33 protein-coding genes, 4 tRNA genes and 3 pseudogenes are annotated in these 44,678 nt (G+C 70.8%); 11 read left to right on the top strand and 29 right to left on the bottom strand.

All coding sequences use genetic code 11. The features are described from left to right. Positions 1–138: 138 nt before the first annotated feature. The 11 genes and pseudogenes from MLY01S_RS05935 to MLY01S_RS05890 all read right to left on the bottom strand — a co-directional run bounded on the left by MLY01S_RS05935 (position 139) and on the right by MLY01S_RS05890 (position 11,055). Positions 139–211: transfer RNA gene (locus MLY01S_RS05935), tRNA-Ala, on the bottom strand. A gap of 435 nt (positions 212–646) precedes the next feature. Next, positions 647–1,012 (bottom strand): annotated as a pseudogene (locus MLY01S_RS12950) (histidine phosphatase family protein); the annotation flags it as partial. 12 nt (positions 1,013–1,024) lie between these two features. Next, on the bottom strand, positions 1,025–1,453 hold the full coding sequence (gene rsfS / locus MLY01S_RS05930; RefSeq protein ID WP_067190228.1) for a ribosome silencing factor: 429 nt from the start codon (positions 1,451–1,453) through the stop codon (positions 1,025–1,027). 76 nt (positions 1,454–1,529) lie between these two features. Then, entirely contained in the window at positions 1,530–2,228 is a 699-nt protein-coding gene (nadD, locus tag MLY01S_RS05925; RefSeq protein WP_255218010.1) for a nicotinate-nucleotide adenylyltransferase, read from the bottom strand. Between the two features lie 117 nt (positions 2,229–2,345). Beyond that, positions 2,346–2,585 (bottom strand): hypothetical protein, encoded by a 240-nt coding sequence (locus MLY01S_RS05920; RefSeq protein WP_067190226.1) that lies wholly within the window; start codon positions 2,583–2,585, stop codon positions 2,346–2,348. Positions 2,586–2,668: 83 nt separating this feature from the next. Further along, complete coding sequence (locus MLY01S_RS05915) at positions 2,669–3,976, bottom strand: glutamate-5-semialdehyde dehydrogenase (RefSeq protein ID WP_067190222.1); 1,308 nt, start codon at positions 3,974–3,976, stop codon at positions 2,669–2,671. An 87-nt stretch (positions 3,977–4,063) separates the two neighbouring features. Next, positions 4,064–5,281, bottom strand: coding sequence for a glutamate 5-kinase (gene proB, locus MLY01S_RS05910; protein ID WP_067190220.1), 1,218 nt, complete (start codon positions 5,279–5,281; stop codon positions 4,064–4,066). Positions 5,282–5,387: 106 nt separating this feature from the next. Next, on the bottom strand, positions 5,388–6,941 hold the full coding sequence (gene obgE / locus MLY01S_RS05905; protein WP_067190218.1) for a GTPase ObgE: 1,554 nt from the start codon (positions 6,939–6,941) through the stop codon (positions 5,388–5,390). A gap of 221 nt (positions 6,942–7,162) precedes the next feature. Beyond that, a complete protein-coding gene (rpmA, locus tag MLY01S_RS05900) occupies positions 7,163–7,420 on the bottom strand; it encodes a 50S ribosomal protein L27 (RefSeq protein ID WP_067190216.1) in 258 nt (85 codons plus the stop codon). A 57-nt stretch (positions 7,421–7,477) separates the two neighbouring features. Next, the gene (gene rplU / locus MLY01S_RS05895; RefSeq protein WP_067190214.1) at positions 7,478–7,783 is read right to left on the bottom strand and encodes a 50S ribosomal protein L21; all 306 of its coding nucleotides are present in this window, start codon (positions 7,781–7,783) and stop codon (positions 7,478–7,480) included. 212 nt (positions 7,784–7,995) lie between these two features. After that, positions 7,996–11,055, bottom strand: a complete 3,060-nt coding sequence (locus MLY01S_RS05890) for an Rne/Rng family ribonuclease (RefSeq protein ID WP_067190213.1) — start codon at positions 11,053–11,055, stop codon at positions 7,996–7,998. Between the two features lie 434 nt (positions 11,056–11,489). On the opposite strand from MLY01S_RS05890, the gene MLY01S_RS05885 reads away from it, so the two are divergent. Continuing rightward, positions 11,490–12,173 (top strand): vitamin K epoxide reductase family protein, encoded by a 684-nt coding sequence (locus MLY01S_RS05885; protein ID WP_082739772.1) that lies wholly within the window; start codon positions 11,490–11,492, stop codon positions 12,171–12,173. Positions 12,174–12,291: 118 nt separating this feature from the next. Here the strand turns inward: MLY01S_RS05885 and ndk are convergent, their stop codons facing one another. The 4 genes from ndk to ileS are packed head-to-tail and all read right to left on the bottom strand — an operon-like array spanning position 12,292 to position 18,188. Beyond that, on the bottom strand, positions 12,292–12,741 hold the full coding sequence (ndk, locus tag MLY01S_RS05880) for a nucleoside-diphosphate kinase (RefSeq protein ID WP_067190212.1): 450 nt from the start codon (positions 12,739–12,741) through the stop codon (positions 12,292–12,294). A gap of 47 nt (positions 12,742–12,788) precedes the next feature. Further along, entirely contained in the window at positions 12,789–13,274 is a 486-nt protein-coding gene (locus tag MLY01S_RS05875) for a DUF4233 domain-containing protein (protein ID WP_067190211.1), read from the bottom strand. Position 13,275: 1 nt separating this feature from the next. Beyond that, a complete protein-coding gene (locus MLY01S_RS05870; RefSeq protein ID WP_373279960.1) occupies positions 13,276–14,823 on the bottom strand; it encodes a bifunctional folylpolyglutamate synthase/dihydrofolate synthase in 1,548 nt (515 codons plus the stop codon). After that, positions 14,820–18,188 carry an isoleucine--tRNA ligase gene (ileS, locus tag MLY01S_RS05865; RefSeq protein WP_067190209.1) on the bottom strand — a complete coding sequence of 1,123 codons (3,369 nt, stop codon included), beginning with the start codon at positions 18,186–18,188 and terminating at the stop codon, positions 14,820–14,822. The genes MLY01S_RS05870 and ileS overlap by 4 nt, the downstream gene beginning before the upstream one ends. 947 nt (positions 18,189–19,135) lie before the next feature. Between ileS and MLY01S_RS05860 the strand changes: the two genes are divergently transcribed. Then, a complete protein-coding gene (locus MLY01S_RS05860) occupies positions 19,136–20,377 on the top strand; it encodes a hypothetical protein (RefSeq protein WP_067190207.1) in 1,242 nt (413 codons plus the stop codon). Positions 20,378–20,606: 229 nt separating this feature from the next. On the opposite strand, the gene MLY01S_RS05855 is transcribed toward MLY01S_RS05860, so the two are convergent. Next, positions 20,607–21,311, bottom strand: a complete 705-nt coding sequence (locus MLY01S_RS05855) for an SDR family oxidoreductase (RefSeq protein WP_245232176.1) — start codon at positions 21,309–21,311, stop codon at positions 20,607–20,609. Positions 21,312–21,542: 231 nt separating this feature from the next. On the opposite strand from MLY01S_RS05855, the gene valS reads away from it, so the two are divergent. Beyond that, positions 21,543–24,230, top strand: a complete 2,688-nt coding sequence (gene valS, locus MLY01S_RS05850; protein WP_067190236.1) for a valine--tRNA ligase — start codon at positions 21,543–21,545, stop codon at positions 24,228–24,230. A 187-nt stretch (positions 24,231–24,417) separates the two neighbouring features. On the opposite strand, the gene MLY01S_RS05845 is transcribed toward valS, so the two are convergent. From MLY01S_RS05845 to MLY01S_RS13115, 7 genes and pseudogenes are all read right to left on the bottom strand, one after another. Beyond that, a complete protein-coding gene (locus MLY01S_RS05845; RefSeq protein WP_067190205.1) occupies positions 24,418–25,032 on the bottom strand; it encodes a mycothiol-dependent nitroreductase Rv2466c family protein in 615 nt (204 codons plus the stop codon). Between the two features lie 62 nt (positions 25,033–25,094). Further along, complete coding sequence (gene clpX, locus MLY01S_RS05840) at positions 25,095–26,393, bottom strand: ATP-dependent Clp protease ATP-binding subunit ClpX (RefSeq protein ID WP_067190203.1); 1,299 nt, start codon at positions 26,391–26,393, stop codon at positions 25,095–25,097. A 258-nt stretch (positions 26,394–26,651) separates the two neighbouring features. Then, positions 26,652–27,317, bottom strand: a complete 666-nt coding sequence (locus MLY01S_RS05835; RefSeq protein WP_067190201.1) for an ATP-dependent Clp protease proteolytic subunit — start codon at positions 27,315–27,317, stop codon at positions 26,652–26,654. Positions 27,318–27,358: 41 nt separating this feature from the next. Then, positions 27,359–27,973: an ATP-dependent Clp protease proteolytic subunit gene (locus MLY01S_RS05830; RefSeq protein WP_174520639.1), complete on the bottom strand. Its 615-nt coding sequence runs from the start codon at positions 27,971–27,973 to the stop codon at positions 27,359–27,361. Between the two features lie 286 nt (positions 27,974–28,259). Then, on the bottom strand, positions 28,260–29,699 hold the full coding sequence (tig, locus tag MLY01S_RS05825) for a trigger factor (protein ID WP_067190198.1): 1,440 nt from the start codon (positions 29,697–29,699) through the stop codon (positions 28,260–28,262). Between the two features lie 48 nt (positions 29,700–29,747). Further along, positions 29,748–29,822, bottom strand: a tRNA-Pro gene (locus tag MLY01S_RS05820). 384 nt (positions 29,823–30,206) lie between these two features. Then, positions 30,207–30,585 (bottom strand): annotated as a pseudogene (locus MLY01S_RS13115) (SDR family NAD(P)-dependent oxidoreductase); the annotation flags it as partial. Positions 30,586–30,711: 126 nt separating this feature from the next. On the opposite strand from MLY01S_RS13115, the gene MLY01S_RS05805 reads away from it, so the two are divergent. Together MLY01S_RS05805 and MLY01S_RS05800 are read left to right on the top strand one after the other, a co-directional pair. Continuing rightward, positions 30,712–30,785, top strand: a tRNA-Gly gene (locus MLY01S_RS05805). Positions 30,786–30,924: 139 nt separating this feature from the next. Then, a complete protein-coding gene (locus MLY01S_RS05800) occupies positions 30,925–31,680 on the top strand; it encodes a DUF1345 domain-containing protein (RefSeq protein WP_245232175.1) in 756 nt (251 codons plus the stop codon). A 21-nt stretch (positions 31,681–31,701) separates the two neighbouring features. Here the strand turns inward: MLY01S_RS05800 and MLY01S_RS05795 are convergent, their stop codons facing one another. The 3 genes from MLY01S_RS05795 to MLY01S_RS05785 form a co-directional block, all read right to left on the bottom strand. After that, a complete protein-coding gene (locus tag MLY01S_RS05795) occupies positions 31,702–32,601 on the bottom strand; it encodes an Fpg/Nei family DNA glycosylase (protein ID WP_067190190.1) in 900 nt (299 codons plus the stop codon). Then, positions 32,602–33,075 carry a ribose-5-phosphate isomerase gene (locus MLY01S_RS05790; RefSeq protein ID WP_067190188.1) on the bottom strand — a complete coding sequence of 158 codons (474 nt, stop codon included), beginning with the start codon at positions 33,073–33,075 and terminating at the stop codon, positions 32,602–32,604. It abuts the gene before it with no gap. Positions 33,076–33,190: 115 nt separating this feature from the next. Continuing rightward, entirely contained in the window at positions 33,191–34,075 is an 885-nt protein-coding gene (locus MLY01S_RS05785; RefSeq protein WP_067190186.1) for a dienelactone hydrolase family protein, read from the bottom strand. A gap of 324 nt (positions 34,076–34,399) precedes the next feature. On the opposite strand from MLY01S_RS05785, the gene pepN reads away from it, so the two are divergent. The 3 genes and pseudogenes from pepN (at position 34,400) to MLY01S_RS12780 (ending at position 38,250) form a co-directional block, all read left to right on the top strand. Then, a complete protein-coding gene (pepN, locus tag MLY01S_RS05780; protein WP_067190184.1) occupies positions 34,400–36,985 on the top strand; it encodes an aminopeptidase N in 2,586 nt (861 codons plus the stop codon). A gap of 26 nt (positions 36,986–37,011) precedes the next feature. Further along, positions 37,012–37,530, top strand: a pseudogene (locus MLY01S_RS12785) (OsmC family protein); the annotation flags it as partial. 261 nt (positions 37,531–37,791) lie between these two features. Further along, on the top strand, positions 37,792–38,250 hold the full coding sequence (locus tag MLY01S_RS12780; protein ID WP_209279956.1) for a globin: 459 nt from the start codon (positions 37,792–37,794) through the stop codon (positions 38,248–38,250). Positions 38,251–38,373: 123 nt separating this feature from the next. Here the strand turns inward: MLY01S_RS12780 and MLY01S_RS05770 are convergent, their stop codons facing one another. After that, positions 38,374–39,117, bottom strand: coding sequence for a DUF8185 domain-containing protein (locus MLY01S_RS05770; protein WP_245232174.1), 744 nt, complete (start codon positions 39,115–39,117; stop codon positions 38,374–38,376). Between the two features lie 99 nt (positions 39,118–39,216). Between MLY01S_RS05770 and MLY01S_RS05765 the strand changes: the two genes are divergently transcribed. Next, positions 39,217–40,269, top strand: a complete 1,053-nt coding sequence (locus tag MLY01S_RS05765) for an acyl-CoA thioesterase (protein WP_067190182.1) — start codon at positions 39,217–39,219, stop codon at positions 40,267–40,269. A gap of 118 nt (positions 40,270–40,387) precedes the next feature. Here the strand turns inward: MLY01S_RS05765 and ettA are convergent, their stop codons facing one another. Continuing rightward, positions 40,388–42,070 carry an energy-dependent translational throttle protein EttA gene (ettA, locus tag MLY01S_RS05760; protein ID WP_067190180.1) on the bottom strand — a complete coding sequence of 561 codons (1,683 nt, stop codon included), beginning with the start codon at positions 42,068–42,070 and terminating at the stop codon, positions 40,388–40,390. A gap of 69 nt (positions 42,071–42,139) precedes the next feature. Continuing rightward, positions 42,140–42,745, bottom strand: coding sequence for a single-stranded DNA-binding protein (locus MLY01S_RS05755; protein WP_067190178.1), 606 nt, complete (start codon positions 42,743–42,745; stop codon positions 42,140–42,142). Between the two features lie 200 nt (positions 42,746–42,945). Here MLY01S_RS05755 and MLY01S_RS05750 point away from each other — a divergent pair. After that, positions 42,946–43,019: transfer RNA gene (locus tag MLY01S_RS05750), tRNA-Arg, on the top strand. 33 nt (positions 43,020–43,052) lie between these two features. Beyond that, positions 43,053–44,555: a DUF2079 domain-containing protein gene (locus MLY01S_RS05745; RefSeq protein WP_245232173.1), complete on the top strand. Its 1,503-nt coding sequence runs from the start codon at positions 43,053–43,055 to the stop codon at positions 44,553–44,555. The last annotated feature ends 123 nt before the right edge of the window (positions 44,556–44,678 follow it).

The raw sequence follows: 44,678 nt of genomic DNA, 5'->3' as shown, positions 1-44,678 counted from the left end.
AGAACGCCACCTACACTCCTGAGCAGACCACAGCCAGCGTCCTCGCCCACACCAGCATCGACGCCCCGGGCCACGTCACCGCAGAAACAAAACTGCCCCGCCATCAGGCGGGGCAAGTTTCGATTTTCTCATCTTACGTGGAGGTAAGGGGATTCGAACCCCTGACCTTCTGCATGCCATGCAGACGCGCTACCAACTGCGCCATACCCCCGAAAAAGGGTGTTTCCACCGCGTTCGCGGAAGGTTTCCCGTCCGTTCGTCGCGCTGGCAACTCGACTACTGTACACCGGACCCGACAGCGCCGCCAAATCGGCGCCGTGCACGACTCAGACGTTGTAGCCGCGCAGCTGCCAGCACCCGTCCACGATCCGCCGTGACGCCGGCCCGCCGGCGGCACAGTCACCCTCGAACACCACAGCGCGGGCGTTCTCGATCCGCTCGAGCGCGGCGAAGTCCTCGCCTTCGGCGCCGAGCAGCTGCCCGACGGCCGAGCGCAGGACCCCGCCATGGGCGACGGCCAGCAGGACCGGGGTCTGCGGGCACGCTCCCCGGCTCCACGCGCCGGGGTCCAGGTCGGTGGCACGTGCTCACCGAGGGCGGCCAACACGCGCTGACCGCCGGCCCGGAGGGTCTCCCCGGCCACGGGACCGGCGTCCAGGTCCGGGGTGCCGCGCCAGGCCTCGTGCTCAGCGGGCCAGCGCTCGGCGATCTCGGCCAGGCGCAGCCCCTCCCAGTCCCCGCCGTACAGCTCCATGAGGTCCGGGTCGAGCGTGAGCTCGGCGTCTCCGACGGCGGCCTCAAGGACGATCTCCGCGGTGCGACGGGCGCGCGTCAGCGGGGAGGCCACAGCCACCAGCTCGTCGGCGTCCTCGAGCGCACCGGCGAGGAACCGGGCGACGGCGGCGCGGGCCTGGCGCTGCCCCGTCGCGTTGAGGTCGACGTCCGTGCGGCCCTGGTAGCGGTCCTCCGCATTCCAGTCCGTCTCACCGTGTCGCAGCAGGATCAGACGCACGGGCACAGCCGATCAGTCCCTGGTGGGCTCGGCCGGGTCCTCGGGCTCAGGATCGCCCGCCGACGCCGGGGAGGCGTGGCCCTCCAGCTGCAGGTCGATGGACGGCGAGTCCTTCCAGAGGCGGTCGAGGGCGTAGAACTCGCGGTCTTCGGCGTGCTGCACATGCACCACGAAGTGGCCGTAGTCGAGCAGCACCCAGTGGCCGTCAGAACGTCCCTCGCGGCGGATCGGCTTCAGCTGCTCCTGCTTGAGGAGCTCCTCCTCCACGCCGTCCACGATGGCGTTGACCTGACGCTCGGTGGCGCCGGAGGCCACGAGGAAGGCGTCGGTCAGGCCGAGTCGCTCGGCGACGTCGAAGGCGACGATGTCCTCGGCGAGCTTGTCCTCGGCGGCACGGGCGGCCACGAGCAGGGCGGTGCGGGTGATCTCCGGAACGGTCATGGATCTCCTTCGGAAGTGGTCGGTGGGGTACGTCGGGCAGACGTCGGAGGCCGTCGCGGACGACGAGGCGAGCCGGTCAGCGACGGCGGGTGCCGTCGTCGTGGACTCGGTCTGCCTCGCCCCCTGAGCCGTCTGCCCGGTGCCCGGTGCCGCTCGGAGCGGCCCTGAGGTAGAGCCGGTGCTTGTTGATGTACTGCACCACACCGTCCGGCACGAGGTACCAGACGGGGCGGCCGGCCGCGACGCGCTCACGGCAGTCCGTGGAGGAGATCGCCATGGCCGGGATCTCCAGCAACGAGATGTCGCCCTCCAGACCGTAGTCCGTCAGGCTGTGGCCCGGCCGGGTCACGCCGACGAAGTGCGCGAGGTCCCAGACCTCGTCGATGTCCTTCCAGGTGAGGATCTGGCTCAGCGCGTCCGCGCCGGTGATGAAGAACAGCTCCGCCTCGGGTCGCTGGCGGCGGATGTCCCGCAGCGTGTCCACCGTATAGGTGGCGCCCGGACGGTCGATGTCCACGCGGGAGACCGTGAAACGCGGGTTCGACGCGGTGGCGACCACGGTCATCAGGTAGCGGTGCTCGGCCGGGGAGACGTCCCGTCCGGCCTTCTGCCACGGCTGGCCGGTGGGCACGAACACGACCTCGTCGAGCTCGTAGCGGGCCGCCACCTCGGACGCGGCCACCAGGTGACCGTGGTGGATCGGATCGAAGGTGCCGCCCATGATCCCCAGGCGGAAGCGCCGCTCCCCCGGCCCGGGTGCGACAGCGCCGCCCACGGACGCGGAGGCGTCGGCGGACGGCGTGTTCGGGTGCGTGTCGTTCACGTCGGAAGACAACGCCGCCGCGGCCCCCGGGGCTCGAGGGGAACGCCCGGGGCCGCTGCGGCAGCGGTGTCAGCGGCCGTGACCCTGGGCCTGCGGGGTGCCGTGGCCCTGGGCCTCGTGGCCGTGCGGGACGACCTCGTCGCCCGGCTCGGACGGGCGGATGCCCACGGAGCGCATGCCCATGATGCACAGCAGCATGAACATCAGGCTGACGAACACGATGATGCCGTACCACGGCGCCGGGATCGGCAGCTCGTTGACGACGTGGTGGCCCTCGCCGGCGGCCAGGACGATGGCGGAGTTCAGCATTCTCGCTCCTCGGTGCGATCGGATGAGCGCGCCGGACCGTGCTGACGGCGGCGCAGGGGCGTCGGAACCAGTCTAGCCCGGAATCAGCGCCGGATCTGGCCGTCGCCGCGCAGGATCCACTTCGTGGTGGTCAGCTCCTCCAACCCCATGGGGCCGCGGGCATGCATCTTCTGGGTCGAGATGCCCACCTCGGCGCCGAGGCCGAGCTCGCCGCCGTCCGTGAAGCGGGTGGACGCATTGACGATCACCGCGGCGGAGTCGATGTCCTGCACGAACCGGTCCGCGTTGGCCAGGTCGTTGGTCACGATGGCCTCGGTGTGGCCGGTGGAGTACTGCGTGATGTGCTCCACCGCCTCCGCCAGGGAGCCCACGGTCTTCACGGCCATCTCCATGTCCAGGTACTCGGTGGCCCAGTCCTCGTCCGTGGCCTCGACCGGGTCCACGGCGTTGTCGCCGCGGTCCGATCCCTGCGGCATGAGCGTCATCGCCTCGGCGTCGGCGTGCAGGCGGACGCCGAGACGGGTGAGGGCCCGCAGGACCTCACGGGAGGCCTCCTCGGCGCCGCGGTGCAGGATCAGGGTCTCGGCGGCGTTGCAGACGGAGGTGCGATGGGTCTTCGCGTTCACGGCGATGTCCACGGCCATCTGCACCGGGGCGGACTCGTCGATGAACAGGTGCACGTTGCCCTCGCCGGTCTCGATGACCGGGACGCGGGACTCGCGGACGACCCTCTGGATGAGGTCGCGGCCGCCGCGCGGGACGAGCACGTCCACGGCCCCGTGGGTGGTCATCAGGGCCGTGACGCCCTCACGCCCGAGGTCGTCGATGCCCTGGACGAGGTTCGGGTCGAAGCCCTGGTTCTCGATCGCCTGGCGCAGCACCGCGATGAGGGTGGTGTTGGTGTCCTTTGCCGCCGAGCCGCCACGCAGCACCACGGCGTTGCCCGACTTCAGCGCGATGCCGGCGATGTCCACGGTGACGTTCGGACGGGCCTCGTAGACGGCGCCGACCACGCCCATCGGGACGCGGGTCTGCTGCATGCGCACGCCGTTGGGGAGCATGCGACCGCGGACGACGACGCCCACCGGGTCCGGCAGGGCGGCGAGGGCCTCGACGGCGGTGGCCAGGCCCTCCAGACGGTCCTTGTCCAGGCGAAGACGGTCCAGCAGGGCCTCGGAGGTGCCGTTCTCGCGCCCCCGCTCCACGTCCTTCCCGTTGGCCTCGAGGATCACGGTCGAGGAGGCGCGCAGGGCGTCCGCGATGGCCTGCAGGGTCTCGTCCTTGCGGGCGCGGCCGGCGGTCGCGAGCTCCGGGGTGGCCGCGCGGGCGCGGCGGGAGATCTCGAGGATGGCGTCGACGGTCTTGTTCTCTGCGTTCTGGTTCTCGGTCATGTCAGTCACCCTTCGTCGATGGCTGCGGATGAGGATGTGCGTTCGGTCTTGATCGGTGCCGGCCGGCGGGCGTGCCCGCCCGCCGGATCAGCGGTAGGCGGAGTGCGAGGGAGCGAGCTTCACCCGGTCGTCGGCGTGGACGACGACGCCGTCGTAGCCGGCTCCGAGCTCCTCCTTGAGGGTCTCGGTGGAGCGGCCGAGCATGCGCGGCAGCTGCGAGGAGGAGTACTGGACCATGCCGCGGGCCAGCACCTTCCCGTGGGAGTCCGCGATCTCCACGACGTCGCCGGAGGTGAACTGGCCGCTGAACTCCGTGATGCCGGCGGCCAGGAGGGATCGTCCGTTCTCGATGACGGCGCGGACGGCGCCGTCGTCCAGCACCAGCCGCCCGCGGACCTCGGCGGTCAGCCCGAGCCAGGCGGCGCGCGCGGAGCGGCGCCGGCCGGCGACCTCGAACCAGGTGCCGACGTCCTCGCCGGCGAACGCGGCCGCCGCCTTCGGGGCGGAGGTCAGAAGGGTCGGGATGCCGGTGGTCGCGGCGATGCCGGCGGCGTCCACCTTGGTGACCATGCCTCCGGTGCCGACGCCGGCCGAACCCGGGGTGGCGACATCGACGCCGGCAAGGTCCTGGTCCGATCCGACCGAGTCGATGCGGCGCGAGTCGGGCTTCGACGGGTGGCCGGTGTAGAGGGCGTCAACATCGGAGAGCAGGACGAGCAGGTCGGCCTTGACGAGGTTGGCGGTGAGGGCGGCCAGGCGGTCGTTGTCGCCGAAGCGGATCTCGCGGGTGGCCACGGCGTCGTTCTCGTTGACGATCGGCATGACGTCCAGGGTGAGCAGCCGGGCCAGCGCACGGTGGGCGTTGATGTACTGGCCGCGGCGCATGAGCTCCTCCGCGGTCAGCAGCACCTGGGCCACGGTGGTGTCGTAGCGGCCGAAGGACTGCGAGTAGTAGGCCATCAGGCCGCCCTGGCCGACAGCGGCGGCGGCCTGCTGGGTCGCGGTGTCCTTCGGGCGGCGGGCCAGGCCGAGCTGCGGGAAGCCGGCGGCGACCGCGCCGGAGGAGACCAACACGACCTGGGTGCCGCGCTCGCGGAGCGACGCGATCAGGTCGACGAGCGCGTCGATGGCCTCGGTGTTCAGCCCCTGGTCCGTCGTCAGGGAGGAGGAGCCGATCTTGATGACCACCCGGCGTGCGTCCTGGAGGGTGTCCCTGGTGGTGACCGGGTTCGTCTTCGGTTCTCCGGGCGCACCTCCGGTGGCGGGGGTGGCGTAGCGGTACACGACGGTCTTGCGGTCGGCCATGGGCGGTGGACTCTCCTCGATGTCTCGGGGGGGCGGTGGTCGTTCGGCGGCCGGGTCGCCGACCGGGAGCTCCCCCGCGCCGGCCGCCCGGAAGCGGTGGAGGGGGTCAGTCCTCGTCGTCGCGGTCGTAGGTCTCGGTCCAGATGCCCGCGCGGCGCTCGGCCTCCATCTCGGCACGCGTGGCCGCGCGGGCGGCCTTGCGGCGGTCCTGGTCCTCGCGCTTCTCCTGGCGGGTGGCGCGCGTGCGCTCCTCCAGACGGATGTCGGAACCGCGGGGGCCGGCGAGCAGCTCGGCACCGGTGGAGATGGTGGGCTCCCAGTCGAAGAGGACACCGGTGGAGTCGTCGCCGATCACGACGGCGTCGCCGGGCTTGGCGCCGGCCTTGAACAGGCCGTCCTCCACGCCCAGGCGATGCAGCCGGTCGGCGAGGTAGCCGACGGCCTCGTCGTTGGTGAAGTCGGTCTGGGCGACCCAGCGCTCGGGCTTCGGGCCGCGCACGCGGAACAGCGGCAGCAGGTTGCGCTCCTCGCGGCGGATGTCGAACTCATGGTTCTGGCCCTTCTTGGCGCGGCGGCGCGGCACCTCGACCGGCGCGGCGTGCTCCGGCTCGGGCTCCTGGGCTCGGGCGGCCTCGACGAGCTCGGCCATCGCGTACTTGAGGGCGTCCAGGCCCTGGTGGGCGAGCGCGGAGATGTCGAAGACGCGCAGGCCGCGCTCCTCGAGCTGCGCACGGACCAGGTCCGCCATGTCCGCACCGTCGGGAAGGTCGGTCTTGTTCAGGGCCACGAGGCGGGGGCGCTCGTTGAGCGGGACCACACCGGCGCCGCCCTGGGCGAAGACGGGCTCCACCGCGTAGGCCTCGAGCTCGGCTTCGAGGGCCTCGAAGTCGCTGACGGGGTCACGGTCGGACTCGAAGGTGCCGCAGTCCAGCACGTGCACCAGTGCGGCGCAGCGCTCGACGTGGCGGAGGAACTCGAGGCCGAGGCCCTTGCCCTCGGAGGCGCCGGGGATCAGGCCCGGCACGTCGGCCACGGTGTAGCGGACGTCGCCGGCCTGCACCACGCCGAGGTTCGGGACCAGGGTGGTGAACGGGTAGTCGGCGATCTTCGGGCGGGCCGCGGAGAGGGCAGCGATGAGCGAGGACTTCCCGGCGGACGGGTAGCCCACCAGGGCGATGTCCGCAACGGTCTTGATCTCCAGGACCACGTCCCGCTGCTCGCCGGGCAGGCCGAGCAGCGCGAAGCCCGGTGCCTTGCGCTTCCTGGAGGCCAGCGCGGCGTTGCCGAGGCCGCCCTGGCCGCCGGCGGCGGCCGTGAAGGTGGCGCCCTCCCCCACCAGATCCGCGAGGATGTTGCCGTCTGTGTCCTTCACCACGGTGCCGTCCGGCACCGGCAGGATCAGGTCCTGTCCATGCTTGCCGGAGCGGTTGTCGCCCATGCCGGGGCCGCCGTTCTCGGCGGAGCGGTGCGGCGCCTGGTGGTATCCGAGCAGGGTGGTGGTCTGCGAGTCCACGACGAGCGTGATGTCGCCGCCGTTGCCGCCGTCGCCGCCGTCTGGGCCGCCGAGGGGCTTGAACTTCTCGCGCCGCACGGAGACGCAGCCGTGGCCGCCGTTGCCGGCCGTGAGGTGCAGGACCACGCGGTCCACGAAGGCTGCCATGTCGGACGTCCCTCCTCGGGTCAGGGGCGGTGCGCGGAGACCGCGCTGCGGGTACGGAGTCGGCCGTGGCCGTCCGTGGGGCCCGAAGGGCCCGGGTACGCCGACGGCGGAGGCGGGTCGTGAGTGGTGTCAGCGACCCGCCCCCGCCGGGGCGTCTGTGCGGCCGCGGGCCGGTGTCATCTCACCGATCTGCGGGCCGACGGAGTCTGTTCAGCCGAGGGTCACTCGGCGGCCGGGACGATGTCCACGACCTTGCGGCCGCGGCGCTGGCCGTAGGCCACCGAGCCGGCGGACAGGGCGAACAGGGTGTCGTCCTTGCCGCGGCCCACGTTGTGGCCCGGGTGGAACTTCGTGCCCCGCTGGCGGACGAGGATCTCGCCGGCCGAGACGACCTGGCCGCCGAAGCGCTTCACGCCCAGGTACTGCGGGTTGGAGTCACGGCCGTTCTTCGAGGAACTGCCGGCCTTCTTCTGTGCCATTGCTGTTACCTATCCTCTCGGATGCTATCGAGGTGCCGGTCCTGCGCGGGGCAGGCCTCAGGCGATCTCGGTGATCTTGACCGTGGACAGCTCAGAGCGGTGACCCTGGCGCTTCTTGTAGCCGGTCTTGTTCTTGTACTTCTGGATGACGACCTTCTTGCCACGGGAGTGGGAGACGACCTCGGCGGTCACCTTCACACCGGCGGCGTCGGTGCCTGCCTTGACCTTGTCCCCGTCCACCAGCATCAGAGCGGGCAGCTCGACGGAGCCACCGGTCTCAGCGGCAACGCGGTCAAGGGTAACGAGGTCGCCGACGGCAACCTTCTCCTGGCGGCCGCCAGCGCGGACAATCGCGTACACCACTTGGGACTCACTTCTCTCGACGTTTCGGATTGACTGTGTCCACGCCTGCTTCTCGACCGCACGTGCGGCTCCGAAATTCCGAACCTCGCCGCCGTGTGCGACGGGCATGCGGGAGCCAGCTGGCGGTGAACACCGAGTGACCATCATACGCGGTCACGGTTCACCGGACAAATGTCCGCTCCGGCGGCGTGGCGACCGGAGCGGACACCGGCTCAGCGGTGGCGGACGATGTCCTCCGCCTTGACGCCCACGCCCAGCATCACCGGGGCGGAGGTGGCCTCCTCCTTCTTCGCCGGGGCGCCGGCGGTGGCGGTGAAGGTGGCGCCGCCGGAGGCCTTCTGGTCCTCGACGGTGCTCACCGCGGAGCCGGCAGAGCCGGACGAGACGGCCCGGCGGGAACGACGACGCGGCGCCGGCTGCTCCCGGCCGTCCGCCGCGGACCGGTCGTCGGCCGCGTCCCGGGCGTCGGCGGATGTGGACTTCGTCTCATTCGGCTCGGAACGGCGGCGCGAGGCCGACTTCTGCTCGAGGGCGTCCTCGAGGGCGGAGAGGTCCTTGGCGCCCTCCTCCGTCGCGGCACGGCGCCCGCCGCGACGGCGCGGCACGGAGACCGGCTCGCCGTCGAAGGTGATCACGGCGTCGTCCGTCGGACCGGCCTGGGCGGCCTCGCCCTGCCCGGCGCGCTGCTGCACGGCATCGTCGCGGCCCTCGGCCTTCGGTTCGGCGTCCTTGCGCTCCGCGTCCTGGCGGCCGGTGTCCGCGCGATCGCGGCCGTCGGACTCGGAGTCGTCCTGCTCCTGGTCCCGGCCCTCGCTGCGGCCCTCACCGCCACGGCCCTCGCCGCCGCGGCCGCGGCGGCGTTTGCCGCGCCGCTTGCGGCGCGAGCGGCCGGAGGACTGCTCCTGTCCGGAACCGTCCTGTCCGTCGGAAGCATCCGGTCCGTCAGAACCGGCCGACGCGGTGGCGGGCTCGGTCGAGGCGGCGGTGTCCTCCGCTGCGGAGGCGGTGCCGTCGTCGACGGACTTGCCGGAGGCCTTGGCGATGGACTGGAGCGCGGCCCGCGCGGCGGCGGCCCGCTCCTGACGCTGCTTCTCCTCCTCGGAGACCTCGGCGTCGGCGGAACCTGCGGTGTCCTTCTGAGCGGCGTCGCCGTCGTGCTGCTGTCCGCCGCTGCCGCCTCGCCTCTTCCGGCGACGACGGCCGTCGCCCTCGGCGCGCGGCTCGCCGTGGGAGTTGTGGGAGCGGTGGCGGTCCACAGGCTCGTCCTGGATCAGGATGCCGCGTCCGGCGCACTGCTCACAGGTCTCCGAGAACACCTCGACGAGGCCGGTGCCCATGCGCTTGCGCGTCATCTGCACCAGGCCCAGCGAGGTCACCTCGGCCACCTGGTGCTTGGTGCGGTCCCGGCCGAGGCACTCGACCAGACGACGCAGCACCAGGTCCCGGTTGGACTCGAGCACCATGTCGATGAAGTCGATGACGATGATGCCGCCGATGTCCCGCAGGCGCAGCTGGCGGACGATCTCCTCAGCGGCCTCCAGGTTGTTCTTGGTGACGGTCTCCTCGAGGTTGCCGCCGGAGCCGGTGAACTTGCCGGTGTTCACATCCACCACGGTCATGGCCTCGGTGCGGTCGAACACGAGCGATCCGCCGGAGGGCAGGTACACCTTGCGCTCGAGCGCCTTGTGGAGCTGCTCGTCGATGCGGTGGGTGGTGTAGAGGTCCTCGCCCTCGTGGTCCTCCGGCACCCAGTGGTGCAGACGGTCCAGCAGGTGCGGGGCCACGTACATCACGTAGGCCTCGATGTTGTCCCAGGTCTCCTGACCCTGCACGAGCATCGCGGAGAAGTCCTCGTTGAAGACGTCGCGGACGGTCTTGATGGTCAGGTCCGGTTCCGCGTACAGCAGCTCCGGGGCCAGTACCTTGGTGCCCTTGGCCTTCTCCTGGATGCCCTCCCACTGGGCGCGCAGGCGGTTGATGTCGTTCTGCAGCTCCTGCTCCGAGGTGCCCTCGGCCGCGGTGCGGACGATCACGCCGGCGTCCTGCGGCAGGTGGTCCTTGAGGATCTTCTTCAGGCGGGAACGCTCCACGTCCGGGAGCTTGCGGGAGATGCCGGTCATCGAGCCGCCGGGCACGTACACGAGGTAGCGGCCGGGCAGGGAGACCTGGCTGGTCAGACGGGCGCCCTTGTGGCCCACCGGGTCCTTGGTGACCTGCACGAGCACCGAGTCACCGGACTTCAGGGCGTTCTCGATCTTCTTCGGCTTGCCGTCCAGGTCGGCGGCGGTCCAGTCGACCTCGCCGGCATAGAGCACGGCGTTGCGGCCGCGGCCGATGTCCACGAAGGCGGCCTCCATGGACGGCAGCACGTTCTGGACCTTGCCCAGGTACACGTTGCCGATCATCGAGTCCTGCGTGGTGTGGGAGACGAAGTGCTCGGCGAGCACACCGTCCTCCAGCACGGCGATCTGGATGCGCTTGTCCCGCTGACGGACCAGCATCTTGCGGTCCACGGACTCGCGACGGGCAAGGAACTCGGCCTCGGTGATGACCTGACGGCGGCGGCCCCCGGCGCGGGAGTCGCGGCGGCGCTGGCGCTTGGCCTCCAGGCGGGTGGAGCCCTTGACGCTCTGCACGGCGTCCGTGGCCTTCACGGAGGCCTGGCGCGGGGCGCGGACACGGGTCACCGTGTTCTCCGGGTCTCCCTCCTCGCCTCCGTCCAGCTCCATGTCCACCGATCCGCGGCGACGCTTGCGACGACGGCGCGAGGTGGTGCCCGTCTCACGCTCCTCGTCCCGGTTCTCCTCGCCGGAGTCCTCGGACTCGACGTCCTCGCCGTCGGCGTCGGCGCCGGGCCCGCCGTGGTCCGTGCGGGAGCCACGGCCCCGGCCCCGGCGACGGCGGCGGCCGCGTCCGGACTCCGGCGACTCGTCGTCGACCTGGTCGTCGTGGTCGTCACGACCCGCTTCGTCCTTCTCCTCGTCGCGGTCGCCGCGGCGAGGCTCCGAGGCGGTGAGGGTCGGGATCAGGTCCTCCGGCACGGCGAACGGGTCCGACGGGTCGAAGGTGAAGGTCTGGGCGGCGGCGGGCTGCTCGGCCTCGGCCTCGGCGGGGTCACCGGCGGCGTCGGTGCCCGCGCCCGCCGCCGCGTCCACGTCCGCGGTGGCGGCCTGCTCGGCCGTGGTCTCCGCTGCCTTCGGCGCGATCGCCGTCTCCGCGGTGGTCTCGGCGGGTTCCGCCGTGGTGGTCTCGGGGGTGTTCTCGGCTGCCATTGCAGCTCCTCCTGCCGCCGGACGGTGCCACACCCACCGTGCCGGAGGCGTCCAGGTCTGCCGCCCCGACGCGTTGCCCCCGGTGCCGGCCCCGAAGGGCCACGGGGTGCGTCGCGGAGCAGACGCCAAAGTCCTGTGGTGAACCGGCGGGCCGCTCGTCTCAAGACTCCTCGGCTGCCCCGTCCGGAACCACTGGGTCGTCCTGGCCGGTTCCGCCGGTGTCCGTTCCAGGTCCGCGCGCTGCGGGGCGAGTCGATGCCCCACGCGCTGCGTGGACCGGGTCGGACTCTGCCGACCCCGGTGCGTCGGCGGCGACCTGGCCGGTCGCCCAGAGGAACGCGTCCGCGGTGTGGCCACGGTGCGTCCGCGAATGATTCTCTCACACGCCGACATGTGAGCCAGAGCTCGTGCGCCACGGGCCTAGACTGCCTGCCATGGACCGCACCAGTTCTGCCGCAGCCACCGCCGCTGCACCGGTCGCCCACGACGCCACCGCGCTCACGCCGCGTGGCACCGTCCCGTCCCCGGACGAGCGCGGCGCCCTCGCCCGCCCGCGCGGCGTCGCCGCGATGCTGCTGATCACCTCGCTGGTCGCGCTCGCGGCGACGATCATCATCATCGTCGAGCGCGCGCTCCTGGCGGTGGACCCGAACCACCGCACCAGCTGCGACCTCAACCCCTGGATGTCCTGTGGCAAGGTGATGCAGTCCTGGCAGGCCGGCACCTTCGGCTTCCCGAACACCTACGTCGGCATCGTGGGCTTCTCCGTGCTGATCACCGTGGCCGTGTCCCTGTTCTCCGGCGCCCGCTTCGCCCGCTGGTACTGGCTGCTGATGAACCTCGGCATCCTCGCCGGCCTCGGCTTCGCCGTGTGGCTGTGGTACGCGGCCGTCTACCAGATCAACACCCTCTGCCTGTACTGCATGATCGTCTGGGCCATGGTCATCATCCAGGCCGTCATGGTGACCTCCGCCACCATCCAGAACGGTCTGATCCCCGCCTCCGAGGGCCTGCGGTCCAGGGCGCGCGAGTTCGCCTGGCCTGTGGTCGTCCTCCTGTACCTCGCGGTCGCGGCCTCGATCGTCCTCCGCTTCGGGCTGGGCGTCCTCGGCCTCTGAGCCGCCCGCGGCGGACCTGTACGACGACGGGCCGTCGCCTTCCGTACGGAAGGCGACGGCCCGTCGTCGTGAAGCGGGGGACGGCAGTCCCCTCCTCGGCCCGGTCGTCGGCGGCGGATCAGCCGAACCAGATGCCCAGCTCGCGCTCGGCCGAGAGGGTCGAGTCGGAGCCGTGCACGAGGTTCTTCTGGACCTGCTCGCCCCAGTCGCGGCCGAGATCGCCGCGGATGGTGCCCGGGGCGGCGGTGGTCGGCTCGGTGGCGCCGGCAAGGGAGCGGAAGCCCTCGATGACGCGGTTGCCGGTCACACGGGCGGCCACCACCGGGCCGGAGCCCATGAACTCCACGAGCGGCTCGAAGAACGGCTTGCCCTCGTGCTCCTCGTAGTGCTTCACCAGCATCTCGCGGGTGGGGGTGAGCATCCGCAGCTCGGTGATCACGTAGCCCTTCGCCTCGATGCGGGCGAGGATCTGGCCGGTCAGGCCGCGCTCGACGCCGTCCGGCTTCACCAGGACCAGGGTCTCTTCGTGGTTGTGGGTCACAGGGGTCTCCTTCGACGAGGGGGACATCGGTTCCTCGGACCAGCGTAGTGGTCCACAGCGGCAGGGCCGACGGCTCAGGCGCCGTGCTCGGCCTCCCATTCGGCCTGAAGGCGGTCGCGCTCCCGGTTCTCCACGTCCATCCGTCGGCCCTTCACCACCGCATACCACCACGCCAGGGCGAACAGCGGGCCGATGACGAACATCGAGTACTCCCAGAAGCCCGAGAGGACCAGCACGAGCTGCAGGAGCCAGCCGACGGCGATTCCGGCAGGCTTCCGGATGATCGCGCAGGTGAGGACCGCGACGACGGCCAGCAGCGAGTAGCCGACGATGAACCACACGGCGTGGTCCTCGGCCCGGTTCAGGCCGAAGATCGTCATGCCCAGGAAGAACAGGACGATCGCCTCCAGGCACAGCACCGAGGAGGCGAACAGCGCCTGGATGGACCGGCGCTTCTTCTTCATGCCGGGGCGCCAGGCCTGCTGGGACCTCGTCTCGCGAGCAGGGCGCCAGTCCTCGGAGCCGAAGCCGGCGTCGGAGGAGTCGGGGGTGTGCGCCATGTCAGCGGCCTCCGTCCGTGTCGTCGTCCAGGACGTCGAGGACCTCGGGGTCCACGGCGTCCTCGTCCTCGTCGTCCAGGCCGAGCGCGCCGAGCAGGTCGGCGGGGTCGATGCCGCGGGCCGCCACGGTCACCGGGCCGGGCGCCGCGGGGGCGCCGAGCAGGTGGCGGACGTCCGCGGCGAGGGTGATCGAGCCGATCGCCAGCACGCCGCCGCCGGTGCCGTGGGCCAGCGCGTCCGCGGAGGTGTCCACGGCCTCCGCGCGGCCGACGGCCCATTCGAGGGCGTCCGGCACGGACTCGGTGACGAACAGGTCCTCCTCCGGCCAGCCGGCGTCCAGCGCCGTCTGGGCCAGGTCGACGGCCGGGACGGCGCGCGGAGACGTGGACTGGGTGACGGCCACATCCTCCACGAGGTCGCCGAACTCCCGGTACAGCGTCTCGAGCATGGAACGAGCGTCCTTGTCCTCCAACACGCCGACCACCAGGGACAGACGGGTCAGCCCGAAGGACTCCTTCATGGCCCGAGCCGAGACGCGCACGCCGTCCGGGTTGTGGGCGGCGTCCACGATGATCGTCGGCGCCGCCCTCAGCACCTCGAGGCGACCCGGACTGGTCACCTGGGCGATGCCCTCACGGAGCAGCTCCGCCTCGAGCGGCTTCTCGCCGCCGCCGAGGAAGGCCTCGAGCGCGGCCACGGCGACCGCCAGGTTCTCCGCCTGGTGTTCGCCGTAGAGCGGGAGGGTGAGGTCCTCGTACTCGCCGGCGATGCCGCGCACCGACACCTGCTGACCCCCGACGGCCAGGGCACGGGAGGTCACACCGAACTCGACGCCCTCGAAACGGTAGGGCACGCCCGCGGCCTGCGCTGCCTCGAGCAGCACCTGGGCCGCGTCCCGGTCCTGGGCGGACGAGACGAGGAACCCGCCGGGCTTGATGATCCCGGCCTTCTCCTCGGCGATCTCCGCCTCCGTCTCCCCGAGCAGGTCCGTGTGGTCCAGGCTGATGGGGGTGACCACGGCGACCTTCGCATCCGCCACGTTGGTGGCGTCCGTGATGCCTCCGAGGCCGACCTCCAGGACGACGACCTCCACCGGCTCGTCCGCGAACACCGCGAAGGCGAGCGTGGTGACGGCTTCGAAGTAGGTCAGGGGCGGCTGACCCGCGGCCTCGAGCTCGGCGTCCACGAGCTCCACCATCGGCAGGATCTCCGCCCAGATGCGGACGAAGGCCTCGTCCTGCACCGGCTCGCCGTCGATGCTGATGCGCTCGGTGACCCGTTCCAGGTGCGGCGACGTGTACCGGCCGGTGCGCAGCCCGTAGGAGCGCAGCACCGCCTCGATCATCCGTGCCGTGGAGGTCTTGCCGTTGGTGCCGGTCAGGTGGATGACCGGGGCGGCGTGCTGGGGGTCGCCCAGCAGCGCCAGCACCCGGCGCATCGGCTCCATGCGCGGCTGCATCCTGTTCTCCGGGGCACGCGCGAGCAGGTCGCGATAGACCCCCTCGACATCGCGCGGGGCGTCCACGTGGCCCTGTGCGGGGTCCATCATGCGTCCGCCTTCTCCACGGTGACGGCCACGGTCCTGGTGGCATCGTCCGCGGCGTTGCTGCGCGGGTCCGCGGCACCGGAGTCCTCCACCACGAGGTCGGTGGTGAGGGTCTCGCGGCAGATCAGCTCGCGGTGCACCTGCAGGGCGGCGGCCACGGCCGACGGTGCCGAGATGACGGTGCGCACCCGGTCCGCAACGTCCAGGCCGGCGTTCTTGCGCGCCGACTGGACGGCACGGACGACGTCACGGGCGGTGCCCTCGGCGGCGAGCGCCTCGGACACCTCTGTGGTGAGCACGAGGAAGCCGGAGGTGCCGGACAGCACGCCGACCGCGGTGCCCTCCGGGGCGCCGGAGGTGACGGTGCGCAGCTCGTAGAGCTCCGGCGCCAGGGTGACGGGGCCGTCGTCGAGGTTCACCTGGAGGCCGGAGGCGGTCTCCTCGTAGGAGCCGACGTCCACGGCCTTCTTGATCAGCGGGACCTGCCGGCCGAACGCCTTGCCCAGCTCGCGGAAGTTCAGCTTCAGCTCGGTGCCGATGCCGTACTCGGCCACGGCCTCGGCGGTGAGCTCGGAGAGCGTCACGTCCTTGAGGTTCAGCTCGTCCGCGATGATGCGCGCGAACGTGCCCTCCAGACCGGCGGCGTCCGGGACCACCACGGACAGGTTCGCCAGCGGCAGGCGCACGCGGCGGTTCGCGCCCTTGCGCAGCGCCGAGCCTGCCGAGGCGATGGCACGCACGGCGTCCATGCGGGCGATCAGGGCGTCGGCCTCGTCACCGTGGGGGAACAGGTCCGCGTCCGGGTAGTCGGTCAGGTGCACCGAGCGGCCGCCGGTCAGGCCGCGCCAGATCTCCTCCGTCACCAGCGGCAGCAGCGGGGCGGCGGCGCGGGTGAAGGCCTCCAGCACCGTGTACAGCACGTCCATCGCCTCCGTGTCCTCGGCGAAGAAGCGCTGCCGGGAGCGGCGGATGTACCAGTTGGTCAGGGTGTCCATGTAGGTGCGCAGGGCGTCGCAGGCGTCCGAGACCTCGTAGGCGTCCAGAGCGGCCTTCACCTCGCGCAGCATGGTGCCGGTGGTCGCCAGGATGTACTGGTCCAGCGGGTCCGAGGCGGAGTGCTTCAGCCGGGCACGGTAGCCCTCCGGGCGGGTGCCCCCGGCGGTGGCCGTGTTCGCGTACAGGCTGAAGAAGTGCCATGCGTTCCACAGCGGCAGCTGCACCTGGCGCACACCCTCGCGGATGCCCTCCTCGGTGACGATCAGGTTGCCGCCGCGCAGGATCGGCGAGGCCATCAGGAACCAGCGCATGGCGTCCGAGCCGTCGCGGTCCAGGACCTCGTTGACGTCCGGGTAGTTGCGCAGGGACTTGGACATCTTCTGGCCGTCCGAACCCAGCACGATGCCGTGCGAGATCACGTTGGAGAACGCCGGGCGGTCGAAGAGCGCGGTCGCCAGGATGTGCAGCGTGTAGAACCAGCCCCGGGTCTGGCCGATGTACTCGACGATGAAGTCCGCCGGGTGGTGGGAGTCGAACCACTCCTTGTTCTCGAAGGGGTAGTGCACCTGCGAGTACGGCATGGAGCCGGAGTCGAACCACACGTCCAGCACGTCCTCCACGCGGCGCATGGTGGCACCGGCGGCCGCGGCCTGGGGATCCGGGTGCGGGCGGGTGAGGTCGTCGATCCACGGGCGGTGCAGGTCCACCTCGCCGTCGGCGTTCACCGGCAGACGGCCGAAGGCCTCCTCCAGCTCGGCCAGGGAGCCGTAGACCTCGGTGTGCGGGTAGTCCGGGTGGTCCGAGACCCACACCGGGATCGGGGAGCCCCAGTAGCGGTTGCGGGAGATCGACCAGTCACGGGCGTTCTCCAGCCACGTGCCGAACTGGCCGTGCTTCACGTTGCCCGGGATCCAGTTGATGTCCTCGTTGTGGGCAAGCATCCGGTCCTTGAACTCCGTCACGCGGACGTACCAGGAGGTGATGGCGCGGTAGATCAGCGGAGTGCGGCAGCGCCAGCAGTGCGGGTAGGAGTGCTCGTAGGAGGCCTCGCGGAAGACACGGTCGGCCGCGCGCAGGGCCCGGACGATGGTCATGTTGGCCTCGAACACCTGAACGCCGGCGATCTCCTTCAGGACTCCCCCGCCGTTCTCCTCCTTGCCGAACAGCGGCAGGAACCTGGCGCCCTCGTCCACGGAGAGGACCACCGGGATGCCGGCGGCCTCGCAGACGCGCTGGTCGTCCTCACCGTAGGCCGGGGCCTGGTGGACCACGCCGGTGCCGTCCTCGGTGGAGACGTAGTCGTCCACCAGCAGCTGCCAGGCCTTCTCGGTGCCGTATTCCTCGGTGTCCGCGAAGTAGGTGAACAGCGGCTCATAGCGCAGGCCGCCCAGGGTGGCGCCGGTGTGGGTCTCGGCAATGGCGTCGAGGGCGGCGGCGGCGTCCTCGTAGCCGAGCTCCTTGGCGTGGGCGCCGACGAGGTCCTCGGCGAGCAGGAAGCGCTCGGCGTCGATCGCCGAGCCCTTCGGTCCGGCCGGCACCACGGCGTAGGAGACCTCCGGGCCGACGGCGAGCGCCGCGTTGGTCGGCAGGGTCCACGGGGTGGTGGTCCAGGCGACCACGTGCACGCCGGCGAGCGCGGCGGCGGTCTCGGCCGAGGCGGAGCCGCCGTCGACGACCTCGCCGGTCAGCGGGAAGGACACGGTGACCGAGGGGTCCTGGCGCATCTTGTAGACGTCGTCGTCCATGCGCAGCTCGTGGTTCGACAGCGGGGTCTCGTCCTTCCAGCAGTACGGGAGGACGCGGAAGCCCTGGTAGGTCAGGCCCTTGGAGTGGAGGGACTTGAAGGCCCAGAGCACGGACTCCATGTAGTCCGGGGTGAGGGTCTTGTAGTCGTTGTCGAAGTCCACCCAGCGGGCCTGGCGGGTGACGTAGTCCTGCCACTCGCGGGTGTACCTGAGCACGGACTCGCGGCAGGCGTCGTTGAACTTGTCGATGCCCATCTGTTCGATCTGGGCCTTGTCCGTCATGCCCAGCTGCTTCATGGCCTCGAGCTCGGCGGGCAGGCCGTGGGTGTCCCAGCCGAAGCGGCGCTCGACGCGGCGGCCCTGCTGGGTCTGGTAGCGGGCCACGAGGTCCTTCACATAGCCGGTGAGAAGGTGGCCGTAGTGCGGCAGGCCGTTGGCGAAGGGCGGGCCGTCGTAGAAGACGAACTCGTTCGGGGTGCCGTCCTCGTTCTGGGCGGCGCGGGCGTCGATCGAGGCCTGGAAGGTGCCGTCCTCATCCCAGTACTTGAGGATGCGCTCCTCGATCTCCGGGAAGCGCGGGGAGGCGGCGGCGCCGGAGGCGGGGTCGGTGGAGGCGAGAGGGTACACGAGGCGTCCTTTGCGGTCCTTGGCTGCGTGGGGTCTGCTCCCGGCGGGAGCCGGCTGCCGGCCCGGGTGGAGCCGGCGGTGCCGCTGCTGCAAGGACGCTCGCCGTGGTGCACGCGCCGGGACGTCCCGGGGCTCATGCTCCGCGCGGCGGGCGCGGTACCACCCTGCTTGCCGTCCGCTCCGGCGGTGAGTGCCGGGCGCGGGCGACCGCTCGTGACTGCTGTGACGGGCTTACCCGTCCGGTTCTACTGGGGGCCTGCGCTGAGCGTGGGCTCGGCTTCGCGCGGCTGCATCCGTGCGGGTGAGTCCGCGCGGATGCAGGGAGCGAGGCGGTGCCGGTCCTGTTCTTCCGGAGGCTCGCCGGTGATGGCCGGGTCGACGCCTGTGCGCACCAGTGTAGAGGATGCACGCGGTGTCCTCCTCGCTCTGGTGCCCTCCTCGCTCTGGTGCCCTGTGCCTTCATTCCGATGCAGAGCACTCCTCGCTCCGGTGCCCAGTGCCTTCATTCCGATGCAGAGCACTCCTCGCTCCGGTGCCCAGTGCCTTCATTCCGATTCAGAGCACTCCTCGCACGCTCTTCTTCGGAACGAGCACGCCTGATTCGCGGCACGCCCGCACCCTGTGGCCTCGTTCCGATCCGAAGCCGCTCTCGCGCGCTCCGATTCCGATCGACGCCGCTGGAGTGGGTGGGCAGCGGACACCGGACCTGAACCCTTCGATCCGATCCAGAGCCGCTCTCGCACGCGCTGTTTCGTGTCCCCGCCGGGCGTCAGGAGGCGGCCTCGTCGTGGTCCTCTCCTCCACAGGTACGACGACGGCCCCTGAACGCCGCATGTCACCGTGAGTTCTCCACAGATCGGCCTGCCTCTGGGGCTGCGGCCTCCTGGTTCTGGCAAGACTGGCCCGACGATGCCGGCGATGCAGAACCGCAGCTGAGGAGGCCGACCATGACACTGCTGATCACCGAGGACTCGAGACTACGGGTATGGCGCGAGACCTGGGCGGAAGCGACGGCAGAGACGGGCTCGCCGATTCTGACCGCCGGAAGCTCCTCTGCGTGCGGGTGGAAGGACCGACTCCGCAATGGCTTCCTGCGCGGGGAGCTGGTACGCCTGGCCCACGGCGCGTACGTACCGCTGGATCTCTGGCAGAACTCCCGTCGATGGGACCGGGAGAAGTTCTGCATCATGGCCGTCGTGCGCACACGTCGCGCTGCCCCCGCTGTACTCACCGGTACCACGGCACTGATGCTCCATGGCCTGCCGCTGGGCAGACACCTGCCTCACGTCGAGTTGGTGGCCCGCGGGCAGGGACGAGCGAAGCCGGCACCCCGCATCGAACCGTTCGCAGCCCCGGAGCGCAGTCTGAGGCTCATGGCCGGCTTGCACGCCGCATGCAGTGACGCAGAAGGCGATCCCCCGGCACTTCCTGGCACGAATCCTTCACTGTGGACGCCGGTCCGCCATCGATACCGGGCCCGGAGCGAGGACGAACAGGATCGACCGACCGTCCGTCTGCCCGTCACACTCTCGGATGGCACGGTCATCGGGGAGGTCACGGCGGAGTCCCTTGCACCGGCCCTCGCTGTCGGGCTGAAGGAGACGACGGCCAGCGAGTCGCTGCCCGTTCTGGACGCCCTCGCCTTTCGAGGCGTGGACGAGTCAGGGTTGCTTGTCGGGAAGGCTCCGCCGCCTCCTGAGGACAGACGTGTCCCCCACGGTTCGGTGCCTGCAACGATCACGGCCGACGCCGTCGTGAAGTCCGCCGTCGAGCTGGCGCCGACACGGGCCGCCGGGCGACGCCTCAAGCAGGACTGGAAACACGCCTCGCCCCTGGCCGAGTCTGCTGGAGAGTCCGTCAGCCGCGGCCGGATGATCGAACTCGGCTTCGAGGTGCCTGAGCTGCAGGTCGCCGTGTCCGATGCCGACGGGTTCATCGCACGCGTGGACAGTCTCTGGCGGGAGCGGGGCATCGTGGGAGAGTTCGACGGCATCGGCAAGTACGACGTGGACGCGCACGCGAATGCCGAGGAACGGCGGCGTTATCTGCGCCGGCAGCAGGGTCGGGAGATCCGCCTGCAGCGTGTGTGCTCCCACGTCCTGCACTGGACCTGGCGTGATGTGCAGGATCCTGCTCGGCTACGCCGACTGCTCGACGGAGCGGGGGTGTCCCGGACGGCGCGACGGTGATCGCTGGGCCCGGAGTCTCATGACGTCGTTCCCGTGCTTCATGACTTCGATCCGATGCGAAGCACCTCTCGCATGCTCCCGATCGGATCGAAGTCTTCAGGGACGGCGGGGTTGCCGGCACCGATGTCTTCGTTCCGATTCGGAGCACGCGACGCACGCTCTGGATCGGAACGAAGGCACGTGTACCTGGTCAGCACCCGCCGAGCAGCCCCCGCGCTGCCCCCACGGCTCACCCCTTGCGGATCACCTTGTGCTGGGCGGCCTGGGCCACGGGACGCAGAACGATCTGGTCCAGGTTCACGTGGTGCGGCAGCTCGACAGCGTGGACGCACACCTCGGCGACGTCCTCGGCGGTGAGCGGCTTCTCGACGCCGGCGTAGACCTTGTCCGCGGCGGCCTGGTCGCCGCCGAGGCGCATGAGGGAGAACTCCTCGGTGTGCACCATGCCGGGCAGCACCTCGATCACGCGCACGTTGTGCTCGGCCTCCTCCAGGCGCAGCGCCCCCGTCAGACCGTGCTGGCCCATCTTCGCGGCGTTGTAGCCTCCGCCGCCCTCATAGGCGGTCACAGCAGCGGTGGAGGTCAGGTTGAGCACGGTGCCCTCGCCGTGGGCGCGCAGCATCGGCAGGAACGCCTTGCACATGGTCAGGGTGCCCAGCACGTTGACGCGGTACATCCACTCCCACTGCTCCAGGTCGCCGTCGCCCACCGCGTCCGTGCCACGGGCGCCGCCGGCGATGTTCACCAGGGTGTCCGCGCCACCGTCCTCGGTCACGCGCTCCGCCAGACGGGCCACCGCGTCCGCATCGGTCACGTCCAGCGCGCACGGGATCAGCAGGCCCGGCACGTCCTCCTCCACGCCCTGCGCCTGCAGCTGTTCGAGCCGCTCGGCGCGCCGGCCCACGGCGTAGACGCGCCAGCCGCGGCGGGCCATCTCGAGGGCGGTGGCCCGGCCGATGCCGGTGGTGGCGCCGGAGACGACGGCGCCGCGGGCGGAGGAGGACGAGGACTGCTGCACGGGCGACTTCTGCACCGAGGACTGCTGCACGGCGGACTCCTGGGACTCGCGGACGGTGGTCATGGCCCCAGCCTACGCGGGGTGAGCCTGCCGGCCAGGGCGAGGCGCCGCCGTCGGGACGGGCGCTCACATGACAGGATGGACCGCATGGCTGACAAGACCCCGGGCACAGACACGCCCGTCACCGAGTCCACCACCGCCGCGACCACCGAGGCACGCACCGTCTCGGTCCCGGACCGCCCCGCCCTGGAAGGCCTCGAGGAGAAGCTGACCGCCCGCTGGGCCGAGGAGCGCACCTACGCGTTCGACCCGGAGACCACGCGCGAACAGGTCTACTCCATCGACACTCCGCCGCCGACCGCCTCCGGCTCCCTGCACGTGGGCCATGTGTTCTCCTACACGCAGACCGACGTGCTCGCCCGCTACCAGCGCATGAACGGCAAGAACGTCTTCTACCCGATGGGCTGGGACGACAACGGCCTGCCCACCGAACGCCGCGTGCAGAACTACTACGGCGTCCGCTGCGATCCCGCCAAGCCGTACGTTCAGGGCTACCGCCCGCCGGAGAAGCCGGCGAAGAACCAGCGCGACTGGGACGTGGTCTCCCGGAAGAACTTCATCGAGCTCTGCGAGGAGCTCGCCGTGGAGGACGAGAAAGTCTTCGAGGACCTCTTCACCCGCCTCGGCCTGTCCGTCGACTGGGACATGACCTACCGGACCATCGACGACGTCTCCCGCGCCGTCTCCCAGCGCGCCTTCCTGGCCGGCATCGCCTCGGGTGACGCCTACCTGGCCGAGGCCCCCACCATGTGGGACGTCACCTTCCGCACCGCCGTGGCCCAGGCCGAGCTCGAGGACCGTGAGGTCCCCGGTGCCTACCACCGCTACGCCTTCACGGCCGCCGACGGTGAGCAGGTGTTCATCGAGACCACTCGCCCGGAGCTGCTGGCCTCCTGCTCCGCCCTGGTCGCCCACCCGGACGACGAGCGCTACCAGCACCTCTTCGGCACGACCGTCACCTCCCCGCTGTACGGCGTTCAGGTGGAGGTCTTCCCACATCCGCTGGCCAAGCCGGACAAGGGCTCCGGCATCGCCATGGTCTGCACCTTCGGCGATCTCAACGACGTCACCTGGTGGCGCGAGCTGCAGCTGCCGACCCGCACCCTGATCGGCCGCGACGGCCGCTTCGCCGCCGACACCCCCGAGTGGATCACCACGGACGCCGGCCGGCAGGCCTACGCGGACACCGTGGCCGGCAAGACCGTGTTCTCCGCCAAGCAGGGTGTGGTGGACGCGCTCACCGCGGCCGGCCTGCTGGACGGGGAGCCGAAGAAGATCATGCACGCCGTGAACTTCTACGAGAAGGGCGACAAGCCGCTCGAGGTCGTGACCTCCCGCCAGTGGTACATCCGCAACGGCGGCCGCGACGCCGACCGCCGCGCCGAGCTCATCGAACGCGGCCGCGAGCTGGCCTGGCACCCGGAGCACATGCGGCATCGCTACGAGAACTGGGTCGAGGGCCTCAACGGTGACTGGCTCGTCTCCCGCCAGCGCTTCTTCGGGGTGCCGATCCCGGTCTGGTACCCGTTGGACGCCGAGGGCGAGCCGGACTACGAGAACCCGATCCTCCCGGCCGACGACCAGCTCCCCGTGGATCCGGCCGCCGAGGCCGCCCCGGGCTTCTCCGAGGACCAGCGCGACGTCCCCGGCGGCTTCACCGGCGACCCGGACGTCCTGGACACCTGGGCCACCTCGTCGCTGACCCCGCAGATCGTGGGCCGCTGGTCTCGGGACGAGGCGTTCTTCACCAACGTCTTCCCGTTCGATCTGCGTCCGCAGGGGCACGACATCATCCGCACCTGGCTGTTCTCCACCGTGGTGCGCGCCCACGCCCTCAACGGCTCCGTGCCGTGGACGGACACCGCACTCTCCGGCTGGATCCTGGACCCGGACCGCAAGAAGATGTCCAAGTCCAAGGGCAACGTGGTGGTCCCGACCGACATCCTGGACCAGTTCGGCTCGGACGCCGTGCGCTACTGGGCCGCCTCTGCGCGCCTCGGCGCGGACACCGCCTACGAGGTGGCGCAGATGAAGATCGGCCGCCGCCTGGCCATCAAGCTGCTCAACGCCTCCAAGTTCGTCCTCAACCTGGGCGCCACCGAGTCCTCGGTGATCCGCTCGGCCGAGGACGCCGCGGCCGTCACCAACCCGCTGGACGCCTCCCTGCTGGCCCGCCTGGCGGCCACCGTGGAGCAGGCGACCCGGGCGTTCGAGGCCTACGACTACGCCCGCGCCCTCGCTGTCACCGAACAGTTCTTCTGGGCCTTCACGGACGACTACGTGGAGCTGGTGAAGGACCGCGCCTACGGCGGCCAGGGCGAGGCCGAGCAGGCGTCCGTGGTGGCTGCGCTGGCCACCACCCTGGACGCCCTGCTGCGCCTGCTGGCACCGTTCCAGCCGTTCGCCACCGAGGAGGTGTGGAGCTGGTGGCGGGCCGGCTCCGTGCACACCGCCGCGTGGCCGGGTGCCGCGGACGAGTCCGCCGCCCTGTCCTCCGCCGCCTCCGCCGGCGACGCCGAGGTCCTGCCCACCGTGGCGCAGGTCCTCGGTGGCGTGCGCAAGTCCAAGTCCGAGGCCAAGGTCAAGCAGCGCACTCAGGTGCGCTCGGCCGTGGTGACCGGCCCGGCCGAGTGGCTCGAGAAGCTGCGCCGTGGCCTGGCGGACCTGAAGGCGGCCGGCAACATCGCCGACCTCACCCTCACTGAGGGCGCCGCCGGCGAGTCCGCGCCGCTGACCGTCTCGGACGTGGAGCTGGCCCCGGCCGAGGACGCCTGACCCGCGCCGCACGTTCCCGGAAGGTGTCTCGGGAGCGCACGCGGCACGACGACGGCCCCGTCACCTCCTCGAGGTGACGGGGCCGTCCTCATGGCACGGGCCGGACGTCCGCGCCGTGCCGGCACTCGCACCGGGCGGCGCCGCCAGCCGCCGAGCGGCGGCCCCGGCGAGGCCGGGCGCGCGTCGATCAGTCGAACTGCGGCGTCGTGTCCCGGGCGCGCTTGATCTCGTAGAAGTACGGGTAGCGGGCCAGGGCCAGCGAGGCGTCGAAGATCTCGCCGGCGGTCTCGCCGCGCGGGATGCGGGTGAGGACCGGGCCGAAGAAGGCGACGCCGTCGAAGGCCACCACCGGGGTGCCGACGTCGTTGCCCACGAGGTCCTCGGCCTCCTTCTGGGCCTCGCGGAGCTTCGCGTCCAGGGCGTCGGACTCGGTGGCGGCGAGGATCGCGTCCGCGTCGTGGCCGAGCTGATCGGCGGCGGCGCGCAGCACGGCCGGGTAGTCCTTGTCCCCCTCGTTGTGGATGCGGGTGCCCAGGGCGGTGTACCAGTCGGCCAGGGCCTCGGGGCCGTAGGTCTCGCGCACGTGCATGGTGGCGCGGCCCGGGACGAGGCCGGCGTCGGTGTGCTTGCGGTAGTCCGGGTCCAGGTCGCGGCCCTCGTTCAGCATGTACAGGGACATCTGCTTGAACTCGACCTTCACGTCACGGACCTTCTCCACCTCCAGGATCCACCGGGAGGTGATCCAGGCGAACGGGCAGGTCGGGTCGAAGTAGAAGCCGACGGTGGGGGTGTTCTCGGTCATGCTGGGGTCCTTCCTTCGTGGGGCCGGCGGACCGGCCCCGGGGCGGGCGTCTTTCGGTCTGGTCAGGCGGACTCGTCCCGGCGGGAACGCTCGACGTCCGCCGGGATCAGCGTGGGCTCGGCGCCGTCGCGGACGACGTCCCCGGTGATCACCACGGCACCGATGTCCGTCCGGGAGGGCAGGTCGAACATGACGGGCTTGAGCACGTCCTCCATGATCGAGCGCAGGCCGCGGGCGCCGGTGCCTCGGGCCACGGCCAGCTCCACCACGGCGTCCAGCGCGTCGTCATCGAACTCGAGGTCCACACCGTCCATGAGGAACATCTTCTGGTACTGCTTCACCAGCGCGTTCTTCGGCTCGGTGAGCACCTTCACGAGCTGGTCGTGGGTGAGGTCCTCCACCGCGGTGATCACAGGCAGGCGGCCGATGAACTCCGGGATGAGGCCGAACTTGAGCAGGTCCTCGGGGCGGACGTCCGCGTAGGAGGTCTCGCCGTCCCCGAGATGGCTGAGCGGCGCACCGAAGCCGATGCCCTTGCGTCCGGCGCGGGAGCCGATGATCTCCTCGAGTCCCGCGAAGGCGCCGGCCACGATGAACAGCACGTTGGTGGTGTCGATCTGCAGGAACTCCTGGCGCGGGTGCTTCCGCCCACCCTGAGGCGGCACGGAGGCCACGGTCCCCTCGAGGATCTTCAGCAGTGCCTGCTGCACGCCCTCGCCGGAGACGTCACGGGTGATCGACGGGTTCTCGGACTTGCGGGAGATCTTGTCGATCTCGTCGATGTAGATGATGCCCTGCTCGGCCTTCTTCACGTCGAAGTCCGCGGCCTGGATGAGCTTGAGGAGGATGTTCTCCACGTCCTCGCCCACGTAGCCGGCCTCGGTGAGGCTGGTCGCGTCCGCCACGGCGAACGGGACGTTCAGTTGGCGGGCCAGGGTCTGGGCCAGGTAGGTCTTGCCTGAGCCGGTGGGGCCCACGATGAGGATGTTGGACTTGCCGACCTCCACGTCCGCAAGGTCCGTCCGCTCCGAGAAGCGGTCCGCGGACTCCGCGCCCTTGGACTGCGGGCTCCGGACGCGCTTGTAGTGGTTGTACACGGCCACGGCGAGGGAGCGCTTGGCGTTCTCCTGGCCGATCACGAAGCGGCCGAGGTGGTCGAAGATCTCCTGCGGAGTCGGCAGGACCATCTCGTCCGACTCGCTGACCTCCCCGAGCTCCTCTTCGATGATCTCGTTGCAGAGCTCGATGCACTCCTCGCAGATGTACACACCGGGCCCCGCGATGAGCTTGCGGACCTGCTTCTGGCTCTTGCCGCAGAACGAGCACTTGAGCAGATCGGCGCTCTCTCCGATGCGTGCCATGGAACGGGACTCCTCCGGGTCTGACTGCAGTGTGCGGGTCCGGGCCCATCGGGTCGGGGCCGGACGTGTGCGGCGCGGACCTCACCGGTCCGGCAACGGAGCCGCAGGGCTCCACGCGTACGAACCAGGATACGACCCGGTCCGGACACGACAGCGAATCGCAACGGCCCCGGACCGTGCACCGGCAGCGCACGGCCCGGGGCCGTCGTCGTGGACTGCTGCGCCGGGCGGGACCGACCGGTCCCGCCCGGACGCCGGTCAGGCGGACGGGCGGGTGATCTTGCGGGAGGACAGCACCTCGTCCACCAGGCCGTACTCGAGCGCCGCCTGCGCGGAGAGGAACTTGTCACGGTCGATGTCCCGGGAGACCTCCTCGGCCGACTTGTCGGTCAGCGAGGCGAGGGTCTCCTCCATCCAGACGCGCATGCGGTTGATCTCCTGCGCGTGGATCTCGAGGTCGGTCGCGGTGCCGCGGTCGCCCTGCATGGCCGGCTGGTGGATCATCACGCGGGCGTTCGGCAGCGCGAGGCGCTTGCCCGGCGCACCGGCGGCCAGCAGCACGGCGGCGGCGGAGGCGGCCTGGCCCAGGCACACGGTCTGCACCTCGGGGCGGATGAACTGCATCGTGTCGAAGATGGCGGTCATCGCGGTGAAGGAACCGCCCGGGGAGTTGATGTACAGGGTGATGTCGCGCTCGGAGTCCATGGCCTCGAGCACGAGCAGCTGCGCCATCACGTCGTCGGCCGAGGCGTCGTCCACCTGCGAGCCGAGGAAGACGATGCGGTCCTCGAACAGCTTGGCGTAGGGGTCCTGGCGCTTGAAGCCGTACGGGGTGCGCTCCTCGAACTGCGGGAGGATGTAGCGGGCGTCCGGAGTGGGCTGGGAGGGCTTCGCGGTCGGGAGCCCGGCGGTGTGGTGGTTCATGACTGTGTCTCCTGGAAGGTCGTGGGTCCGCGGGCGTGGCCTCAGGCCTGCATGCCTCCGCCGCCGGAGACGGCGGTGGAGCGCTCGGCGATGTGGTCGATGAAGCCGTAGTCGAGGGCCTCCTGCGCGGTGAACCACTTGTCACGCGCGTTGTCCTCGAGGATCGTCTCGACCGACTGGCCGGTCTGCTCCGCGGTGAGCTCGGACATGACCTTCTTCATGTGCAGGATCAGCTGCGCCTGGATGCGGATGTCCGACTCGGTGCCGCCGATGCCGCCGGAGGGCTGGTGCATCAGCACGCGGGCGTGCGGGGTCGCGTAGCGCTTGCCCTTGGTGCCCGAGGAGAGCAGGAACTGGCCCATGGAGGCGGCGAGGCCGGTGGCCACGGTGACGACGTCGTTCGGGATGAACTGCATCGTGTCGTAGATGGCCATGCCTGCGGTCACGGAGCCGCCCGGGGAGTTGATGTAGAGGTAGATGTCCTTCTCCGGGTCCTCCGCGGAGAGCAGGAGCATCTGCGAGCAGATGGCGTTCGCGTTGTCGTCGCGCACATCCGAGCCGAGCCAGATGATGCGCTCCTTGAGCAGACGGTTGTAGATGTAGTCCTCGCGCTGTGCCGGGTCCACCGACTGCATCCGGGGGGTGATGTCCGTCATCACGGGTGCCTTCCTGTTGGCCTGCCGGGTGGGGCTCTGCCGACCGCCCCCTCAGGGGCGGACGCAGGCCCGGTATCTGGCTCGAGCCTACTCATCCGTGCCGCGCCCGTGGGGGCACGGCGGACCATTTCGCTGTTGGCGCATGGTGGGCGCCCGGGCCACCGCGGCGACGCGCCCGCGGTCGCCGGGGCGGACACCGCACGACGACGGCGCCGCACCTCCCGTACGGGTGGTGCGGCGCCGTGCGTCTCGGCCTCGTCCCCTCACGCCGAGGGGACCACGCGGATCAGGCGTCCTTCTCGTCGGCCTTCTTCTTGGCAGGGGCCTTCTTGGCGGCCGGCTTCTTGGCCGGGGCCTTCTTCTCGCCCTCGTCCTTCTTGGCCGGCTTCTCCTCCTCGGCCTTCTCGGCCTCGGCGGCGTCCACGGCCTCTTGGCCGCCCGGGGTCACGAAGGCGGTGAGGTCCACGGCCTTGCCGTCGGTGTCCTCCACCTTCGCGTACTCGAGCACCTTGGCCAGCGCCTTGCGACGGCGGACCTCGCCCATGATCATCGGGACCTGACCGGCCTGGTCCAGCATCATGGCGAACTGGTTCGGGTCCATGCCGTACTCGGAGGCGGTGGCGATGATGTACTCGATCAGCTCGCCCTGGTCGACCGAGACCTCCTCGGCGTCCGCCACGGCGTCGAGGATGACCTCGTTCTTGAACGCCTCACGGGTGTTCTGCTCGAGCTCGGCGCGGTGCTCCTCGGTGTCGTGGTCGTCACCGGCGGTGTGTCCCTGGGAGTTGAAGTGCTGTTCCAGCTGCTCGGCGATCACCGCGTCCGGGACCGGCACCTCGACGAGCTTGACGAGCTCCTCGAGGACCTTGTCACGGGCCTCGACGCCCTGGCGGTTCTGAGCGGCCTCGGCGGCCTGCTTCTTCAGGTCCTCCTTGAGCTCGGCCACGGTGTCGAACTCGGAGGCCAGCTGGGCGAACTCGTCGTCGACCTCGGGCAGCTCGCGCTCCTTGACGGCCTTGAGGACCAGCTTCACGGTGGCCTTCTCGCCGTCGTGCTCGCCGCCGTTGAGGGTGGTCTCGAAGGTGGCGTCCTCCTCCGCGGACAAGCCGTCGAGGGCCTCGTCGATGCCCTCGAGCATGGTGCCGGCGCCGACCTGGTAGGACAGGCCTTCGGCGGCGTCGACCTGCTCGCCGTCGACGGTGGCGGTCAGGTCCATGGTGACGAAGTCGTCCTTGGCGGCCGGACGGTCCACGTCCTTCAGGGTGCCGAAGCGGGCGCGGAGCTGGTCCAGCGCCTCCTTCTCGTCCTCCTCGGTGGCAGAGGACGGCTCGACCGTGACCTTCAGGCCCTTGTAGTCCGGCAGCTCGATCTCCGGGCGGACGTCGAACTCGGCGGTGAAGGTCACCGGGTCCTCGCCCTGGGCGCTCGGGGTGCCGGTGACGTCGACCTCGGGACGGGAGATCGGGGTGACCTCGGCCTCCGCGGCGGCCTGCTGGAACCAGGTGTTCAGGCCCTCGTTCACGGCGGTGTCCACGACGACCTCGCGGCCGAAGCGCTGGTCGATCAGACGCGCCGGCACCTTGCCCTTGCGGAAGCCCGGGATCTGGACCTGATCGGCGATGTCCTTGTACGCCTTGTCCAGAGCCGGCTTCACCTCCTCGAAGGGGACCTCGACGGCCAGCTTCACGCGGGTGGGGCTGAGGTTCTCTGCGGTGGTCTTGACCACGGATGGCTCCTGTAGGGGTCGGTGTCTGTACGGAATGTCAGGGAAGAGTCGGGGTGACAGGATTTGAACCTGCGGCCTCACGCTCCCAAAGCGCGCGCTCTAGCCAAGCTGAGCTACACCCCGGATCGCCTGCGGGACGCGGGTGGACCCGGTCCGTCCCGCCAGAGGCATGACGTCCTTGACGCAGCCTGCCGGTCGGCAGACTGAGCCAGACTACCGCGCCGCGCCGTCACAGGGAAAATGTCCGCGTTGGAGGCCAGGCAGCGGCCGCAGGGCGTTCGGGAGCCGTCAGCGGCCGGTGCGGGGCGTCTGCTTGTCGGCCGCCCGGTCTGCGGCGACGGGCTCGGCGGCACCGGCGCGGCCGGTGAAGCCGTCCATGGTGGCATTGTCGCCGAGCATGTCCATGACGGCGTCGAACGCACGGACCGGCAGCAGCCACGGCACCGTGGTCTGTGCTCCTGCGAACATGCCGGTGTCGATGTAGAACGGGCACACCACCAGGGACCGGACCGCACTGCCGGCCTTGCGCAGCTCGGCGCGCAGGGACTCGGCGAAGCCCACGGCGGCGTGCTTGGAGGCGGAGTAGTCGGTCTGGCGAGCCACCCCCACCAGGCCTGCGGCGCTGGCGACGGTGACGACCACACCGGCGTTGCGCCCCCATGCCCGGCAGGAACGCGCGGGTGACCCAGTACGGGGCGAGCGCGTTGACCTCGAAGGTACGGCGGATGCCTGCCTCGGTCGCCTCGGTCAGCGGGGCACCGGTGACCACGCCTGCGTTGTTCACGACGACGTCCACCTCCGGGCTCTGCCGGCTCGCCTGGGCCACGGCGTCGGTGGACGTGACGTCCACGGCGACGGCGAGCGCCTCGGCTCCGCGCACACGCACCTCAGCGGCGACGGCCCCCGCGGACTCGGCGGCCACGTCCCAGACGATCACCTGGGCCGCGGTGCCTCGGAGCACCGGCGTCACGTGCTAGTGTGGACGCCGTTCCGCTTGAGAGGGCGGCGCCGTGGGGATGTAGCTCAATGGTAGAGCCCCAGTCTTCCAAACTGGTTACGCGGGTTCGATTCCCGTCATCCCCTCCAGAAATCACGAGCCGACTGCGCTGCGGCTCCGTTGCCGACGAGGCCGCCCCTGTGCAGGATGGGTCCCATGGGGAGCACCGAGCAGACTCGTCGGAACGCATCGGGCAGATCCATCCACCGGCCCTGGCATCGTCGGGTCGTGGAGGACGACACGCAGCGTATGGTCCTCCTGTCCCTGCTGGCAGGTGTCGTCGCGGCGGGTCTGAGCACCCTGGTGATCCTCCCGCCCCTCGGCGCTGCGCTGGGCCTCGGCGACGCCCGCCCCCACACCTGGATGACCGGGCTGATGACGCTGTGTCTGATGTGGTCGATCTACTGCGCGCTGAACGTGCTGGTGCTGCACTGGTGGCTCGGCCGCCGGGACTCGGAGGACCTGCACACGCTGCTGCGCACGCACTCCCGCGGACCGAAGGAGTCCCTCAACCCTCTCGGCTGGCGCGCCCTGGTGCTGGGCGAGTCCAGCACGCTGGGCAACACCGCCACGTTCTCGATGATGGCGATGCTCGTGGTGGTCGTCTCGATGTGGATGCCCGAGGCACGGTCCGTGCCGACCATGCGCGTCCTGGCGGTGGTCACGGTCCTGGCGTCCTGGACGAGCATCGTCCTGGCCCAGGCGCTGCGCTATGCCCGCCTGGCCGCCCAGCACGATCCGGAGCGGCCACGGGCCGCGGGCGAGTCCTGCGCGCCTCCGATCCGCTTTCGCGGCTCCGACGCCCCGGTGTTCTCGGACTATGTGTCCCTGTCCCTGACGCTGTCCACCATGATGGGTGCCCAGGACGTCGTGTTCTCCGGGCGCGCCGCCCGTACGGCCGTCCGGGAGCATGCGATCGTCGGGTTCCTCTTCAACTCGATGATCATCGCAGCGCTGGCCTCGCTGCTGCTCACCGTCACTTGAACGGGTCCTGCCGCCGGACGCTCAGGTCTGGCAGACCATGCACCGGTAGAGCCGTCGGCTCGCCATGTCCTCGGCGACGATCTCGTCCTCGCCGCAGACAAGGCATGGCTGCCCCTGCCGCTGATACACGTAGTTCGCGTGCTCCGGCCAGGCCTGCTCGGCAGTCACGCCCGGCCTGTGCTCCTGGCGGGTGGTGACGATCCGCCCGAGCCGCACGCCGGCCCGCAGCAGCCGGCGGTTGTCCTCGTACAGGGCGCGCAGACCCTCCTCCCCCAGGTCCTTCGCCGGCCGCCACGGGTCGACTCCGGCCCGGAACAGGGACTCGGCCCGGTAGATGTTGCCGATGCCGCCGACCATCGCCTGGTCCATCAGCACCACCCCGATCGGCCGGCGCGTCTTCCCCGCCCGCAGCAGGAACGGTGCCGGGTCGTCGTCGTTGAGCGGGTCCGGACCCAGCTTCGCGGTGACCTGAAGGACCTCCGCAGGCGTGAGCACGCGGCACGTCGACGCCCCGATCAGGTCCGCCCACCCGTGGGCGGAGACCAGCCGCAGCCGCACGGTGGCCGCAGGCGGTGGCGGGACGGCGGCGGACGGTGAGGGGCCGTCGTCGTCAACGGCGGAGGGCAGCTCCCGTTCCCCGATCCTCCGCGGCGCCCCGATCGACGAGGCGGCCGCGAAACTCTCGTCTCCGCCGAAGGAGAAGGCACCGTACAGGCCGAGGTGCACGTTGAGCGTCAGCCCGCCGGAGAAGTCGGCGAAGAAGTGCTTGCCGTGCGCCCAGGCGCGCTCGAGGACCTGACCGTCCAGCAGGGCGGCACCGTCTGCGAAGCGGCCCTGCGGGGAACTGGCACGCAGGGCCTGACCGCCGAAGACGTCCTGGACCTGGCGGGCGAGTCGGTGCAGAGAGTGCCCCTCAGGCACTCACATCAGCACCTCTCCGGTGGTCTCGTAGTGGGCGATCTTGCCGATGCGGCGCACGTGACGCTCGTCCTCGGAGAACGGCTCGGCGAGGAACGCCTCGATCAGCGCGGTGGCCTCCTCGAGGGAGTGCTGCCGGCCGCCGACGGCCACGACGTTGGCGTCGTTGTGCTGCCGGGCGAGCCGGGCGGTGTCCAGGTTCCAGGCGAGGGCGGCACGGATGCCCTCGACCTTGTTGGCGGCGATCTGCTCGCCGTTGCCGGAGCCTCCCAGCACGATGCCCAGGGAGTCCTGGCCCTCGGCGCGCTCGGCGGCGACGGCCTTCGCGGCGTTGATGCAGAACCCCGGGTAGTCGTCCAGGGCGTCGTACTCGGCAGGACCGTGGTCCACCATCTCGTAGCCGGCGGCGGTCAGGTGCTTCACCAGGTGGGCGGACAGCTCCATCCCGGCGTGGTCGGTGGCGATGTGGACGCGCATGGGGTGCTCCTGTTCGGCGGGCCGCATGGGGCGGGGGCGGTCGTGGGTCACTGACATCGTAGTGACCCACGACCGCCCCCGGTCGCGCGCTGAGGAACGCCCGGGATGCGTCGGCTCAGCCTCGCGTCGTCGTCTCAAACGACGTGAGGGCCGGCGCCGGGGCGAGGTACGCCGAGCGGTATGCCTCATCGCCGTCCAGGAACAGCCGGAGGAACGCCGTCATGCGGGGCAGGATCGCGCGGTCCGGGGTGACGCCCGCCCAGTGCGTGCCCAGGCGATGGGTGAACAGCCCGCGGTCGGCCGCCGAGGTCAAGCCGCGGTAGATCGGCACGGCGTGCTCGGCGGCCGGCGCGGTCTGGTCGATGCCTCCTGCGATGATCAGCGTAGGGGCCGTCACACCGGTGATCGGCGTCTGCGTCCAGGGGTGCACGCCGATCACGGCCCGCACAGCCAGGGATTCGGCGGCGATGAGCGCGCCGCCGCCTCCCATCGAATGGCCGACCAGGGCCACCCGGTCGCCGTCGACCACGTCCGCCCAGGCCGGCAGGCTCGGGGCCGCGTCGACGGCCGCGCGGACCATCGTGGCCCGGAGCGTCGGGTTCTCCACGCCGGCGAACGAATTGGCGCAGAGCACCGCGAATCCGTGCGAGGCGAAGCGCCGGGCGATGCCGTGCATGACCGCCCCGGGCTCGGCGAAGCCCGGGAAGGTCACGACGATCCCCAGGTCGGCACCGGCCGTGGCGTCCGCGGGCCAGAACAGGTGACCGCCGGCGAAGCCGCGCACATCGGCGACGGCCAGCGGACGGTCCTGCACCGGATGCGGTCCGACGGTGTCGACCGGCACCGTGGTCGGTTCCACCGCGGCCGCGGGGGCGGCACCGAGGCCGGCCAACACGGCGAGACCACCGAGCGTCAGCGTCCGACGACCGAGGTAGGCGTTGCCGCCGGAGAGGCGGGAGCCATGAGCGGGCGAGGCGGAGTCATGGTGAGTGGGGCACATGAGATGTCTTTGCCTTCGTCTGACGGACCTGAGTTGCGGTTCCGGCCCTGCCACTACACGCTCCGGGACGTCGCGCGGGCGACCGGGATATTCGAGACGCTACGGACCGCAAGTATCGGCGCACAAGAGACGATCGGACAGATCTGCCGACGTGCAGCCCACTCCCCCGCCCGTGCGTCGTTCGGGACCGTCGTTCCCTGTCCGCAGTGGCGCGCACCGCATCAGGTGCATGCGACCTATGTGTCCTATTGTGGACCGCCGGGACCTTGCCACCGTGACGGGGTCCACGCGCCACACGTCACCGATCGACTCTGGAGGCCATCCGTGAGCACCGCCGCACGCCTGAACATCACCCGCGAGGAGGCCGCCGAGCGCGCCGCCGCCGTGGAGGTGCAGTCCTATGACGTGGCACTGGACCTGACCCTGCCGGGCGATCGCTTCGACTCCGTGAGCACCGTCCGCTTCACCGCCGCCGACGCCGCCGTCGGCACCTACACGTGGATCGACTTCGTCTCCACCCAGACCCCGACGGTCACCCTCAACGGGCAGGAGCTGGACTCCGCCGACTACGACGGCGCCCGTGTGAAGGTCGGTCCCCTGGCCGCCGAGAACGAGCTCGTGGTGGCCGGCGAGGCCGACTACATGACCACCGGCGAGGGGCTGCACCGCTTCATCGACCCGGTGGACGACGAGGTGTACCTGTACACCCAGTTCGAGGTGCCGGACTCCCGCCGCATGTTCGCCGTGTTCGAGCAGCCCGACCTCAAGGCGACCTTCGCCTTCACCGTCACCGCCCGCGCCGACTGGGCCGTGGTCTCCAACCAGCCGACCCCGGAGCCGACCGCCGCCGGCACCGACGCGGACGGCCGTGAGACCGCCACCTGGGCCTTCTCCCCCACCCCGCGGATCGCCTCCTACATCACCGCGCTCGTGGCCGGCCCGTACAAGTCCACCCACTCCGAGCTGACCAGCGCAGACGGCCGCACCATCCCGCTGGGCGTGTTCTGCCGCGCCTCCCTGTTCGAGCACCTGGACGCGGACAACATCTTCGATCTGACCCGCCAGGGCTTCGAGTTCTTCGAGGCCCAGTACGGCCACCCCTACCCGTTCGAGAAGTACGACCAGCTGTTCGTGCCGGAGTTCAACGCCGGTGCCATGGAGAACGCCGGCTGCGTGACCTTCCTGGAGAACTACGTGTTCCGCTCCACCGTGCCCGAGGCCATGGTCGAGCGCCGCGCCATCACCGTCCTCCACGAGCTGGCCCACATGTGGTTCGGCGACCTGGTGACCATGAGGTGGTGGAACGACCTGTGGCTGAACGAGTCCTTCGCCGAGTTCATGTCCACCCTGGCCGCCGCCGAGAACACGAAGTACACCGGCGCCTGGACCACCTTCAACTCCATGGAGAAGTCCTGGGCCTACCGCCAGGACCAGCTGTCCTCCACCCACCCGATCAAGGCTCCGATCCGGGACCTGGACGACGTGCTGGTGAACTTCGACGGCATCACCTACGCCAAGGGCGCCTCCGTGCTGCGCCAGCTGGTGGCCTGGGTCGGCCAGGAGAACTTCATGGCCGGCGTCCGCGCGTACATCGCCAAGCACGCCTGGACCAACACCGAGCTGCCGGACCTCATGGTCGAGCTGGAGAAGGCCTCCGGCCGCGACCTGTCCGAGTGGACCGCCCAGTGGCTGGAGACCTCCGGGGTGAACACCATCGCCGTCGAGGTGGAGACCGACGGGTCCGGTGCCATCACGTCGCTGGAGTTGGTGCAGACCGCCCCGGACGGCTCTGCTCTGGCCCCGGGCGACCAGGTCCTGCGCCCGCACCGCATGGCCGTCGGCTTCTACGACGTGGACGCCGAGGGCAAGCTCACCCGCGTGGCCCGCCATGAGCTGGACGTCGCCGGGGAGCGCACCAGCGTGGCGGACGCCATCGGCTCCCGGCGTCCGGCCGTGATCCTGCCGAACGACGACGACCTGGCCTACGCCAAGATCCGCCTGGACACCGAATCCTGGGCCGTCGCCGCCACCGGTCTGAAGGACGTGGCCGAGTCCCTGCCGCGCACCCTGCTGTGGTCCTGCGCCTGGGACACCGCCCGCGACGGCGAGGCCTCGGGCCGCTGGTTCGCCGACCTGGTGCTGGCGAACATCGGCCACGAGAAGGACTCCTCCGTGGTGCAGACCCTGCTGCGTCAGCTGGCCACCGCGCTGGGCCAGTATGTGCCGGAGGACGAGGCCGCCGAGGCCCGCGCCGCCGCCGCGGACCGTCTCTGGGAGCTGGTGCAGGCCGCCGAGGCCGGCTCGGACAGCCAGCTGCAGTTCGTGAAGGCCCTGGCCCTGCACGCCCGCACCGACGCCCAGCTGGACACCGTGGCCGGCATCCACGACGGCTCTGTGGAGGTGCCGGGCCTGGACCTGTCCACCGACCTGAAGTGGGAGCTGCTCACCTCGCTGGTGGCCGGCGGCCGCGCCGGCGAGGCGGAGATCGCCGCCGCCGAGGCCGAGGACCCGACGGCGACCGGCGCGTTGGCCGCCGCCCAGGCCCGCGCCGCCGTGCCGACCGCCGAGGCCAAGGCCGAGGCGTGGAAGCAAGTCGTGGACGGCTCACTGTCCAACACCACCCAGCGCCAGGTGCTGCTGGGCTTCCAGCGCGTCAACGACCCGGCCCTGATCGCCGAGTACGCGGAGAAGTACTTCGAGGGCATCGAGGGCGTGTGGAACTCCCGCTCGCACGAGATGGCCGAGACCGCCGCGACCCTGGGCTTCCCGTCCTCGCAGGTCTCCCAGCAGACCTGTGACCGCGCCACCGCCCTGGTGGATGCGATCAAGGGGTCCAACGCGGGCCTGGCCCGCGTGGTGGCCGAGTGCCGCGACGACATGGCCCGTGCGCTGAAGGCGCGCCAGGCCTGAGGCGGATGGCCGTCGTCTGAAGGACGATGCGGCCCGGCAGAAGCGATCGTGCCGGGCCGCTGGCCTCTGTGTCCGTGCACCGGCTCTGCTGCCGGTTCACCGCCACTAGGCTGGACGCCATGAAGCACCAGTTCAGCCTCCGTGCAGAGTGGACCGGCAACCAGGGCTCCGGCACGTCCGGGTACAGGGACTACCGACGTGACGTGACGCTGCAGGCCGCCGGCCCGGGCGAGATCTCCGGTTCCTCCGCCCGGGCGTTCCACGGTGACGAGTCCCAATGGAACCCGGAGCAGCTGCTGCTCGGCGCGCTGGCCCAGTGTCACACGCTGTCCTACCTGCACCACGCCACCGCCGCCGGTGTGGTCGTCACCGGCATGACGGTGGCGGTGGAGGGCACCCTGGAGGTGGATTCCTCCGGTGCAGGCCGGATGACCGCTGCCACGCTGCGCCCCGAGGTGTGGCTGGCGGACGAGGCCCAGCGCGAGCAGGCCGACGGCCTCCACGCCCCGGCCCACCGCGACTGCTTCATCGCCAACTCCCTGAACTTCCCGGTGGAGCTGGCCCCGCAGGCACCACGCCAGATGCCGCACCTGCCGGAGTTCTCCTCCCGCCTGGGCGCGCCGATCGCCGTCGCCCGTCCGCGTCCGGCGAACCGCCCGTCCCAGGTGACCGGCATGAAGGACCGGCCCACCGAAGTCGAGCCGGTCATGCGGGAAGACCTGCCCACCGGCGCCGAGCAGGTCGCCGCGCGGGACGCGGGCCCCGCCGCGCGCTCCGGGGACACGCCGCAGCTGCTCCCGCCGTCGATGCGCCCCGCTGCCGGCGCCCCGACCACCGCCGACCGCGCCGCCACCCCGTCCGCGGCGGCCTCGGCGCCGGCGGCCCCCGGACAGGCCACCAGCTTCTTCGAGGCCGTGGGCGGCCACGAGACCTTCGCACAGCTGACGAAGGTGTTCTATGAGAACGTCCGCCAAGACCCGCTGCTGGCGCCGATGTACCCGCAGGATGACTGGGAGGGCGCCGAGGAGCGCCTGCGCCTGTTCCTCGAGCAGTACTGGGGCGGCCCGCGCACCTACTCGGAGCAGCGCGGCCACCCGCGGCTGCGCATGCGCCACATGCCCTACAAGGTGGACTTCGCCGCCCGAGACGCCTGGCTGCGCCACATGCGCACCGCCGTGGACTCCCTGGACCTGGCCCCGCTGCAGGAGGCCGAGCTCTGGGACTACCTCGAGCGCGCCGCGCACTCCATGGTCAACTCCGCCTGAGCGGCCTGACCCCCCCCGCCTGAGCGGCACCGGCCCACCACCGGGGTGGACGGGGCGGGGTCCGTCGTCGGGAAGTGCCGGAAGGCGTCCGGCGAGGCGGCGGTGAGGCTCACGGCCGGCGGGTCAGAGGGCGACCGCGGGCCTGTGGAGGACGAAGCCGCCGGTGGTGTCGATGCGCGTCCACGGCCCCGACTGCAGGACGCGGGCGCGGCCCTCCGGCGGGAGGAAGCCGAGGGCGAATGCTGCGAAGGCGCATCCGGAGGGGACAACGGCCGGTTCGCCCAGCATCTGGCCCCAGACGGCTGCGCGCAGACGCTGGACCACGGCGTCCCCGGGGTTGGTCGGCAGGGCCTGTCGGATGGCCGTGATGCCGTCCTTGGCCACCATGATGAGGTCCTTGTGGGCGACCTCGGCGACCTGGGTCCAGCCCGCGCGCGGCGGCGTCAGGGCAGTCCACGGCTGGTTCTCCCGGGACGGCGGGACGCTGAAGGTACGGTCCACGCCGCCGGCCGGCCCCGAGTCCTTCATCCGCGCGGTGCGCTCGAGGACCGCGGCCAACGGCACGGTCGCGTCCAGGTCATCGGCGTGCTCGGCGGAGGCGACCGGGACGGTGCGCAGGCCGAGGATCGTGGGCACCTCGTCGCCGAGTCCACGCGGTGCCATGACGTTCACCCACTGGGCGAGGACGGCGTCCTTCCCCTCCGCGGCCGGGCCGATCAGCTGCAGGCGCATGCCGGTGTCCGAGACCTTCTTCGCACGTGTGGCGAACTGCTCCAGGTCCGCGACCGCCGCATCCGAAGTGAGGGTCAGGCGGGACGGGTCTGCATGGGTCTCGGATCCGGCTCCGGGGCGGCGCTGCTCAGTCATACTGGTCATTGTCGCAGGGCGGCTCCGGCTTCCGGGGCCCGCCACGCGCCGCAGCCGAGCAGTACCGCTGGTACCGTACCGCGCCGAGGAGGAGGACGCATGAGACAAGGACCGGAGCCCGAACACGAGGGCAACCAGGGCTCGCCGGCCCGGCGCCCCCTGCGCCACGGCCTGGTGCGTCCGGACACCGCTCCGGCCGATCCCACCGCCATGCTCCGGGGCCTGCTGGAGCTGGAGGAGGCCGCTGCCCATCCGCTCACCGGCGACGCTCGCTTCACCGGCATCACTCCAGAACAGGCCCATGGTCGCGTGTTCGGCGGCCAGGTGCTCAGCCAGTGCCTCGCCGCCGCCGCGCGGACGGTGGAACCCGGCCGGGACGCGCATTCGCTGCACGGCTACTTCGTGCGCCCGGGCGACGCCTTGAAGCCCATCACCTTCACCGTGGAGCGGGTCCGCGACGGCCGCTCCTTCTCGGTCCGCCGCGTGCTCGCCAGCCAGGACGAGAAGGCCATCCTCACTCTCACCTGTTCCTTCCAGGCGCCGGCAGACGGCGTCGACCACCAGGCGACCATGCCGGAGGGCGTGCCCGCCCCGGAGGAGCTGCCCACCACTGCGGACCTGCTCGGCGACATCCGCCACCCCATCGCCCAGGAGTGGGCCTGGGCCCGGCCCTTCGACATCCGCCACGTGGCCCCGGCCGTCTACGTGAGTCCCGCCGCCGAGCGTACGAACACGAACATGGTCTGGATGCGGACCTTCACCCGGCTGGCCGACGACCCGAACCTGCACCGCGCGGCGCTCGCCTACGCCTCCGACTACACGCTCCTGGAGCCCATCCTGCGCCAACACGGCCTCGCCTGGACCCAGCCGAAGATGTCCGTGGCCTCCCTGGACCACTCCATGTGGTTCCATCGTCCGGCCCGCGTCGACGAGTGGCTGCTCTACGTCCAGTCCAGCCCGTCCGCCCAGGGCTCGCGCGGCCTCGGCCAGGGACACGTCTTCACCCGAGACGGGGAGCTGGTGGCCACGGTCGCGCAGGAGGGCATGCTCCGCCTGCCGCAGGGGTCCGATGCGGTGACCGCCAAGGTCCAGGGTGCGCTGCAGACCCTGGCGATGAAGACGGTGATGCGGCGCCCGCGTCGAAAGGGCTGATCGGCGGCACGAAAAGCCTGATCGGCAGCACGGGTGTCCGCCGGCTCGGCCGGCACCGACCGCGGCCCGCCGTCGAGGAGTGCTCGCACGGCGGGCCGCGGGGCAGGCTCGGACGCGGTCAGTCGCGGGTGAGCTTGCGGTGGGTGACGCGGTGCGGGCGGGCGGCCTCGGGGCCGAGGCGCTCCACCTTGTTCTTCTCGTAGGACTCGAAGTTGCCCTCGTACCAGTACCAGTTGGCCGGGTTCTCCTCGGTGCCCTCGTAGGCCAGCATGTGGGTGGCCACGCGGTCCAGGAACCAGCGGTCGTGGGAGACGACCACGGCACAGCCCGGGAACTCGAGCAGCGCGTTCTCGAGGGAGGTCAGGGTCTCCACGTCGAGGTCGTTGGTGGGCTCGTCGAGGAGCAGCAGGTTGCCGCCCTCCTTGAGGGTCAGGGCCAGGTTCAGGCGGTTGCGCTCACCGCCGGAGAGCACGCCGGCCTTCTTCTGCTGGTCCGGGCCCTTGAAGCCGAACGCGGACACGTAGGCGCGCGAGGGCATCTCGACGTTGCCGACCTTGATGTAGTCCAGGCCGTCCGAGACGACCTCCCACAGCGACTTCTCCGGGTCGATGTTGGCACGGGTCTGGTCCACGTACGAGATCTTCACGGACTCGCCGATCTTCAGTTCGCCGCCGTCGAGCGGCTCGAGGCCGACGATGGTCTTGAACAGGGTGGTCTTGCCGACGCCGTTCGGACCGATCACGCCGACGATGCCGTTGCGGGGCAGCGAGAAGGACAGGCCGTCGATGAGCACGCGGTCGTCGAAGCCCTTCTTCAGGTCGGTGGCCTCGATGACGACGTTGCCCAGGCGCGGGCCCGGCGGAATCTGGATCTCCTCGAAGTCCAGCTTGCGGGTCTTCTCGGCCTCGGCGGCCATCTCCTCGTAGCGGGCCAGGCGGGCCTTCGACTTGGCCTGGCGGCCCTTGGTGTTGGAGCGGACCCAGTCCAGCTCCTCGGCGAGGCGCTTGGCGAGCTTCGCGTCCTTCTTGCCCTGGATCTCCAGGCGCTTCTGCTTGGTCTCGAGGTAGGTGGAGTAGTTGCCCTCGTACGGGTAGAGGCGGCCGCGGTCGACCTCGCAGATCCACCCGGCCACGTGGTCCAGGAAGTAGCGGTCGTGGGTCACGGCCACGACGGCGCCCGGGTAGGAGGCCAGGTGCTGCTCCAGCCAGAGCACGGACTCGGCGTCCAGGTGGTTGGTGGGCTCATCGAGCAGCAGGAGGTCCGGCTTCTCCAGCAGCAGCTTGCACAGCGCCACGCGGCGCTTCTCGCCGCCGGAGAGGTGGGTCACCGGGAAGTCGCCCGGCGGGCAGCGCAGCGCGTCCATGGCCTGCTCGAGCTGGGAGTCCAGGTCCCAGGCGTCGGCGGCGTCGATCTCGGTCTGCAGCGAGCCCATCTCCTCCATGAGGGCGTCGAAGTCCGCGTCCGGGTTCGCCATCTCGTCGGAGATCTCGTTGTAGCGCTGGATCTTGCGGTAGATCTCCCCCACGCCCTCCTGGACGTTCTCGAGCACCGTCTTGTCCTCGTCCAGCTCGGGCTCCTGCATGAGGATGCCGACGCTGTAGCCCGCGCTCAGCCGGGCGTCGCCGTTCGAGGGCTCGTCCAGGCCGGCCATGATCTTCAGGATCGTGGACTTGCCCGCGCCGTTGGGACCGACCATGCCGATCTTGGCGCCGGGGAAGAACGACATCGTCACGTCGTCCAGGATCAGCTTGTCGCCCACCTTCTTGCGGGCCTTGACCATGGTGTAGATGAATTCCGCCATGCTCACCAGGCTAGTCGGTGGCCGCCGAAAACCTCGCCTCGACGGCCACCTTCGCCCGAGAGACGAGACTCACGCCCAGCTCGGGGTGCGCTCAGACGCCTCGGCGGCGGCCTCCTCGAACTCCTCCTCGGCCTCCTCACCCCCGGCGTCGCCGGGCACCTCTGCGGACCACGGGTCCGCCAGCGACTCGCCCACACGGGCCAGCTCGCCGGTGTCCGGGTCCACACGATGCCCCTCGGGCACATCGGCCTCGTCGACCTCCTGCGGTTCCCCCGGCTGCCCGGTGCGTACCTGGAAGTCCTGGTCGGCCTGGTGTGCGGAGACCGTCTTGTTGTAGGCGCAGGTGCCGAAGTTCAGGTCCAGCCCGACGGCGTCCGCCACGATGTCCACCGAGGTGCCGGAGCGTTCCTCGGTGGACCAGTCCCGGATGCGCTGGCGTCCGACCACCACGAGCGGGTTGCCCTTCTTCGTGGACTGCAGCACGTTGGTGGCCTGCCGCCCGAAGACGGCCACGTTGTACCAGTTGGTGTGGGCGTCCGCCCAGTGGCCGGCCGCGCGGTCGAAGCGCCGCTCGGTGGTGGCCATGCGGAAGTTGACGACGGTGACGCCGTTCGGTGTGGTGCGCTCGGCCGGGTCGGTGGCGATGCGGCCGCGGAGGGTGATGGTGTCCTGCATGTGCGGATCCCTTTCCGGTGGTGGACCGGCCCGGATGGCCGGCCGCTGGGACCAGTCCACGCGGCACGTCTGCCGTGGCGCCAGGGCTCACCCCGCTTCTGTGGACGGCTGAGCCGGTCCGGTCGGCTGTGCAGGACAGGAGGGACCCGCGGACGCCGCCGCGGCGTGCCCCGGCGGAGCAGTAGACTGGCCGATGCCCAGCCCCAGTAGCTCAGCCGGACAGAGCAGCGGCCTTCTAATCCGCCGGTCGGGGGTTCGAATCCCTCCTGGGGCGCTTCCCGTGCACGGCCGACCCCTGAGGAGTCCCTTGCGTTCCCGCCTGAGAGCCGCGCTGACGGCCCCGCACTCCCCCGTTCCCGCGGTGACGGTGTCCCGCGGCCAGTGGATCCAGCTCGGCCTGCTCATGGCGGCCTTCGCGGCACTGTACGTCACGCACTCGTTCCTGCGCTTCGCCGCCTACGAGGCGAAGGGCTACGACCTCGGCATCTTCGACCAGGCCGTCCGCCAGTACGCGATGTTCAAGGCGCCGATCGTCCCGGTCAAGGGCGTGGACTTCAACCTGCTCGGTGACCACTTCCACCCGATCCTCGCGCTGCTCGCGCCGTTCTACTGGATCTGGGACGACCCGCGGATGCTCGGCATCGTGATGGCCCTGTGCCTGGCCGTCTCCGCGATCCCGGTCTACCTGTTCACCCGCCGCCGCACCGGTCACGTCACCGCGATGATCGCCTCCGCGGCCCTGCTGCTGTGGTGGCCGTTCCAGGCGATGGTGAACTGGGACTTCCACGAGATCACCCTCGGTGTGCCGATCATGGCGTGGCTCATCTGGGCCCTGGACGGTCACCGGGCCTGGCTCGCCACGGCGCTGGCCGTCAGCCTCCTGTCCGTCCGCGAGGACATGGGCATCACCCTGGTGGCGATCGCCCTGGTGATGGCGATCCGCCGCCACTGGTGGCCGGCGCTCGTCACCTTCGTGTCCGGCCTGGTCGGCTACTGGTTCGCCACCTCGGTGGTGATCCCGCACTTCTCCCCCAGCGGCGCGTTCGGATACTGGCAGTTCACGGCCCTCGGCCCGGACATGGGCAGCTCGCTGACGTTCCTGCTCACCCAGCCCTGGAACGCCGTCGCCGTGCTGTTCGACCACCCGCTGAAGGTCGCCCTGTGGCTGCTGCACTTCGTGCCGCTGCTCCTGCTGCCGCTGCTCAGCCCGGTGACGCTCATGGCGCTGCCGATCATCTGCTCCCGCCTGTTCAACGACCGCCTCAACGTCTGGTCCCCCGTCTACCAGTACGACGCGATCCTCGCACCGATCCTGCTGATGGCCGCGATCGAGGTCGCCGCCCGCCTCGGCCTGCGCTGGCCCAAGGTCTCGAGACTCCCCACGGCAGTGGCCTCGGTCCTGCTGGCCTCCGGACTGGTCGGCACCGCCTTCTTCCCCCAGGTGTTCCCGTTCCACCGCACGCTCACCGGCGAGCTGCACCTGCGCCAGCACGGCCAGGACCTCGCCCACGCCGTCTCCCTCATCCCGGACGGCGTCTGCGTGGAGGCGGCCGACAACGCCGTCCCCCACCTGACCACCCGCACCTATGTGGGCCTGCACGGGGACATCGGCGACGAGCTGTCCACCTGGATGATCGTGGACACCAAGGTCGAGGAGCTCGGCGGCTGGGACCCGCTCACCCCGGACCAGGCCCTCGAACGCGCCGAGCGCCTGGGCTTCAGCGAAGTCTGGCACGAGCGGGACGTGGTCGTCCTCGAGAAGAAGGGCGCCCCTGTCAGCCCGGTCTGCCCGGACTACCTGGAGCGCTGAGCCAGCGGCGCCCGCCGTGCGCCGCAGGCCCGGTGGCCGGGTGACGTCCGTGGCGCAGCCCCGCCCCGCGGTGCCCCTCCTGGACCACGACGGCGGTGGCCCACCTCCTCCAGGAGGTGGGCC

This window comes from Micrococcus lylae NBRC 15355 (assembly GCF_001570885.1).
In the GTDB taxonomy this organism is placed as follows: domain Bacteria; phylum Actinomycetota; class Actinomycetes; order Actinomycetales; family Micrococcaceae; genus Micrococcus; species Micrococcus lylae.
The sequence above is the reverse complement of the archived record's forward strand: the minus strand, read 5'-3'. Positions and strand labels throughout refer to the sequence as shown.

What these genes read in the sequence shown, in the direction of transcription:
- rsfS (WP_067190228.1), bottom strand. Translation starts at nt 1,453, where the DNA reads ATGACCGTTCCGGAGATCACCCGCACCGCCCTGCTCGTGGCCGCCCGT.
- MLY01S_RS05920 (WP_067190226.1), bottom strand. Translation starts at nt 2,585, where the DNA reads ATGCTGAACTCCGCCATCGTCCTGGCCGCCGGCGAGGGCCACCACGTC.
- MLY01S_RS05915 (WP_067190222.1), bottom strand. Translation starts at nt 3,976, where the DNA reads ATGACCGAGAACCAGAACGCAGAGAACAAGACCGTCGACGCCATCCTC.
- proB (WP_067190220.1), bottom strand. Translation starts at nt 5,281, where the DNA reads ATGGCCGACCGCAAGACCGTCGTGTACCGCTACGCCACCCCCGCCACC.
- obgE (WP_067190218.1), bottom strand. Translation starts at nt 6,941, where the DNA reads ATGGCAGCCTTCGTGGACCGCGTGGTCCTGCACCTCACGGCCGGCAAC.
- rpmA (WP_067190216.1), bottom strand. Translation starts at nt 7,420, where the DNA reads ATGGCACAGAAGAAGGCCGGCAGTTCCTCGAAGAACGGCCGTGACTCC.
- MLY01S_RS05890 (WP_067190213.1), bottom strand. Translation starts at nt 11,055, where the DNA reads ATGGCAGCCGAGAACACCCCCGAGACCACCACGGCGGAACCCGCCGAG.
- MLY01S_RS05885 (WP_082739772.1), top strand. Translation starts at nt 11,490, where the DNA reads ATGGACCGCACCAGTTCTGCCGCAGCCACCGCCGCTGCACCGGTCGCC.
- ndk (WP_067190212.1), bottom strand. Translation starts at nt 12,741, where the DNA reads ATGTCCCCCTCGTCGAAGGAGACCCCTGTGACCCACAACCACGAAGAG.
- MLY01S_RS05875 (WP_067190211.1), bottom strand. Translation starts at nt 13,274, where the DNA reads ATGGCGCACACCCCCGACTCCTCCGACGCCGGCTTCGGCTCCGAGGAC.
- MLY01S_RS05870 (WP_373279960.1), bottom strand. Translation starts at nt 14,823, where the DNA reads ATGATGGACCCCGCACAGGGCCACGTGGACGCCCCGCGCGATGTCGAG.
- MLY01S_RS05860 (WP_067190207.1), top strand. Translation starts at nt 19,136, where the DNA reads ATGACACTGCTGATCACCGAGGACTCGAGACTACGGGTATGGCGCGAG.
- MLY01S_RS05855 (WP_245232176.1), bottom strand. Translation starts at nt 21,311, where the DNA reads ATGGCCCGCCGCGGCTGGCGCGTCTACGCCGTGGGCCGGCGCGCCGAG.
- valS (WP_067190236.1), top strand. Translation starts at nt 21,543, where the DNA reads ATGGCTGACAAGACCCCGGGCACAGACACGCCCGTCACCGAGTCCACC.
- MLY01S_RS05845 (WP_067190205.1), bottom strand. Translation starts at nt 25,032, where the DNA reads ATGACCGAGAACACCCCCACCGTCGGCTTCTACTTCGACCCGACCTGC.
- clpX (WP_067190203.1), bottom strand. Translation starts at nt 26,393, where the DNA reads ATGGCACGCATCGGAGAGAGCGCCGATCTGCTCAAGTGCTCGTTCTGC.
- MLY01S_RS05835 (WP_067190201.1), bottom strand. Translation starts at nt 27,317, where the DNA reads ATGAACCACCACACCGCCGGGCTCCCGACCGCGAAGCCCTCCCAGCCC.
- MLY01S_RS05830 (WP_174520639.1), bottom strand. Translation starts at nt 27,973, where the DNA reads ATGACGGACATCACCCCCCGGATGCAGTCGGTGGACCCGGCACAGCGC.
- MLY01S_RS05790 (WP_067190188.1), bottom strand. Translation starts at nt 33,075, where the DNA reads ATGCGCGTCCACATCGCCACCGACCACGCCGGGATGGAGCTGTCCGCC.
- MLY01S_RS05785 (WP_067190186.1), bottom strand. Translation starts at nt 34,075, where the DNA reads ATGTGCCCCACTCACCATGACTCCGCCTCGCCCGCTCATGGCTCCCGC.
- MLY01S_RS12780 (WP_209279956.1), top strand. Translation starts at nt 37,792, where the DNA reads ATGCGCCCCGCTGCCGGCGCCCCGACCACCGCCGACCGCGCCGCCACC.
- MLY01S_RS05770 (WP_245232174.1), bottom strand. Translation starts at nt 39,117, where the DNA reads ATGACTGAGCAGCGCCGCCCCGGAGCCGGATCCGAGACCCATGCAGAC.
- MLY01S_RS05765 (WP_067190182.1), top strand. Translation starts at nt 39,217, where the DNA reads ATGAGACAAGGACCGGAGCCCGAACACGAGGGCAACCAGGGCTCGCCG.
- ettA (WP_067190180.1), bottom strand. Translation starts at nt 42,070, where the DNA reads ATGGCGGAATTCATCTACACCATGGTCAAGGCCCGCAAGAAGGTGGGC.
- MLY01S_RS05755 (WP_067190178.1), bottom strand. Translation starts at nt 42,745, where the DNA reads ATGCAGGACACCATCACCCTCCGCGGCCGCATCGCCACCGACCCGGCC.